We start from the raw sequence: 57,671 nt of genomic DNA, 5'->3' as shown, positions 1-57,671 counted from the left end.
GCCTGCTCGTGTCTCATAGCTTTCTTGCAGCGTCGCCTGACAGCACCGCTTCCAACCTCCGGCACAGGTTGTAACGGTAGTTCTTTCGACGAGAACTATCCACTACTGATTCTAGCCAGTAGGTGTTCTAATCGCTGCTAGCATCCGTCAGGTACCCACGACTAAAGTCGTGGGCTTTCCCCAGCGGTGGGCCAACCGCCTCGGCAATTTAATTGACCGTCACCTCCCGCTCTACCGCCACGTTGGCGGGGGAGCGTGGAGCAACCACTCACGTTCATCGGTGCGGTTTTTCGGGCCTCCTGACGGGCGACCCAACCCACGGGGAGTGCGTCTCTCGACGGGACGTGGCCGGTATGTCTTCAAAGAAACGCCGGAGGTAGCGCAACCGCCCGCGGTTCGTTGGCCCCGTGGTACAGGTTTCCACGCTGGGCCTCGGATGTTTCGACGGAGAGGACGCGCCCTCGCCCCACGAAGCGATTTTCACGTCGCTCGCGGTGCGTCCGCGACGTGTGCCTTTGTCGAACGAGGTTCCCGTGGTGCAACATCCCAATCGGCCATTTTGACCGTCAGAACGGTCGATATTAGTGGTTACGGGGGGTTGGCGGACTTCTACCGTTGGTGGCTTATTTGACCATTGGCGGCTTCCTCTACCCCTAAAGGGGTGGGCTTCCGCCTCGAATCTATGTGATGTCTCCTCAGCGTCTGCTTCGCGATCAGCACTCTCATCAAAGACAATGGAGAGGATCAGTACGCTTGATACCGAGCTCATCACCTATCGTTCCCAGAGATCGGCGATTCGCTGCTCGATTTCATCGAGGACGAGCGTCAGGACATCGCGATGGTCGTCCGGCCACGAAGCGTCCTCACCAAGCGTTGGTGCGGATGGCGGTGGATGAAAATGGTCTCGCGTATTGTGTGGAGTCAGATGTCGATCCCAGTGACATTCCCAGGCGCTGTCTGGGTGAACTTCTCGGTAATGAAGTTTGAAGTCGTCGTTCGTATACCAACGAATAGCTAGAGTTGCACTGTCCACCATTGGTGGATAGTACGGTGATGCGAACACGATGTGTAGCTCGAGGTGGCCGCTATCGTCTGTGATAGCAGCGTGCGAGACTTGGTTTGTGGCGGTGAGCCGTGTTTGTAGAAACTCGAGGATCGGTCGGTCGATGGGTGCGGGACTGCCTCCATCACCAGTTAGTGGGACCATCGCTATCCAGAAGCGGAGTTATGATCAGGAGTGTTAGCACGTTGCTGGCGCGCTCGCTCACAGCGTTCCCGCTCTTGGCGAGCCGTCGACCAGTCTGTGAGGTCACTGTAGATCTCGTCAATCGACCAATCGACGTTCGCTTCCGCAATAGCGAGCGCGTTCACGTCCGCTGGCGTTGCAGCATCATACGTATCTTCATAGCGTGTGATTTCCTCTGTTAGAGCGCGTACCCGTTGCTGGAGCTCTTCACGGGAGTGGTTTGCGGCAAGTTGGTTGATACGCCGCCATTCGAAATATGCGTCATTGCGTTCGTAGGTGGCCGGGTGGCCGTTGTGCCGTGTGATGATGCCGAGGTTTGCAAACCAGCTGAGATATTTCCGAGCAGTCTTTGGATCACAATCAGCGTGATCTGCGATAACAGTCGCTGTTGCAGGCTCGCGTGTCTGCAGGACAACACCGTAGATGCGTTGTTCGACATCATCGGCATCGAACGCATCGTCGAAGGCTGGTGGTCCGTCGTTGGACTCTGACCCCGCCATAGAGGCTATTCCAGCTCGGCGAATATAATTCTTGTCGCCAGGAAATAGTTCCTCTTCAGCGGATATCTGCCGCTACCACGGTTGATCGTTTGATCCAGTTACACAATTTCGGTCATCCTTCGTTGAGATCACCTGTTATTCCACAGTGGGTACTATCTTCCATTTCACAAGTGACACGGTGGTGAGTACTAGGCAGAATCAGCGATTCGATGATGGTCGATACACACATCAGTGTCATCGCCAGCTGCTCGGTAACCAATCGCCAAAGAGTACTAGTCTGTCACCGAAATGAGAAAAAGAGCGCGGATTTGATGTCACTCGCGACGGGGGGTGATTCGGGATAGTAAACGAGAGTTTCAGCGATAAACAGGTATTCGAAGGTATAGTGACGTTCGACGGGAGATATCATTCTTGTTATATCATTCCGCGCCTCAAGGCGCGGGCCTCCTGAACCGCACACGTGGCGGTTCCCGTCAATTCGGATGGGTGGGAATCTACGGTTTGTGACCGACGGCACTGGCGTTGCCCCGACGCCGATACTCGTCCCCCGTGTGGGGCTTCGAGGTATCTTGTTTTGTGTCGGTCGGCGCGGTCGGCTCACGTGTTTGATCTCGGCTTGTGCCGTGGCAAACACCGAGTCGACTGCCAGGGTTCCGCACACAGTCTCCCTTTCGCTACGTTTGACTGTAACCCTTCCGACACGGGGGACGTGAGACGATGACGGCGATTCAGCCACGCCGTAAACGGCGTGGTGTTCTCGCCTGCAATCTCTATCAGTCGAGGATTCAGTCACCCATGAAGCAGAACCACATTCAACATTGGAATCTTTTTGTAGGCGTCTAACGAAGCAGCTCGGATATAAATAGAGCGGCTACTTCCATATAATGTTTAAGTAGTTAGAGCAAGCAATGCTTTGGTATGGGAAGGAACTCGAATACCGACTCCAAAGATGGGATGCGGATTTTCCTCGATATCCCGTCTCAGAACACGGATCTCTTTAGGAGCCAAGCGGTCCACGATCTCCTCTCATTTTTATCCCGGTATCACACTGACGAGTTCTCAATTACGGAATTGACTGACGCCGTTGACTACTCGCAACCAACTGTCTCAAAAGCCATCGACGTTTTGACGGCAAATGACCTCATCGTCGACCGACGCGAAGGACCGACTCGAATCGTCCATATCAATCGTGAGCGGCTATCTCACCCGGCCGATCCATATCTTCAAATTCCGCAAGCAGAGTTCCAAGGTCCGGTCCGAACTGCTGTCGACAACCTACGCGACCGCCTCAACAACGTCCTTGGAGTCGTACTGTACGGCAGTGTCGCCCGCGGGGAGGCAGACCGGCGAAGCGACATCGACCTTTGGGTGCTCGTCGAAGAAGATCGGATGGCGAATCAACGAGCAGCAAACCGTGTTCGCCAAGACCTCGAAGACCAAGAGTTCGATACCGGCCGATACGAATACGAGATCGACGTCGAAGCCCTTCCCGCCGTCCCAAATTATATCGAGAAACTCCGAGAACTTCTCAGTGACGGCCTCGTCGTCTACGAGACGGAGAAATTCGATACCGTTCAGAACATGATTTTCCACGGTGATCTCGATGAGTGAGAAATCTGACCCGAATAATCTCACCAACGCGCTTGCGGCAGCCATCGACGCGTTCAACGAGGAAGGATATGGTATCCCCACATATGAAGCAGCGATTGATCCCGATACCGATTGGAAGACACAACTCACGAAAGCCTGCCGTCTCCTGGCCGCTGTCGACCAGATCGATGGACAGGGGTACTACACGGCCACTATCGAGTTGTGCTTCGGTGCGACCGAACGCTCTATCGAAGCATACGTCTTAGCCGAAGGTGGCGACGAGCCGGACGACTTCCACGACCATACATATTGCTACGACCGTGCAACCGACCTTGGTCTCCTCTCACGCTCGACAACGGACGATCTCCGGCAGTTGTACGACACCAACAGGACAGACAGTTACTATGGTGGGCGACGACCCACAGAACAACAGGCGGACACCATGCGACGGCTCTCACGAAGCACCCACGAGTACGTCACCAACCAGATTCGTGGAGGTAGCGTGTGCGTCTGTAGTAGCCAGTAAGTGCTTGACCACCCAGGAGCGACATCTAGTGAGATAGCCGATGTCGTTGCACGCAACTAGAGTACCACCAGCAAGCGCTCGAATTCACTTCACGACTGAGGCTCGTGACTCGGCATCCACGACTGATGGATGACGGCGGCGTCAAATTTCTCTATGACGCCCAATCGCTCGCAGAAACTGCAGCGTGGTTGGACCGCGAACTGACCGAATTGACCGACGCTGTCCCGACTCAACTTTCAGATGAGTATGTCGAGGGGCAGTATACAACAGACGCTGACTTCGAACATACCGACTTCTATCGGGTGTCTCCAATCTATGAAGAAATTCGAAAACGAACGGAAAACCAAGAAACCAAAGTTAGATCAGGAGGTATGTTATTGCTTGGGTTCGGATTTTCCCTGCAAATGGTCGGAACTGCATTGTAAAATCGCACCGTAAAATACGCAGTATTTCCCCTCACAGCATCGTCATCTAATTAAAGCCGTGGAACTCGCGATGGGCAGTTAGGAATATCGAATGGGGGTAGTAAACTTCACTATCAGGCAGTTTCAGTATCTCTCCTCCGAACTCCGCAAACTCCTCATATCCATTCTGACTCGGACGGTCCCGGGCGAGGATATCATACTCGCCGCTGATGGCCAGCTAACCGTTGTCGAAGGCCCAATGATGAAGACGACCAATGCAAGGCCCTTCCGTGGGTCGTCACTTCCGAACTCGCTTTTCGGGTAGATATGTGCCGCCTCAACCTCCGGTGTCCCAGCGGGAGTCTCGCGTTGTGAACCGCATATGGCGTAGGTGTTGTCATACTGCTTGCGGACCTCGGAGCGGAACACCAAGGAGCGTGCTTTCTGCTCCACTTCAGTGTACTCGTCTTCGTCCTCGGTGAGTTTTGGTTCGTGGGCGAACGACCGCACTCTGACCGCTCCTGTTCCGATAGTGACCTCTGGCGATCGCTCGGATCGTGAAGGACGAAGTCGGCTTCGGTCTCCGTTACTCGGTTAAATATCCCAACTTTCCAGTTCTCAGTTCGGATAGTCCGATAAGTTCGCACTGCTCTACCAGTTCCAGCAACCCCTGGCAGGACGAACGTGGAGCGACCTGCGAATTCGGTTCTGCGGACCGATCAGCCCTCCCACGCCTCGAACTCGTCGTAGATCCCCTTCGAGAGATAGCGCTCGCTAGAATCAGGAAACACGGTGACAACGTTGTCGTGGGGGACGTCGAGATCGCCGTCGGCGATTCGCCGAGCAACCGAGAGTGCTCCGAGGCTCGACGCTCCGGAGCTGGTACCCACCAGCTTGGACTCTTCGTGGGCGAGGCGAGCGATCTCTTCGTGTACCTCGCGGTCGCCGACACGAACGACTTCGTCGACGAGATCAGCGTCGAACAGTGCTCGGGTGCTCGGATCTTTCGTCCCGATACCCTCGACTTTGTACTCGCCTGAATCGACCTCTCGTCCCTGGGTCTGGGCATACAAGGACCCCTCCGGCTCGACCGCGCCGATAAACACGTCCGGCTCGCGCTCGCGAACGTATTGAGCCATCCCGGTCAACGTTCCAGCGGTCCCACACCCCGTGACGATCGCACCGATCTCGCCGTCGAGCGCCTCCCATATTTCCGGACCCGTCGTTCGGTAATGCGCTTCGACGTTCAGCGGATTCTCGAACTGCTGGGGAATGACGGCATCGTCACGGTCGGCAGCGATATCATGGGCTCGGTCGATAGCGCCACTCATCCCCTCGTCCGTAGGCGTGTTTACGAGAGTTGCTCCAAGCGCGTCCATCAGGGTCTGTTTTTCGGCGCTGAACCGTTCCGGAACCACACAGACCGCCTCGAGTTCGAGTTCTCCGGCGGCCATAGCGATAGCGATGCCTGTGTTTCCGGCAGTCGGCTCGATAACTGTCCCACCAGGCTCTACGTCGCCTCGCTCCAGCATCCCCTCGAGCATCGCCTTGCCGATGCGATCTTTCACACTCGCACCGGGATTGAAGGACTCGTGCTTTGCGTACACCGGCACCTCCGGGGGCGCAGCGTGTACTTCGACGAGTGGGGTCTCTCCGACGGCCTCCAAGACGGATGTAAGGGGTTCGCTATGCGTCGTCATACCTTCGACTGTCCGCCAAGGGAGGTTAGATGTTCTGATTACTCGCACCCTCTCGTGGAAACCGACGCCGTTGAGGAGCGAGCCGGGAAGCGATAGCCGTCGTTCTTGTACGCGCACCCATAGTGGGTGGCGACTTTCCGATAATCCAGCCGCGCGATCATCGCATCGTTCTCTTCCGCGATCTTCTGCCCGGCTTCCAGCACGTCGAGATACTTTGCCTCGACCTGCTGGGACTCGGCGCGCTGCTCGCGGACGTTCACTAGCTCCGTGTTCTGTTCGGATCGTTCGACTGGCTGGAAGCATTGGCAGCCTGCAAGACATAGAATTCGTCTGCTTGTCTCAGCCACATCTCACCGCAATCTCTTTGACTGCTGTTCCTGCCGCCGATCATGGCCGTCGAGGGTACTATCATCCTATCTACCACCCTTCAGTGTCCTGCGCAAAAGTCGAAACGGGACTGGCTACCCCATTGAGGGGCGCACAGCCATCTTACTATATCTCGTGGTTTCTTTTGTCTTAATCACCTATATTGGGCAGGAACATGAGGTCGTCACCGTTATCCTCAGACGTCCCAGTCTCGGGATTTGCCTTCGTTTCGAGAACACGCCCATCAGGGTACATGTCCACGCGATCTTTCGTGACGAGTATCGGTCCACCGTACTTGTCGCTGATGATCTCAATTTCTTCACTTAGATCGGTGACTTCGTCCCGGCTGACATGTGAGAGGACAAGCATCCCTGCGTTAGCTTCCTGGGCGTTGGTCCCTACTTCGCTTGGAGTTGAGTGAAGCACTTGCTTCGGGTTAGAGCCACTTGTCTCGCGCTTAGGTTCGAGCAAGCGGTTCTGAACCATCACGTTGGTTCCCTCCGCCAGTTTCGGGACATTCCCAAGCTTCGAACTATAGTCCCCTGTGAACGTAAACGAAGTACCGTTGTAGGACACGCGATAGGCGAGTGACGGCATCTTGCCGTGCTTTGTCGGAGCTGCCTTGATCGTGAGATCATTATTATCATATACTGTCCGAACCTTCCCCGGTGAATCGACCGGTGCCGGGATATCGTGTGCATTAAGTCTCACGTCCGTCCCGAGATACTCCTTGACGAACTCACGAATGTAGCTGTACGCCCCCTTTTTTCCGTCGAACATTTTGGAGACCCACTCACTCGTGCTCGGGCGAATCCCAGCACCAGTCGGCCCGAAGATTTCCCACGGACGACTGTCTCGGTCTTGTTGATAGGTCGCTTTGAGAATCGCCGGGAACTCGGCTGAGTGATCGACATGTAAGTGGGTGAATAATACCATGTCGAGCTTCGCGATGTCGATCTCAGCCTCGCTGATGGCCGATGCGGTCCCGCCGCCAGCGTCGACGAGTATCTTCGGTTCACCATCGATATGAACGATATAGCCGACCGACGACCGTCCGTTCTTAAACGCCGATGCACCCGAACCGAGGGTGGTTACGTACACGTTCGCATCTGCTGGGCAAGAACTGGCGGATGATTGATTGGTGAGCGATAGAGAGTCTTGATTAGCAGACCCAAGACCACTTGCTCCAGCGGCCGTTAATCCGGTCACTCCTGTGGCTTTTAAGAATGTCCGTCGTTCTGTTTTTCCGAAAGTAGTCTCATCTTCTGACATTGCAGACCACCATTTAGATGCCTTCTTTTTATAATTTTAGGCCACTAATTAGTATTTCTCGAAGAACAAAAAGTATATGGGTCTATTTGATATATATTTTCATAGAGTTCTCATTTATATACTATCGAAATTCTCTGCATTGTCAAAAACACAAAATCTCTATGTTGCATTTTGCCATCTGTGGGCCATCTGCGTACCATACTTCTGTATTATTGTCACTTAAACCATAAAAACTGAATTGAGCGCCAGAACGACCAACAGCGTCGTCTTCAACCGCGGGATTGTGACCGACAAGCCAGACAAGAGGAACTCATCATCGGAAGTGACCTTAACTGGACAATCGTCTGTCCCGGCAGTATCACGGACGACCCCAAACCGGAGAGTACGAACGCAACATCGACATCAACGCCACCGCTGGTCTAATTTCACGCACTGATGTCGCTGACTTCCCCCCCCCCGGTCATTCAGACGGACTCCTATCTTCAGGACATGCAAATTGCAACGACAGACCGGAGTACTGGTGTCACTTTCCTCTGGAAGCAAGCGACCGCCGTCGCTCAACATCGCTGAGGTGGTAGTATACGGTACCGCTCGACGACGTGACTGGCGACCTGATGGCGTGCACCTGCCCCCATCACGTCCATCGCAACGCTCACTGCAAGCACATGGCCGCCGTCGAAGACGCGATCGCCGACGGCTCACTCGACGCCGTCCCCACTGACGACGACGCGAGTGACGAGACTGATGACGGGCCGCGTATCACTGGCCCACACATCGGTCAGGACAAGTACGGCAACGTCGATCACCGCTACTGGCGCTGTGAGCACTGCGGGACTGAGACCACGGACAAACGCGCGCTCGACGCCTGCTGTTAATTCCTTCTCTCCCTGTTTTATGCCTCGTCAACAGACGCTTCCCGAAGTCGCCGAACAGTGCACGCTCACCGACAGCATCGACGAGACGACCGACAACTGCGACGCCGCCGATAGCGTGCCAACGACGCAAGCAGCTCTACTCGATTTTACAGGTTTGCAAGGTGAATGTCACGAGGTTTAACTCTAAGCGATTCACTCGTCAGATCTTTTCTTGGTACTCTCGGATGATTCTGAGGTAGTCTCTGTCTCCGGCGCGTCCGTAGTCGACATTTCGGATGATTCCGTATCTTCGGACGAAGAACTAGGATCAGAATCAGGGATAGGATCACCAGCAGTTGCAGCCGATGTCAATTGCTGGCCATGGATGAGTTCTGGAAGAACAATTCGCGTGCTATGGATGAGCAATACCAGCAAAAGGGGCCCGAAAAATAGGCCGTACCAGCCGAAGAGGAGCGGTCCAATAATATATGCGAATAAGACTAACCCAACATGAAGATTGCGTCCAGAAATATATGGCCGTAATAACAATTCAGTCATACCGTCTACAATGGCGGCCGCAGTTAGCACGAAAATGATCGGAAACCAAATTTGCTGAGGGTTTGTAGTGAGTGCACGACCACCAAGATAGAGTCCGACTGGGACATAAATGAGTTTCATACCGACGATAGGGATTAAGCTTGCGAGGCCCGTTAATAAACCAAGAAGGACAGCCGCCGGAATCGCCACTTCAGTCGGTGCAATGCTATTAAGTATCGTGTATGTGACTGCGGAGACAATTGCAACGACGAATGCGTTCAGGATATTTCCGAAATAAATCGTCTCGAGGTCCGTATCTACTTCGTCTAAAAACGCGTATGTCGCGGTATCAGGGCCACTTATTCGAGATGTAAACCAGGTCGCAAGCTTCTGGTCATCACGGAGGAGATAGAAGGCAATTATCAATGCGATAAATACATGGAGAAGTCCAGTGAGTACTGCTCCTAGATACCCCCCAGCCGAGACAAGAGTATCACTTACGGTATTCGGATCCAGAATCTGTGTAAATCGCTGGGGGTTCGATAAGAACCGCTGGAAACTCGTTTGAATATTTTGTGAGCCAGAAATCTGCTCAAGATACGGCCCGAATAGGGATTGATACTGGTCAAGATTCGGACCAAGAAACGCGTCTAATTGTTGAATACTCACCAACACCGTGTAGGCGATCAGCAAGAGTCCTGGGAATGAAATCGCGCTCAGTGCAACGGCTGCAGCAAGACTCCGTTGATGGATATGGCGGCTCAATTGATGATAGATAGGACGGGTTGCATAATAAATGAATAATCCAAGAACGAAGGTCCCAATATATGAATAGAGAACAAATGCAAAAAGAACGAGGAACACACCAAAGATTAGCCACCAAGCGATTCGTTCACGATTGTGAGTAAGACTTGAGCTCATGTAGTATAGGGCAACAACATTCAGCCCAATAATCTTCCGACTCATCTAGTACGAACGGCACTCAAAACCAAGGCAGAATTCCGAAGACTACAGTTGTAGTTGTATAATAATTGCTTTCTCTTTTCCAGAGAGAAGTACTATTTGCTGAGAAACAGGTTATGCAGCGGGTTTCTAGTGCAGTGTACCATTATCATCACCGACAACTACTGCTGTACCGAGGAAGAAACGCTCGGTCGCGTCATGAACCACACGAATGTGAGTGTTGTCATGGTAACTGCCATGATGAGAGCATTGCGCCACCCGCTGAGTAGCATTGCTGCAAGCCAAATCACGACGAATGCGCCGGTTCAAAGTGCTTGTCGCGGATCTCGTCTTGCCACTCCCCAGTAGATAGCCATAATCAGCGTGAGAAATCCAGCAATCCCAAATCCAGCGTTAATGACTGCCGGCGTCACTATACCCTTTCATCAAACCATAATTATATATATATATATATATATTTTATACTTCTCCCACGCTTTCAGTAATTCTCACTCAAGTTAGTTAATTGTCGGAAGAGTCAAAATGGTCACGGATGTCGCTGTGTCAATACAAACACTAGTAGCGCCATCAGCAGGGTCCCAAGTAATGTTTCAACGCTTGCAACTACGCGTGCCCACGATCCAATTGGCTGGATATCGCCATACCCGAGCGACGAGAACGTCACGACACTAAAATAGAGGCTTTTGAATACCGCCTGTACCAAGTATGGAACCGGCGCAGCCTCAGGATCTTCAATCTGATATGTAATTGTCCGCTCTCCGGCAATTTCACGGATGCCGCCCGTAACAGGATAGATCAATGCACAAATCCCAATAAGCACGAAGGAAGTCCCCAGAACACGCCATGGGCTCGTTCCATACCGCATAACTACTCGTGACGACTCGAGATAGAGCGCTCGAAGATACTCGCTGTTAAACCAGGCCATACGACGCCGAAGATCCATCTCCTTCAAATAGTAGCTCCGAACTCGCCTTGGCATTGCATTTGACCTGAAAAGCCGCTGTAACTCACGATACACCCACGTGGCGGCCGTAAAACTTGCTTGCACTGCGTCAGACGTCTCCCCCTTACGGATATCTCGCTCATAGGAAGCAATCGTATCAAATTGGGTTTCTGCATCGACGCGACCATCAGTGATATCCATCCGATAGAGCTTTGCATCCCGGAAGGAAGCACCACGAAGATCTGCAACCGTGAACGAAGCATCATGGAGGTTCGCCCCCTCGAACGAAGCACCCTTCGCGTTGAGATCTCGAAACACCGCTTGCCGGAGATCAACCCCGCTGAGATCGGCGTGATTAAGTGTCGCATTGGTAAAATCCGCCCCAATCAGGACGCAGTCGGCGAGCCACCCCACGCCGGAGAAGGGTGCTTGGTCTAACTGCGCACCGTCAAGACGTTCTCCTGCCGTAGGACGATGGCGCTCGTACTCGTCTCGCCCCACTGATCGCTCTGTATGCCAGACGCATCGGTCGTCATCTTCTCGCACAGACCGCCAGCAGCAAACTGGCCCGATATCCGAGACTCCCTCAACGTCATGTACATACCCACACCGATTAGTCCCCATACTGGGGACTCAACCTAATAGTCTGTACCGTTGTTGGTGAGTACGAGATAGGCTACCTTGGTCTCCCCCTAAATCAAAGATGATCTATAATTTAATCTATCTAGACGGATCCTCGTTTCCATCGAACACTTCCCGAGTTCCCTGTCGATTCGACGACTAGGAGATTTCTGAACGGCCCCAGCGACAGGCTGGCGTCACCGAATACGACCCAGACGCCGAAGTGGTGGCTGGTCTGCACCAGCTGCGGCGACCGGCTTGGTCGGTATCGTCGCTCGAAGACGGTCCGCAACCCTAAGGACTACCATTGAGGTGACGGACGCCGACCATCGGTTTGAAGGGCACGGACTGGAACTTCTATCCTTCGTCAAGAAGTGGAATGAAGCGCGAGATTGTGAACGTATGGCGCTCTCAACGGGTCTCCAACGGACGGACGCACACCGATTTTACGAGGAGAAAACAGGGGCAGAACGGGCGAGTTATGTGTACAAACCCCCCTTCGAGTAACCACTCTGATGGCTTCTGCAGTAACACCGAAGTCGTGTGCTTCGTGACTGCTTTGCGCTATCTATTCACCACTACCCTTGAAACACACCATTCCATAAGTATTTCATCAGGTATATTTATAAATAAACCATGCTATATCATGTCTATTCTAAATCCCCGCTAACACAAAATATATTATGGAATGTCGTAATTCTGAGACATGGAACGACCTACCCGACGACGGTTTCTTCAGGCAGCGAGCATGGTGACTGGTGGCTTACTGCTAAGTAGTGGCGCTTCCAGCGCCGCCTCATGCGAATCAGACGGCCTGTTTGCACCGGAGGACGCATGGCCGGCACCACAGGGAACCGCCGGAAGAACACGAGCAACAAAGGCACAGGGACCTAATGGTCCCTATCTGGTAACTCAATGGACGCAAGGAGTCAGGGAGGCTGGGAGCCCTACCGTTGCACATGGAGTCGTTTATTCTGCTGATGTAGCCTCTATAGAGTTTAGTCAGGGACGGATAGCCGCGTACGACGAAGCAAGTGGTGAAGTCCTCTGGAGACGAAGGCAAGCAACTACTGAATCAGGGGAAAGTGTTCCAATAGGTGCTCCTGGGGCACAGCCAGTTGTATCCGACGAATCAGTATACTTCGTAGGTAAAGGAGAAGTAGAAAATAATAGCAAGACACACACAGGACTTGCTGGAATTTATTCTCTGAATGCCGCCTCGGGCAAAATCCAATGGCGCCGGTCGGACCTCTCCTTAACAACCACTGTCGAAGTGACAGACGGGCGTGTATATTTCGAACGTGGGGCCCTTGATGCGGCTACTGGTGAGACGATTTGGGAGGTCGATGAGTCGGGGGAGCTGCTGGGTGTCGCCGGAAACGTAGCGTATCTCAGTTATTGGGATCGGTCCGTGGAGAGGGAATCTATTGCTGCTCGTGATATCACGACAGGAAAAGAGCAATGGAGAGTAGAGCGCGCCGATCGAGTTGTAGGCACTGCAGCAACCAGTGATACGCTCTATGTGACGAGCAAAACATCCATTGAGAATCCGTCCTACGCAGTGTATGCGCTTTCGGGAACGGATGGGAGCGTCAAATGGCGTTCGTCTGCTCCCATACGTGGGACAGCACCAACGACAACGTACACTGTTGGCAGTATCTCGGAGAACACGATTACCGTCGACAGAGCCCCTACTATTAGTGTTCCAGCTGTCGATGAATCTCGAGTATACGCTCTTACTCGTTCCTATGCAGAAAGCTGGTTCCCGGGACCGGTTATGAGTCAAAGCGACTACTATGACTCCGAGAGTACCCTGTACGCCTTTGACCGTTCTACTGGCGAAGAAGTCTGGCGTTATGAAACTCCTATCCAAGCCGAGGCAGCACCGACCGTTGCCGATGACACAGTGTATTTCGTCGGTAACTACAAGCAAACTGACGCTATATATGCGCTAGATGCCGAAACAGGCGAAAAATGTTGGCTGTCTGCTATTCCTAACCACGGATGGATGAACTCCTCCCCGGCTGTTGTTAATAATAGCATTTTTACATCTGCTGTAGACCCAATGGTCGGCGGGAAAATCTCTAAATTCGAATCTACGGAGTGCGGTGAATCAGTTCCTGACAAAGGAACTAGAACAGTGAGAAACGATTCAGACAGCGTCGCAAACCAGACTTCTTTAGATGCTTCCCCAACCTCACAGTCGGCGTCTTCTTCCTCTATTAAGGATACTAAACATCTGAGGTCAAGAGAAAGCGGAACGCCAAATGCCGTATTGTCACCGAGTGCGCCAGATAAGTCGTTCTCGTCCACACAAAAGTACGACTGGCGGTCACCACTTACGCTCATTGGCAGTCTCGGTCTAAGCGCAGGTGCTTATCTCATCAATCGTTCACCGTTGAAAGGAGACGACTAACAATAACGACGGCGTACTCACATCAGCACTATTGACAGCTCAAAACGACGTGAGGGCCCGCATCGTTTTCCGGACCCGCGTCTCACAGCACTACTGTCACAGACAGTCGACCACCGTTGTACTGTTCTCGTTGTCGTCCCGACAGAACGATTACCCGCGATTGTAGTACCACTCGTCACCGACTGACGGCCGAATCGCAAGACGTAGTGGGGATAGTATTCGACCAATCATCCCTGTCCTGCGGCAACGCAGTACTACTCACCGACCGAGGTTGACCACAATCCCTTGACTACACGTGTCGTGACGCTTCGACCGCCGCGCTCGCACCACGTCGGCGTGATTGTTTCCGATGCACGGCTAGTTTATTCGACTCAGTTGGCGATCGCTAGCGCTGTCTCGGCGTGCTGCTTGGCGTAATCGATGTGAAAGAGAGTGTTGTCGCTACGGACGGGATAGGCGTCCACCGCCGCTGACCGACCTAGCGTAGTTCGTCTCTGTTACGGGGGCGTGATGGGCTTCGATACGACTCCGATGGTGGCTTCCGACGGTGCTCTCGTCCTGGTCAGAGACGCGCTCGGCAGGCAGCAGCAACTGTTGGCATGCGTCGTTTACCTCGTCTGCTACGTCAAGATCGAGTGGTTACAACTCCGGGGCATCAAGATCGAGCGCCACCCGACGCACAGTCACAGCATCTTTCAGGCGACCACCAAGATCGCAGAGTGGACTGGAGACGGCGTACCGATTCACTGCGGACTTCGGTTCGTTCTCGCCGCGTTCGTCGCCGAGGTCGTTCGTCACCTCTTTCTCCTCGTCATCACTTTCGTCGGCCGTGTCGTCATCGGTCCGCAACTTCCCGTCGGATCCGAACGTGGCCTGTTGTGGGTCGTTCATACGAATCTCTCGTGGTTAACGAGTGAAATAGGTAGGTAAATCGAGCGTCGACGAAGGCGCAACTATTACCGACGCCAGGTTTCCTCGAACATCGTGTCACCGTCGAGCGTGACCGTCGTCTCTATCTGACAGAGATCGTGTGAGATGTAGTTGCTGGCGTCGATTTCGAATTCGCCGAAGTCGGTGGTGAGTGCGAGCGACATCTCATTCTGGGCGGCCGCGGTCGACGGGTTGTCCGCTGTGACGGCGGCCTCGAACGTCGCCTGCCGCGAGAGCTGTCCGTGGGGGAGGTCGACCTCCAGTGAGTGACTCTTGGTGATTTGAACCTGATCGGAGACCTGCTCACGACTGGTAGTCCACGAGGACTCACCGCTCGCGCGCCTGGCGCTCGTCGGCACCCTTTCGTCGGGTGGGGCTACGTCGACCGGGTCGTCGAAGTCGACCCGGCCCATCCGGCGACCTGGGAATTTCACGGTTGCTGGGTCGTCGGGTGCGGAGCGGATTACGAACGAACCCTGTCTTGAAGTCGGGAGTGAGACGGGGAAGAAAGACGAACCGACGGCGACGCGAATCGAGTGCCCTTCCTCGAAGACGTGCGACTTCGGGTTGAGTGGGACGGTCACGTCGTACTCGGCACCGGGTTCCATCTCGTCCGGGTCGTCGAGTCCGTTCCGGTACTTGCCACGCACAGCTCCGTGGGAGACGAGCGTGCCGCGACCGTCGGGAGAGACGTCGACGAGTCGAACGACCACGGTCGGATCGGAGACACTAGCCGCGAGTCGGAGCGTTACCTTGCCCGTGCCGGTGAGTTCGATCGGGTCGTCGAGAGGGTCCGTTTCGAAAGTCAGCGACCGAGCGTCGTCGTCGTTTGTTGCAGGCGGGTCGAACGACACTCCGTAGGGGTCGATAGAGGACGGTCCGACCGTCGGATCGAACGTGTACTCGGTGTCGACTTCGCCGGTCTCGTACTCATCCGGCGAGGCGAGTCCCGTCGGCGTGAGCGCCAACGTCACGGCGTCGTCGGACGCGTCGTGGGCTACCGCGCTCTCGGTCGGGAGTCCGTCCTCGGTCGCCGTGGGCCAGGTTTCGCGTCCGCGCCACTGGCCAACCGAGGAGCCGCCGCCGTCGAGTTCCGTCCAGTAGGTGATGGTCGGTTCTTCCGTGACGCCATTCTCCTCGTCACGGAGAAAGCGGTCGAACCACCGGAGTGCCTGCTGGCGGAAGGCGATTGCACTTTCACGCCCTCGGTGGGGCATCTGGTGTCGCCAGGGACCGAGTAGAATTCTTTTCGGTGCATCTATAGCTGAAAAGTACTCTAGCGTGTCTCGCGTGTAGGGGTCGCGCCAGCCACCGACTGCGAGTGTCGGAGTCTCGATGTTCTCGATGGGGATATTTTTGTCCGTCCAGTACGACTCGTGGGGCTCGTTATCCAGAAATTGGAACAACCACGGGGTCCGGTCGCGCGAGCGTTCCAGCCGGCTCTGCCAGCGGTCGACCCACGCTCCATCGGGATCCCGAACGCTCGCAGGTTTGGCCTCGAGGGCTTGCATCAGTGTCAGCCAGTCCATACCGATAGTAAGGAACTCGAACAGGCCGCCGTACGAGTAGGCATTCCGCCGTCCTTGATACGGGGTATGGATAGGGACAATAGCGTCGAGTGCATCTGGTTGCTGGCCAGCGGCGTCCAGTGCCGTGATACCGCCGTAGGACTTGCCGAAAAGGCCGACCCGGCCGGTAGTCCATGGCTGCTCGGCAAGCCACTCGACGATGGCGGCCGGTTCGGTCCCTTCGCGGCGAGTGAACGGTTCGTCAATGAATCCGCTCGAACTACCGGTACCGAGCATGTCGGCGACGACGACCTCGTACCCGTGCTTGGCGAAGTAGCGGCAGATCGGATCGTAGGCACCGTAGGTGATGAGGTCATCCTGATGGTATGGGACATACATCAGGAGGGCTGGTGAAGCCCCGTCGCTGTCGGCCGGTTCGTACCGGGTCGCCGCGACGGTTTCGGACTGTACAGGAATCTCAACTGTCGTGTGGCGTCGAATATCGCCGAGATGGTCGTTGGAAGTCATTGTGAAGGGTGCGGACTAATTCGGGTGCAATGCTCGTTCGAGAAGGAAGAGGGTGTCAGTTTTGTGATACCCAGACGTTTTCGAACAGCATGTAGGCGGTTGGGTAGACGTCGAAGTTGTTGACGCGGGAGCGGAACGCGTGGCTGACGTTGTTCCAGACGAGGAAGGGCTTGGGCATGTCGTCGGTGATGAGCTTCTGAGCAGTCGCGTAGTGTTCCTTTCGTTTTTTCCGGTCTCGAGTCTTCCGGGCCTTCTCCATGGCCTTGTCTGCCTTCTCGTTAGAGTAGTAGGTGTAGTTGAACGGCTGTTCGCTGTGGAAGGTCGCGTAGGTGAAATCGTCTGCTGAGAATCCCCAGGTGTAGTTCTCTATCATCGAGTGCCACGACTTCGGCGGGACAGACTTGTCGTCCCAGCCACCGACGAGAGGTTGCCAGGTAGTGCCCTTTGAGGCGGGCTTGATCGACATGTCGATTCCGATCTTCTTGTAGTTCTGCTGGAGGATCTTGGCGACGTCGATGAACTTCGGCTGGTTCGTCGGTTCGCAAGTGAACGAGAACGACGATTCCCCAGCCTCTTTCAGCAGTTGCTTGGCTTTCTTCGTATCGTTCTCGTACGTGACTGCGGCGTCCTTGTCGTAGGCCCAGTGCCACGGCGGAAGGGGACTGTGGGCGATCGCCGCGTAGCCGCGGAACTTCGTCTCGACGATGGCTTTCCGGTTCGCGGCATGCATGAGTGCTTTTCGAACCTTCGTCTTGGTGAACGGCTCGTAGTTACGCCGATTCACCCACTGACTCATCTTCGCAGAGCTGGGTTTCGAGACGACGTGAGTCTTCTCGCGGTTTTTGAGGTCCTTGATGGATGTCGCCGCGGCAGACTCGTCGATGTCGATCTGTCCCGATTTCAGTGAGGAGGTCCGTGTCGTGCTCTCCGGCGAGATCTGGAAGACGAGCTTGTCGAGGTATGGAAGCTGGCCGCCCTCTCCTTCTTTGAAGTAGTTCGGGTTTTTCTCGAGCACGTACTTTGACCCGGCGGTCGACTTATCGGCCTGGTATATGAACGGTCCGGTGGACCAAATGCCGGTCTTCGGCGTTCCGAAGTCTTTCCCATGTTCTTCGACGGCTTCCATGGGGACGATATTGAACCAGCCAAACGCTGACATCTTCGCCTGCTTGATGAGGAACGGGGCGAACGGTTCGGTCAGATTGAACGTGACTTCGTACTTGCCGGTCTTCTGGACCGTCTCTTTTGGCGTAACGTTTTCGCCGGTGAGAGTTCCCTTGTAGGTGCTCAGACCGTACGCGCCGTAGTCCGGGTCGAGTATGTTTCGCCAGTTTTCGACGACGTCGTCGGCAGTTAACTCGCGTTCGTACGGTGGGTGGAATTTGACGCCTTTCCGGAGCTTAAAGGTGTACTGTTTTCCATCGTTCGACACTGTCGGCATCTCGCGTGCCAGGTCCGGTTTGACTTCTCCCTTCGGGGTGGCCTTCACGAGCGCGTTCCCGATGTTCTCGGCGATGGTCGTCCCGGTCGTGCCGGGAATTTTGTGGGGATGGAGCGTGTCGTAGTCGGACTGCATCGCGACGGTGAGAGTGCCGCCGGGCTGTATTTCGCCCGTGCTCTCAGTCTGCGTGTTCGCGGCCGTTTTTGGACCGTCGCCGTTACCGTCTCCGTTGCCTTGCGAACCGCTGTTACTGCTTGCACAACCGGCCAGCATCGACCCTGCGCCGATGGTCGTCGTTGCGCCGGCCATCTTGAGGAAGCCGCGGCGACCGCGGTCGTCCTCCGTGATATTTGGTACCATACATATCGTGGCTAGGCCTACAACTATTTAATTGTTTATAAAATACGCTTAATATTAATTCTGAATAATTATGTTTACTGTATATGGTGCTAGGGATTCATTTCGACCTTCCTCGCGGCGTCGACATACAGCGTCTCGTCGGCTTCGCCCGTCACCGGACCGTCGAACAAGATGTGCTCGACGGACCGAGGAACCGCGCTCTCCGGTTCGACCGTTCCGAGTGTCGCGTAGTACGCTTGGAGGTCGGGGAGCGCGCCGACCGGCCCTTCGAGTTCGAGCTGCGCCCGGAGATTCGAGTCCAGCCGACCGACCATGACACATTCGAGGTGGTCCGACCAGTCGTCCCACTCGACGGAACCGACCTCTCCGCGACCGACGCGGATGCGAAGCGACGACTCGTCGGGAACGCTCCCGCGTGCCCGAACGTAGGCAGACATCGCGAGCGTTCCCGCCCGATACGCGTCAGTTGAGGCGTCGGTGACGACGGTTTCGACCATTTCCAGTGCCCACGAGTCGCGCTTGACATACGCCGCCTCGTCAACGTAGTCGAGTGCCCGGTCGTCGTCCCCAGCCCAGTGACTCGCCCAAGCCGCAAGCACCCGAGTAGCGAGGCGCTCGTCGACCGCCTCGCTCGCGTCGACCGCGCGCTCGAATGCCTCAACGGCGTCATTGTATGCCTTGTTCTCGACGTAGTGCGCACCGTCCAACACTTCCGCGCGAACCGCCGACGATAGCGTGAGACGTTCGAGCGGTTCCGACGTCCGCTCGTGCACGAAGTTGTAGAGCGCCACCTCGCGCACCGACAGCGACGCACCCGTCTCGTGAACGACACGCAGTCGCACGTCCTCCGCTGCAAGTTCAGACAGCACTGCGTCGACCCCCTGCTGGAGCGTCCGATGTGTCTCGTCGCCGACCGAGCCGTCCGGTCCTGCGACCTCCAGTTCGTGCAGCGCGGTGACGAAATTTCCGCGTTCGGACTTGGCAGTGCCGCGGTCGAAAGCCGCCTCCAGTCGATGCAGCGACTCCTCCGTCTCGACGACGTCGTCGGTGTTATGGACGACGTCCCGCAGGCCGTTCAGTACGAGCGAGCGCGCCATGTCGGAGGGCTCCCCAGTCACTGCTGGACCTCCAGGTTCGACGCCCGCACGTGTTCGTGCCCGTCATCGCGGTGCAGGTGACAGGCGGCGAACTGCTCGTCGCCGACGTCTGACCGCTTCGGAGTCTCACGCTCGCAGACGGACGAGAACTGCTCATCGAAGAATGCGACAGCCTCGTTACGTCCCCCTGCAAGCAGGCGTTCGAGCCCGTCGTAGACGGTCGAACGGTGAGCGTCGGGCAGTTCAACAGTCGACGCTCCCGCGGCGTCTCGTTCCCTGACGTGCTCTTCGTAAATAGCATCAAGGACGGCCGCATCGGAGACGCCCTCGTCGCCTTCGTCGGTCAGCTTCTCTCGCATCGCCTCCGGGGAAATCTCCTCGTTCGCGACGCGGTGTTTGAGCTGGATTACACGTCGCCAGGCATCCTGGCTTCCTGTCCAGTCATCCGGGGGAATGACCTTTGGACAGCGCGGATGGAACCGACAGCCAGACGGCGGATCGATCGGCGTCGGAACATCCCCTTCCAGTCTGACGCGCTCGCGGTCGACCGTCGGGTCCGGAGTGGGGATGCTGGAGAGAAGAACTTCTGTGTAGGGGTGTTGCGGATTCTCGTACAGTTCGTTCGTTGGCCCCTCCTCGACGATTTTACCCAGGTACATCACCGCAACGCGGTCGCATATCTGCCGGACGACGCTCAAGTCGTGCGAGATGAACAGCATCGTAAGGTCCATCTCGCGCTGCAACTCGCGGAGGAGATTGAGAATCTGGGCTTGCACGCTTACGTCCAGCGCGGACACCGGCTCGTCCGCGACGATGACCGACGGTTCGACCGAGAGCGCCCGGGCGATGGCGACTCGCTGTCGCTGCCCGCCGCTGAACTCGTGTGGATGACGGGTTACGTGTTCTGCGCCGAGCCCGACGCGTTCGAGGAGTTCGCGCGCCCGCTTCTCGCGTTCCGCGTCGGTGTCGCAGACGTCATGGACCCGCATCGGCTCAACGAGCGTCTCCTCGACAGTGTAACGCGGGTTCAGCGACGAGAAGGGGTCCTGGAATATCATCTGGGCCTCGCTGCGGAGTGACTTCAGTTCGCTCGTCGATAGCGCGGTTACCTCCTCGTCCGCTAGATACACTGACCCGTCAGTCGGTTCGAGAAGTCGGAGTAACGCCCGGGCGAGTGTGCTCTTGCCGCATCCGGACTCGCCGACCAACCCGACGGTCTCGCCCTGCGAGACGGTCAGGTCCACGCCGTCGATCGCCCGAACCTGCTTCACCTCGCGATGTGGGAGGAGGCGGTTCAATAGCGTGTCATTCTCCGTAAAATACTTCTCGAGTCCGTCGAGTTCGAGGGCTGGGCTGTCGTCGCGGCCGTCCGTATCGCTAGGTGAGATGTCACTGCTCATTGTGGGTCCTCGTAGAGACAAGCACTGTAGTGATCCGATGCGACTTCCCGCAGTCGCGGGTCCTCTTCTCGACACGCCTCGGTAGCGTGCGGACACCGGGGAGCGAAATTACAGCCGTCCGGCGTGTCCGCCAGGTCAGGGACCTGACCGTCGATAGGGGTAAGATTCGGATCAGTCACTGTGGGGTCGGGTACACAGCTGATGAGTCCCTTCGTGTAGGGATGGCGTGGGTCGAGGAACACGTCCTCGATGTCGCCGTACTCGACAATTCGTCCCGCATACATCACCGCGACGCGGTCACAGACCTCCGCGACCACGCCCAGGTCGTGCGTGATGAGCAACACGGCCATGCCCAGCTCTTCGTTCAAGTCTTGGATGAGATCCAGTATCTGGGCCTCAATGGTGACGTCAAGCGCCGTCGTCGGCTCGTCGGCAATGAGCAGGTCCGGCTCATTCGCCAGTGCCATCGAGATCATGGCACGCTGTTTCATTCCGCCAGAGAACTGGTGCGGGTAGTCGTCGACACGGTCTTCGGGGCTCGGAATACCGACCTCATGCATGAGGTCGACCGCCCGTTCCCGAGAGGTTTCCTCGCTGACTCCCTGGTGGACACGGAGAGGTTCGCCGACCTGCCAGCCGACGTCGAACACCGGGTTCAGTGCCGACCCCGGCTCCTGGAATATCATTCCCATCTCGCTCCCTCGCAGGTTCCGAAGCTCCTCGTCGGACATCGCCAATAGGTCCTCGCCTTTGAACCGGACGCTCCCCTCGTGGATTTCCCCGGGCGATTCGACGAGACTCATCAGCGATAGGCTTGTGACGCTCTTGCCACAGCCGGACTCGCCGACCAGGCCGACGATTTCGCCTTCCTGAATTTCGAGTGAGACACCGTCGACTGCCTGCACTGTCTCTTCCGACGTGTCGAACCGGAGATGTAGGTCGTCGACCGCGAGTAGCGGGTCGTCGCCCCGTCGGACGAGTTCCCACTCGGACACCGACTCCGGCTCGGTCTTGGTGCGGTCAGCGGCTTGGTCTGAGTGCTGGACGTGTTCATTCATGTGCTATCGTTCTCCGTGACCGAGCGAGGGTCGAACTCGTCGCGCAGCCCGTCACCGAGCAGGTTGAACGCGAGCACCGTTATCATGATAGCCAGGCCGGGGAACACCGATATCCACCAGGCGTCGGGCAGATAGCTGCGGCCCGCAGAGATCATGCGTCCCCAGGTCGGCGTCGGCGGTTGAACGCCAAGTCCGAGGAAGGACAGCGATGCCTCGATAATAATAGCTGTCGCGACGTGGTAGGTCGCCTGGACCAGCACCGGCGTGAAGGCATTCGGAAGGATGTGCTTGCCGAGGATCGAGGGATGGCCAAGGCCGGTGTTTTTCGCCGCCTCGACGTACTCCTCTTCTTTGACCTTGAGCACCTGTCCGCGGATGACGCGAGCGTACTGGGGCGTATAGACGATGCCGATGACGAGTATCACGTTTCGTAGGCTCGCCCCGAGCGTCCCGACCAGTGCGAGGCCAAGCACCAGGGCGGGCACGGAGATGACGACGTCCATCGCTCGCATGATACTCTCGTCGAGCCAGGACCGGTCAGTGTACCCCGCGAGGCTCCCTAACGGGACGCCAATCGAGATGGCCATTCCGACGGAGACGATGCCGACCAGGAGCGACGCGCGGGCCCCAAAGAGGAGCCGTGAGAATATATCGCGGCCGGTTAGATCCGTGCCGAGTGGATGTTCCGCACTCGGTCCGGCCAGTGACGCATCGTAGTCTTGCTCGGCTGGCCCGTACGGAGCGACGACGGGCGCGATAACGGCGAGGACGACGAGGGCAACGATGGCCCACAGCGACGCACGGGCGGTCAGGTCCAGTCGTCCATAAAGGTCTCTTGTCCATGCGGTGCGGTCGTAGAGGTCGTCGAGCGTCGAAGTTCCAGTTTCAGTTGACATTTTCGAACTCACTCATTCATATTTGATTCGGGGGTCAAGATACGCGTATAGCAGGTCGACGAACAGATTTGCGAGCACGAACACCATCGCGATGGCGAGGATGATTCCCTGTATCAGCGGCAGGTCCCGAGCCAGGACAGCGTTGTAGAGCAGTCGGCCGATACCTGGCCACTTGAATATCTGTTCGACGACGATGGAGCCGTTGAACAGGAATCCGATCTGTAAACCCAGAACGGTTACAACTGGGATGAGCGCGTTCCGGAAGGTGTGAACGAGGACGACGCTGCTCTCTTTGACGCCCTTTGAACGGGCCGTCTGCACGTAATCTTCGTTTAACACCTCGACCATCGCTGACCGGGTCATCCGTGCGGTCAACGCGGCGTACCCCACCCCGAGTGTGATTCCCGGAGCGAGGATAGTGCGCGCCCACTGAAGCGGATTCTCGGTCGGCGCGGCGTAGCCGCTAATGGGAATCAGCGGTGCCCCGAACCAGCTCTTCCAGAACAGGACGAACACCATGATGATCATGATGCCGAGCCAGAACGGTGGGATGCTGATACCGAGGAACGCGACGACGCGGCTGGTGTGGTCGATCCACGTGTCCTTGTACACTGCACTGATCACGCCGGCCGGGACGGCGATCAAGATAGCGACGAGTAGGGAGACGAGCGCGAGTTGAATTGTCGGCCATATCCGTGAGAGAATGAGACTGGTCACCTGGCTCTGGAGGGCGTACGACCGGCCGAGATCGCCCACGACTGCGTGTTTGAGCCATTTGAAGTACTGGACGTAAAGCGGTTTGCCGAGTCCAAGACGTTGTCTGAGCCGTTCGACGTTTGCAGGCGTTCGTTGTTGTGGTGGCAAGATCGTCGTAACGGGACTTCCAGGGGAGAGCTTGATGAGCAGGAAGACCCCGATAGACACCCCCAGTAAAACTGGAATGGCCAGCAATAGCCGTTTTACAGCATAGTCACTGAATCCCATGGAATTGCGTATCACAGACAGGGCAGTAAAGTGTGTTTATCATATTCACTGGATAAATAGGAGTAATTTATGCTTAGGGGCTATCTACCCTCAATTTTAGCGATGCAGAATTGTGGTTCAGGAAGAAAACATCAGCTAACTAAATCAACTTCGATAGATTTGGCAGTCCGGTGCACCATACCCGGTAATTCATCGTAGAATACTTCGTCCGTGAACCGATTGATGGGCCCCGCAACGCTCACCGCAGCGAAGGTATCCGCCTCTATCTCGATCGGTGCCCCAACCGCCCTGACACCGGGCGTATTCTCCTCATCGTTAAGTGAGTACCCCCGCTCACGAATCGTCGAAAGATCAGCTTTCAATTCGGATTCCTCGGTGATTGTACTCGATGTCTTGCGGGGCAGTCCGTGGGTTGCTATGATCTCTTCGACGCGCTCTTCGGGAAGATTTGCGAGCAGTGCTTTGCCCGACGAAGTGCTGTGGAGGTACTCACGCTCTCTGACGTGTGCGAAGTTCTGAAGCCCTCCTGCCCCGGTCCTGCTGTAGGCATAGATGCCCATGCCGTTCTCCTCAAGGACGAGATTCACCGTCTGCCCCGTCTCCTCAACGAGCGATTCGATTTCCCGCTTCCCGACGTTCACCAGGTCATGGCGGTTTTTCGCGAAATCACCGATGTGAATGAACCGATCTGCGAGATGGTACTCAGACCCCTTCGTGACAACGTACTCGTTCGCCTGAAGCGTCGCGAGATAGTTGTGTACCGTACTTGGAGGAATGTCTACTCGGTCCGCCACGTCAGAAACACCCCCTCCGTTTAGATCCTTGAGTGCTTCTATAATGTCGAGGGCCCGGGTGACTGATTTGACGTGGTTCGCAGAGTCATCGGTCATCGCAACTCTAAATGCTGAAATCATAGACTTATACTTTTGCCATACAGAAAGCAAATTCAGTATTGTAAAATAACCATTCACCCCTCAGAATCGATGTTTATACCTGGGTATGAACCACCTAGGGGGTTAAGTGGTCCGAGAGACTCTCGATCAACCACTTGCCACTAATATCTGTTATATAAAATTATATAAATATCCTATTATAAGTATATGTATGTGTGAATACACTGTAACTTATATCATCGGAGGATTCTGAAGGGGTTGGATGCCTTGTGGAGTGACGTGAACTCACGATACTTGATGAGTAGTCGGATGTCGTACTTGCGGGCGATCCGCCGAAGTTTCTGATCGTCATATCCCTTGTCATCGATCAGTACTGTAATGGCCCCAGCGTTACATGTCACCACCTGTGGTGCGATTTGGGTATTGTGCTTCTGCGTTGTCGTCACGTGAATATCGAGTACCGCGTTGGTTTCTGTATTGACTAATAGCGTCGTCTTTAGATGCTGTATCGTGGGATTCGTTCGCTTCGTGTAGTGGGCTGAGGCGTGGGCCCGCTCAAACCCGGACGTATCGATATCGGCCACTCTGTTCAGCAGCAAATCTGTGAGGGAGACGTTCAACAGGACACGCCAAACAGCCATCTCCAGGCGGTCGAACGCCTTACAGAGTGTCGAGGGTGGGGGAATCAAGTCAAGATATAGGGCGTCACGGACACGGGCCATCTCGGTAAGTTCGTCAGCGAGGTCACGATACGTGCTCGTTTTCTTGATTTGCAGGCAAAGCAGGACGACGTGTTGCCGGAGCGGGATGCGCTTCCGCGAATAGCGAGTCGAGAACCGTGACACAGCGCGGCGAGCCAGCACGACAGCACGTTCGACGAACTGGAGAAGGCGCGACTTCGGGAGGTCATCCATCATGACGGAGGTTACTCATCATCGTGTTTCTCAGCAAGGGTTTCCAACAAAGCCGAAATTCCCAATATAGACATAGGCTCGCAGGTGGCCGCGTTCAGTCTTCCCGATCGTGGGATAGGTCGCAACCGTGACGACCTGCTTCCGGAATTGAGATTTGGTAGAGTGGAGTGCTCACTTGGGGGTTGTTTTGAGCCATTGGCGGCCCTGCTGCGAGGACGTCACGACTCTGTTCCTTTTTGGCGCGCTAGTCGGTGAGCGATTGACGTTCGAGGCCGTTACAATGGCTGTTGCCTATTACGCTTTCAACCCTGACCACAAGGACTGAACGACGAATTCCGATGCTGGACACATCCTCTGCAGCAGTCAACGCAATTTCATCCAGTCGAGAAACTGCTGCGAAAAGGAATATGGAAACGTCTGCGAATCACTGTCAATTGTACGGAGACTACCGCCGTGACGATAACAGACCACGCTTGCAGGCGACGTACAGACTCGTCTCGTTAACCAACGAAAGACCGACGAGTACGACGTTGATATCGGGAGAGCCAACGGCGGGGAGAGTCACATGCTGAACACTGACGTCGGCGACGACGGGTGCTCGGTAATCCCTACAAGACGAGTGATAGATACTCGCGAGAGGAAGCAGTCGAGAAGTACCGAGAGGCGTTTCACGACAGGCTCAACGACGATGAATTCCAAGACGCTGTCGAAGAGCTCCGTGGCAAGACGCTCGCCTGTTGGTATACCCCGAAGGCGTGCCACCGGGACGTCATTCTTGAATACCTCCGAAGTTAGCATAGTATACTAACCTACGTGCTCGTCCAAGAGCGACCGAACTGCGAGAACACGCCGTTTCGACTATAATCTCGCGAGCGGCGTCGCGGGCGTCCACGGCGTCGATCGCGTCGGCGACGTTGGCCCAGTACGGTGTTTAGTTCGCGTCCCTGCTCGTCGTCTTGCTCTGGCGACGGCGGTCTCGGAGACGCTTCCGTTCCTGCTCGCGTTCTCGCTCTGCCTCGCACTCGTCGCCTACCCAGGCCCGGAGCGCTGCCCTCCCATTGTCGCGGTGGTCTGCGTAGTTCGGCTAGAGCGCTTTTGCTCAGCTTTGTCGCTGTCTCGTGAACCTGTTGCGAAGAGTTGGTTACAACGCTGTAATAACGGGGGTCGACGCCGTCGACCCCCTTCTCTTTCGCAGAAATGACGCAGAAAAGGACGCACCCCACAGTAGTCGTACGAACGGTACCACCGTGGGTTACCGGGAATGCGGTGTGGATCTCGTGCGGTGGTGTCGCCGCAGACGGGGGTTCGGGAACCCCCGTGATTACAATATTGTAACGCTGCCTGTCGTGGTTAGTTTCCTCCCGTGTTGGCGTTGTGTGCTCGCATCCAGCCGGCGAGATCGGGGTCAGCGAACGAGATCTCGATATGCCGACCGCCGACACCCATCGCGTCGTCTGCCGACAATGTCCGACTCTCCTTGTAGGTCACGCCGGGGACTCGGTCGGCCATCTCCTCCATCACGCGATAGCCGTCGTTCTTGTACGCACACCCGTAGTGGGTGGCGACCGTCCGATAGTCCAGCCGCGCGATCATCGCGTTGTTCTCTTCCGCGATCTTCTGCCCGGCCTCCAGCACGTCGAGATACTTCTCCTCGACGTGCTGGGATTCAGCGCGCTGCTCGCGGAAGTTCACCAGTTCCGTGTTCTGTTCGGAGCGCTCGACCGTATCGACGAGTTGGCGGCCTGCGTTCGCTGCTTCGGCCACGAGACTCGGCGACTCATAATCGACCCCTTCGGTGCTATCGTAATCTCGAACGAGGTTGATCATCCGTACAGACGCCCGCACGCGAGCGTTCCGCTGGATTAATGACTCTGATTTTGTGTAAATATCCACGCTTATTAGAAATGTAAGTTAATATGAGGTTTCTGTGACAAAACATATGTACGTAGAGCCTGTGTCTATGCATAGCTATAGAAATACTACATTGGTTATGCGACACCTTTAGTTCAAGAAACCCGCCTCAACAGATGGAACAGAAGGTACGGGTGACCGGTGATATTTTTGAATGTGAAAAATGCGGCACCACCTTTATTTCGAAACCATCTGATTGTTCAAAGTGCGATCAGAGCGAGTTCCGAAATCTCGGCAGTTGTTAATCCTGTCTCCTTATCGTTCGTTTTCTACTGATACAGTTTCTAACGCGTCGATCCGTGTGGGCATGCAATCGCGGCAGAATCACAGCTAATCGAACTCGGCGAACTCTCATCCCAGCGCCCCGACGAGTAGATCACGGAGTTGCTGGCCGATAGTGTCGATAACTGAGATTGACGATGATGGTTCCTCTGACGCCTTAGTAACTCGCCAATGGCGAGCAGAGGCGACGACTTATTCTCTTCTTCTTTCCTATCCTTATGTCGATAGGCATTCTAAAAATAGCTATGTCGTCCTCGAGCACACCCTTTTGAACTGACAGCTGCAACGAGTCTCAACTCCTTCGTCGGCGACTGTCTCGACCATATCTCTGAACATTATCCCGTCATGAGACGTTAGCTGGGCGTGATGCCAAACATTGATAGCTCAAGTAATCCGGGTATACGAGTAGGGACGAACCAGTGAAGCCATGAACCTGAGCATCGATCATGTCACTGTTGCTAGCCGTGATCTTGCATCATTGAGCGCGGCATACAACCAGGCCGGGCTTTCGCCAGAATACGGCGGCACGCACTCGAATGGCGTGACCCATATGGCCGTCGTCGGATTCGGAGATGGCAGCTATATCGAACTCATTTCGAAGGCAGACACAGAGCAAGAGTCGCCATGGTGGCATTCGCCAATCCAGGAAAATGGCGGCCCCTGCGCATGGGCGGTCGGTGTCGACGATATCGCTGCCGGAACGGCTCGTCTCCGCGACCGCGGTATCAGCGTTGATGGGCCGCACAGCTACCACCGCACACCCGAGGAAGGGGCACGTATCGAGTGGGAACTCACCTTCCTCGGCGACGGTGATCCAGGCACGATGCTTCCGTTTCTCATCGAGGACACAACACCGCGGACACGGCGTATTTCACCCACCGACGATATGGCTACTACTTCGATTACAGGAATCGAAACCGTTGTCTTGGCTGTCCCCAACCGAACAACAGCAGTCGAACGATTCAAGACCGCATTTGAGCTCTCAACCCCAGCGAAGCGCTTTGATTCTACCCGCGAAGCCAAGATTGCCGTCTTTCCGAACGCGCCCGTCATTCTGGCAGAACCAGCCTCGGACGGGTGGCTTACCGAGCGACTGAACGCGTTTGGACCAATTCCAATCGCCTATCTCCTCGGAAAAGAACCCACAGCAGCGACACCCTTCGACGTAGAACACACGGAAGAGTTCGCTGACCGAACTGTCAGCTGGATTGGGCCAACGACACCGCTCGACCGTCCCTATCTCGGCATTGTCGAGACCGATGATCAGTCGTCCAGCTAAAGGGACTGTCTTGTCCCGACCTCGTGTTCGGTCGCGGTCTCATAGAGATGTGAGGCCGCGGCGACGTCGAAGACGGCGCTGCCGACGCTGTCAACTACGAGGATATCATCCTCGGATTCCCGTCCTGCTTGGTCATCGAAGAGCGCAGCCATCGGGATAAGGTCGGTTTCAGCGAGGTCAGTCGCAGCAAGGTCGCCGGTGTCAATGACTTCCTCAGGTACGTCTGCGAACACATTCGTAGCTCGGTCGAAGACACCGGCTTCGAGCTCCTGCATGTCGGATGCGTAAGCGCCTACACCGATGACGAGTGTGCCGGGCTGGATGGCGTCTACAGAGAAGACGGGGGTGGTGCTAGTTGTTGCTGTGACGACGACGTTTGCGTTACGAACGGCGGCATCGGCTGTGTCGGCAGCCGTTGCAGGAATACCGCGGTCTTGCAGGTCGCTGACGCAGTCGTGTTTCGATTCACTCGGCGAATACACGGTGACGGAGTCAAGGTTGGTAAGCGTCGCTATGGCACGGGTCTGCCAGCGGGCCTGTGCACCAGCACCGATGACAGCGAGATTGACAGGAGAGTTCGCGAGTTCGCGTGCCGCGAGGCCCCCGATGCAGCCGGTTCGTCCGTTCGTGATGCGTGTAGCGTCCATGAAGGAGACGGGTTCACCTGTCTGTGCGTCGGCAAGCACGAGTTGCGCGTGTAGTGTCGGCAAGCCACGGTCGGAATTGTCTTCATGGAGACTGACTAATTTGGTCGCGAAATAGTCCGTGCCATGGATATAGGCCGGCATGACGAGACCAGTGCCGAGCGGCTGGGAGGACTCAAGACCCGTTCCAATATCGTAGTGAGGCCGCTCGGGCCGCTCTACTTCACCGGCCGCTTGTTTGCGTAACGCGGTTTCGATGACGTCGGGGAGTATTTGCAGGTCAGTGAGCGCGCCGATTTCTTCGTCGGACAAAATTAGAACCATGTCGACTGCGATGTGACGAGCTCTCTTAGAGTTTCCTTCGATTGGGCGCAGTAACAGTAGACTTATATTGGCTGTTGTGAACGGCTAGCATATTATGGATGCAGTCGTCATTGGGGGCGGCATTGTCGGGCTATCAGCAGCATACTATTTAGGCGAAGCAGGCGCGAACGTTACGCTCTATGAGAAGAACTCGCTCGGAACTGGCAGTACATCCCGGGCAGCAGGTGGTATCCGGTCACAGTTTTCGACGGAAGTGAACGTCAAACTCTCGATGGCGAGCCGAGAGGTTTGGGAACGGTTCGAGGACTCCTTCGGCGTTGACCTCGCGTACCGAAAACCAGGCTATCTCTTTCTCGCACAGACGGCGGAGATGGCCGATCAATTCCAGCAGAACGTGCAGATGCAGAACGAACTCGGCGTCGATACTGAGCTTTTGACGCCGGAACAGGCAAGCGAGCAGTGTCCGGGCTTGCTAACGGATCAGTTCACTGCTGCGACGTACAATTCGACAGACGGGTTTGCCGACCCAAATCTCGCTGTCCAGGGGTACGCCAGTGCCGCCCGGGAGACCGGCGTTGATATTCAGACGAACACGGCTGTCACTGACGTACTCACTAATGGAAATACCGTTATTGGGGTTGAAACTGCTGACGGTGTCTTATCTGCGGATTTTGTGGTGAATACAGCTGGTGCGTGGGCGGCACGGATTGGCGAGATGGCGAGTGTGGAGCTTCCGATTCGGCCGCGCCGTCGACAGATTGCGGTTGTGGAGCCGAGCAAGCCGGTTGCTGAGGATGTGCCGTTGACAATCAATCTAGAGACGGGGTCGTATTTCCGTCCGGAGCGAGATGGTGCGGCGCTGGTCGGTGGGTATTTCGATGCTGAGGATCCCGATGCGGACGCGGACACCTATTCTGAGTCGATGGATATGGCGTGGGCTGCGACGGCCGTCGAGCACGCTGCAGAGTATACAACGTACTTTGGTCCTAATTCTCGTATTCGGCGCGGCTGGGCCGGACTCTATGCGGTGACGCCCGATCATCATCCAATTATTGAGGAGACGGTGCCAGGTTTCATCACTGCGGCTGGGTTCTCTGGCCATGGGTTCCAGCATGCGCCTGCTACTGGCCAAATCGTTCGGGACCTCTGCTTGAGTGATAGTTCGACGCTTGTTGACGTCACTCCGCTTTCCGGTCGCCGGTTCGGTGACAATGATGGGGGCCGTGTCGAACAAAATGTCGCATAGTAAAAACTATAGAATATATATCAGTTATTGCTTTCTTAAATTGTTATGATTACACCAAGCAAGCCAATAAGGAGTCTCTATTCGAAACCGACGGAAGTATTATAACAGACCATTTCATTATTCGAGGTATGGTTTCACATGACAGTGATCGGAATAGCCGGCGACGTTTTTTGAAGGCAACTGGTGTGGGGGCGATCGCTGCGAGTGCAGGTTGTGTTGGGCTAAGCGGAAATAGCGGAAACCAGGGGAAACCGATCGTCTTCGGGCAGCCAGCCGCACAGACCGGTAAGTGGGACTTCCTCCAGCCGGGTATCACGCAAGCGACGAACATGGCGGTAAAAGAGATTAACAAAGCAGGTGGTCCTCTCGATCGTGAGTTGAAAATCGTGCGTCGCGACACCTCGGTCAACCCCCAGCAAGCACGCACCGTCGTCCAACAGCTTATCGAAAACGACAACGCCATCGCCATCAACGGGCTCTTCTCCAGCGAAATCGCCCCTCTTTTTGAATTCCTGAAAGGACTGGAAACACCGATCAACACGCCGTGGCCAGGGACGAATTTCCTCGACACCAAAGGCGGCGACAAAATGACGCCGAAGAAACTCAGCGACGACGGCTGGGTTTGGCGGACAACGATTTCCGACACTGTCCAGACTGCTGGTGGTGCACGGCATGCCCTTGACAAGGGCATTAAGCGAGTCGGTGTTATCCATGGCAATACGGCTGGCGCACGGACCTGGGCTGAGGGATTCATGAACCACTTCAAGGACGGCGGTGGGTCCGTCGCCAAAACCGTTGAGGTCCAGGAAGGCAAGTCGAGCTATCAAGCTGGCCTCTCCCGTCTATTCGACGCTGATTTCAAAGCGTTCGTCGTAAGCATGGGGCTTGAAGACGCGACGACACTCTTCCGGGACTGGGAGTCAGGCGGCTACGGCCGCCAGCCAATCCTCTCAGACGTGCTTGCGGATCCGAAACTGGCCAAGACAATCGGGAGTAAATTCGATGGCGCGTGGAGCGCAACACCAGTGGGACAAGGCCCCTATTTCCAGGGCTTCAAGTCGAAGTTCAACAATGCTGGCAACGCCGAAATGAATGCGTGGGTGCCCTGTGCTTATGATTCCGTGGTATCGACAGCGCTTGCTATTGAGCGCGCAGGTGAAGCGTCACCGAAGGCGATTGAGAAGAATCTCGGTCCCGTCACCCGAAAAAATGGGAAGACAGTTAGCACGTTCGCCGACGGGCAGAAAGCGCTCAAAAACGGCGAAATAACATTCCAGGGTGCTGCCACGCGGTGTAACTTCACGCAGTACGGCAATGTCTTCGGCTCGGTTGGGATTATGACTGCACAAGCAGATTCATTCAAACAGACTGACGTTATCAAGGCGAAAACGCTTCGAAAATTCGTTGACCAAGACGAATACTGACTGTCTCCAGATTTCCCTACACACATCAATTATGGGTCTGCTCCAAAACGCCATATTCGGGCTCGTTATAGGGTCGTACATCGCTATCGCCGCAGTCGGATTCACGCTCATTTACGGCATCATTGGCATGATAAACTTCGCCTATGGAGAGTACATCACCACCGGGGCGTTCGCCGGCTTTCTCGCAGCAGACGCCTTCGCACTCCCGCTCCCACTCGCAATCATCGCCGCGCTCATCGTTACAGCTATTTTCAGTTTGATCCTCGCTCGCCTGTTCTTCACACCGCTCAAAAACGCAGGCGCAGTCCCACTTTTACTCACATCCATCGGACTGGGGCTGTTCCTGCGAAACGGCTATCGAATCACCGCCGGCCAATCAGCACGCTATATCGCCGCCTCCCCGACAACATTCCGATTCAAACTCCCCGACCTAGCGGTCGGCTCAACGGCGCTTCTCGGCGACTTCTTCATCACAACACAGCAACTCATCGTCATCGGCATCGCAATCGCCGTATTCATCGCAATCCATCTCTTGCTTACCCGAACCACTGCCGGAATCGCGATGCGAGCGCTCGCAGACAACGAAAACCTCGCACGCGTCCGCGGCATTGACACTCGCCGCATTCGCGATAGCGTCTGGCTCCTTGCCGGCGCACTTGCAGGCATCACCGGTGTCCTACTCGCCGTCCAGACGAACGCGAGCGCCGGCATCGGATTCAGCCAAATCCTCCCAATTATCGCCGCCGCAATCCTTGGCGGCGCTGGAAGCGCCTATGGCGCCATCGCCGGCGCGTACATCATCGGACTCGTCATGTCACTGTCGATCGCGCTCCTCCCAGCAAACGTCACCGAACTCGGGACGACGATGGCGTTTCTAGTGCTCATCGGCGTCCTCCTTGTTCGGCCACGTGGCATCGCCGGCCGGGAGGTGCGGAAAGCATGAGCGTCACGGACACAGTCACCAACCGCGGTTCACTCCTACTTGCCGCTCTCACAGCCGTAATCGCGGCCTTGTTCCTGTGGACGCCAGTTAACGCACAGGTGCCAGGTGCTGCCCTGGCGTACCTCGAAGTCACGATTCTACTACTGCTCTACATCCTACTCGTCCTTGGACTCAATCTCCAGTTCGGCTTTACTGGCCTCATCAACTTCGGGCATGTCGCCTTCTTCGCCGTCGGCGCATACACCGTCGCGATGCTTACAGCAGTGAACCCATATGCTGGGACCGGACTTGGACTGCCGTGGCCGGTCGGCCTGCTTGCCGGTGTGATTACCGCTAGCGTGCTCGGAATCATCATCGGCATGTCGACTCTTCGACTGCGAGACGACTTTCTCGCAATTGCAACCCTTGCTGCGGCCGAAATCATTCACTCACTCTTTGTCGCCTTCAGAGGCCTCTTCGGCGCTCACGTCGGCATTCTCGGCATCCCTCAGCCGCTGAAAGAAGCAACATCGTCCAGCGATACAGAAGTGCTTGCGGCACTGTTCGTGTTTGCCACCATCGCCCTTCTCACATACGCTGGTATCAACCGTCTTACCAACGCACCGTATGGGCGCGTCCTCCGCGCAATCCGAGCGGACGAGCTGGTAACGCGAGCGCTCGGTAAACCCGCAGTCACCTACAAGATGCAATCGTTCGTCTACGGGGCTGCGCTCGCCGGCTTCGCTGGCGGTCTCTACGCACTCTACAACGGCGCTGTCTCGCCAGGCTTTTTCACACTCAATGTCACGGTCATCATCTGGATCGGGATGCTGCTCGGTGGTCCGGGCAACAACCGTGCAGTCATCGCAGGATTGGCAATCATCGTCGGTCTCCGCTTCCTTACCCGATTCGTCCAGGGACCGATACCAGTGTCGTCTGCTGACTTTGCTTCCCTTCGACTGATGGTAGTCGGCTTGGTTCTCGTCGGTATCATCCGGTATAAACCGGAAGGTATCTGGGGTAATGCCGAAGAATTAGGGGTGAATCGATGACGCTCCTCGCAACCGATAATCTTCAAAAAGAGTTCGGTGGCGTGCGAGCGCTCGACGGTGTCTCACTCGATATCGATCAGGGCGAACTCGTCGGCATCATCGGCCCGAACGGTGCCGGAAAGACAACACTGTTCAACTGTGTGAGCGGCGTCGAAGAGCCAACCGCTGGCACGGTGCACCTCAACGGTGACAACATCACGAACAAGTCGACGGACACAATCGCACAAAAGGGATTGGTGCGGACGTTCCAGCTAACTCGCGAGCTACAGACGATGACGGTGCGCGAAAACGTGATGCTGGCTGCCCCTGATCAGCCCGGTGAACACACGATTCCTGCACTCCTTCACAACGAGGAGATGCAAAGCCGTGAACGAGAGGTGCGCCAGCAAGCAGACGAACTCATCAACCAGTTCGAGCTTGACCATCTCGCAACTGAGTACAGTGGTAATCTTTCCGGCGGGCAGCGGAAGCTGTTAGAGCTGGCGCGAGCGTTGATGCTTGACCCAGCTATCCTCATGCTCGACGAGCCGTTCGCCGGCGTCAATCCAACGCTGACACGGAAGCTCACCAATCACATTAAATCACTGAACGAAAACGGACAAACAGTGATCGTTATCGAGCATGAACTCGAGACGCTTACTGAACTCGTTGATCGGCTGATTGTGCTTCAGCAGGGCAAGTTACTGGTTGAAGGCGACCCGGATGAGGTCGTTGAAGATGAACGCGTTATTGAAGCGTATCTTGGAGGAGATATCGAATGAGCCTGCTCGAAATTCAGGATCTCGACGCTGGTTACGGCGACCTTGAGATTCTCTCCAATATCGATTTACACGTTGACGACGGCGAGTACGTCACTATCGTCGGTCCGAACGGCGCTGGAAAGTCGACAGTGATGAAGACGATTGTCGGGCTCGCAACGTACATGGACGGCACCATTACGTATAAAGAGAAAGATATCGCTGAGTTAGAGCCAGAAGACATCATCTACGAAGGGCTTGGATATGTTCCCCAGTCCGAGAACGTCTTCCCGACGCTGACCGTCGAGGAAAACCTCCGCCTCGCAGTCTATATTCTCGATGAATTCCCTGAAGAGCGAAAACAAGAGGTGTATGATCGGTTTCCGGTGCTTGCCAATCGAAAACAACAGAAGGCAGGCGATCTCTCTGGAGGCCAACAGCAGATGCTTGCAATGGGATGCTCATTGATGCTTGACCCGGATATCCTCTTGCTCGACGAACCATCAGCCGGTCTTGCGCCTGACCTCGTCGATGATATGTTTGATCGTATCGACGCTATCAACGATGCAGGCACGACGGTTCTGATGGTTGAGCAAAATGCGAAGGAAGCACTTCGGCGCTGTGACCGCGGGTATGTTCTCGCGAATGGGAAAAATCGATACGAGGATGATGGAGACGCCCTGTTACAGGACCAGGAGGTCCGACAGCAGTTCCTCGGGGGATAAACTATCTCCCGGTCCAGTCTCCGTACTCCCCTTTGAGTGAAGCCGTTCGTTGCGGACGGCGTAGCGTCTGCAGTTCGCGAAGCTCAGTCGCTGGGCACCCCAAACATATTTGATATTGGTTTTCCATTTTTGTTTGTATGCAAGTCCTTGTCACGGGAGCGAACGGGACAGTCGGGAACGCGATTCTCGACCAACTCGGCGATCGAGACGAATACGAGTTCACCTGCCTCGATGTCGAGGACCATCCCGACCGGGAAACAGTTATCGCAGATATCACGGACCCCGACGACCTTCGCGGCCATTTCGAAGGCCATGATGCAGTTATCCATCTGGCCGCTATTGTTGACCTGAATGGGTCCTGGGAGGAGATTCTCGAGAATAACATCATCGGGACGTACAATGTCCTTCAGGCGGCCGCTGACGCAGAAGTCGAGAAGTTCATCTTTGCGTCGTCGATTCACACCGTCGGAATGTATGAGGTCGAACTCAGTCCCGATATCTATGATTCCACTTCTATCCTTTCGGTCACTCGCGACGATCCGGTGCGGCCGGATTCGTTCTATGGGCTCTCGAAAGTGTTCGGCGAGGCAGCCGGCCGACTATTCGTTGAGAGTCAGGCGAATCCGCTTGGAGAACGACATCCGACGTACGTGACGAACACGCGTGACTATCCGACGAGTTTCTACTCCGTTCGCATCAAGACAGTTCTTGGCAGCGAATACGACCATCCGTATGGGCTTGCTGAGATGGGCGTCGACGAAGGGTGGTGGGAGCGAGACAGTGAGGACTACGAGTATATGGCTGACCGACTGAAATGTACGTGGCTCTCTCATCGAGATCTCGGCCAACTGATCGACCAGTGTCTCCAAAACAAGACGATTGAGTTTGATATCTTCTGGGGGGTTAGCGACAATGATGGAACGTGGGTTGATCTCTCACATACGCAGGAAGTGCTCGGTTACAATCCACAGGATAACGGTGGAGAGTGGTCTGGGCCACCTGAGTGAAACCCCCGCTGAATTTATGTAGTTGGTACGGGAGAAAGTAGTATGGTAGACACTGGCGAACTCGAGATATTCCGGCATTCGCTCAAGAGTATTGTCGAAGAGATGGGGGTGACACTCCAGCGGACGGCATATTCAACAAATATCAAGATTCGACGCGACCACACGTGTGCACTATTTGATAAAGAGCTTAGGCATATTGCCCAGCACGATATCGCTCCTCAACATATCGGGTCGCTTGTCTCCGTCGTCCCCCGAAATATCCCTGATTGGGAGGACGACCTCTCACCGGGCGACGGCATTCTCATCAACGACCCATACAGAGGCGCCGTCCATCTCCCCGACGTCATGCTGATCTCGCCACTCTTCCACAACGACGAGATTATCGGCTACGCCGCAAACTCCGCTCACCACGTCGATATCGGTGGCGGAACACCAGGCGGCATCCCCAACGATAGTACTGAACTCTACGCAGAAGGCATGATCATCCCAGGAATCCATGCCGTAGAGAACTGGGAATACAACGAAAACGTCCTTTCACTCATTCTTCGGAACGTCCGCTCGCCAAAGATGCGGCGCGGCGACTATCAGGCCCAACTGGGCGCGAACCGAATCGGCGAGAAACGATTCATCGACCTGCACGAGACACACAGTAGTTCGCAGATAGACTCGTATCTGGATGAACTCCTTGACTACACGGAACGACGAGTACGTGCAGCAATCGAAGAACTCCCGGACGGCTCTTATTCTGCCACAGACGAGATGGACGGCGACGGTATTACCGACGAAACCGTCGACCTCGTGCTCACCCTGACGGTCGATGGCGATGAAATGACGATCGACTTCACTGGCACCGCTGACGAGAATGAGGGGCCGCTGAACTGCACCCCCGCCATGGCGTTCGCCGGAACCATGGCTGTCATCATGGCATTCATCGGCGAAGATCTGCCGAAAAATGACGGCTTCTACCGTCCGCTCGACATCATCACGCCCGAAGGCTCGATGGTGAATCCGTCATTCAATCGTCCTGTTGCTGGCGGCTGGGAGATTCCAATGCGTGCTGGCGATCTCGTAACTAAAGCGCTTGCAGACGCGGTCCCGGATGAGACAATCGCCGCAACCAAAGGCATCGTCTGTAACGTCGCGTACGGCGGCCACGACCCGCGAGACGACGACGATTACGTGTATTATGAAACCGTCGCTGGAGGCTACGGCGGTCGCGCAGAGAAAGATGGCATGGATGCAGTGCAGACACATTTCCAGAATACGGCCAATAGCCCCATTGAGGAGTTAGAGGCGGAACTCCCGGTGTACGTCCGCCGATACGAACTCATTCAGGACTCCGAGGGCGCCGGTCGCCAGCGTGGTGGCCTTGGCGTTCGACGCGACTTAGAGTTCTACGATCACGAAGCATCCTTTTCACTGCTCACAGACCGTACGCGCTCGCAACCATGGGGTGTTTTTGGCGGGCATGCCGCCCGGAGCGCGAACTTTTATCGGAACCCCGAAACAGACGATGAAGAAGAACTCGCATCGAAATCGACGACAAAACTCGACTCGAATGACGTCGTGAGTGTCCAGACACCCGGCGGTGGCGGATATGGTGATCCAATAGAACGAGATCTTGACGACGTAGTCGCCGACGTCCGCGACGAGAAGGTGTCGAAACGGAAAGCGTACGACGACTATGGCGTCGTAATTGATGATGGACTCGACGAGGAACAGACCGCTGCACGCAGACAGGAGCTTCGTGAGACGGCCGCCACCGAGGATGGTGATGGAGCATGACTGTGCGCATCGGCGTTGACACAGGCGGCACGTTCACTGACGTCGTTCTCTATGACGCAGACAGCAATGACGTCTACACCACGAAGACGCCCTCGACATCGCCAAACTTCGATGAAGGTGTGCTTGCTGGCATCGACAAAATCCTGACCGAGACGGGAATCGAGACCGAGCGTGTGTCGTTCCTCAGTCATGGCACGACAGTCGGTACGAATGCCGTCCTCGAAAACGAAATTCCGGAGCTTGGCCTTATTACAAACGATGGTCTTCGAGACGTGCTCGAGATCGGGGATCAGACACGCCCCGAGCTCTATAACTTGCAGGCTGACAAACCGCCGGAGCTCGTTCCTCGTCGGTATCGCATCGGCGTTCCGGGTCGTCTTGACGCGGATGGCGACATTGTCGATGCACTTGACGAGGAAGCAGTTCACGACGCCGTCCAGCAATTCGCAGCGGCAGACGTCGATTCGATCGTGGTCTCGATGCTGTTTTCCTATCTCAATGATGCGCACGAACAACGCGTCGGCAAGATTATCGAAGCGGAGACAGAGCTTGACTACACGCTGTCGTCTGCTGTCTACCCTGAAACCCGGGAATACGACCGCACCGTCACGACGGTGCTCAACGAAGCCGTGAAGATGACCATTCAGGATTATCTGGGCCGCCTTGATGCCGGTATCACGGACAGGAATATCGATGTGCCGTTGAACGTAATGCACTCCGGCGGCGGGATTTTCGGCACCGAGCAAGCAACCGACTTCGCCCTTCGAACGGTTCTCTCAGGTCCCGCTGCGGGCGCAGTAGCCTGTCGCGATGTAAGTCGAGAGGAAGACATAACGAATGCAATCGGGCTTGACATGGGCGGCACGAGCGCGGACGTGAGCATTGTCGAGGAGCGAGACCTTGTTCGCTCGACCGAAGGCGAAATTAACGACCTCCCGATCAATACACCACTTGTCGACATTAACACAGTCGGTGCCGGCGGTGGCAGCATCGCATGGATCGACGCCGGCGGTGGGCTTCGTGTCGGACCAAAGTCTGCTGGTGCGGACCCTGGCCCGATCTGTTATGGGCGTGGCGGGACCGACCCGACTGTAACAGACGCTAATCTGGTGCTCGGGCGTATCGATCCTGCTGTCTTCCTTGACGGCGACGTCCAATCGGCTATCGACCGCGCTCGGAGCGTGTTCACAGACACGATCGCGGAGCCGCTCGGTCTCGCCCCTGAAGAAGCAGCAATGAAGGTTATTCAGGTTGCAAACGCGAAGATGGCGCGCGAAATTCGCCGCGTTACTGTGGAGCGTGGCCGCGACCCAAGCGAATTTTCGCTTGTTGCATTCGGTGGTGCTGGCCCCCTGCAGGCAGCGAACGTGGCTCAGAATATGGATATGGATTCGCTGTTGATCCCGCGGAGTCCCGGCGTGTTCTCGGCACGTGGCCTCCTCCGGGCAGACATCCGCATGGATGAATCTCGAGCATACACTGGCACTGAACTTGATGCCGAGCAGGTCCGTATCGAGTTCGAACACCTCGATTCCACTCTTCGTGAACGATTCGAAAATCAGGCGCTCAGTGAAGACGATATCAGTATCCATCACCAGCTTGACCTCAGATATGCGGGGCAGGCGTACGAACTGACGGTCTCTATGCCGAATGAGACGTACTCTGTCGAGAATTTCGAACAGAGTATCGAGCAGTTCCACGAGCAGCACCGACAGCTGTACGGTTACGCGATGACGGATGAGCCGGTCGAGTTGGTCACGCTTCGTGCCGCCGGCACCGTTGAAACACCGCCGTTGCAGGACGAAATCGCGACGACAGATGGGGAGCAGGTAAAACGATATCGCGACATCTACTTTGCTGACCAGGGGTTTGTCGAAACGCCAATCCTTGACCGAGAGGCGCTTTCCGTCAACGAGCGTGTCGAAGGCCCAGCGATTCTTGAAGAATCCGGCTGTACAAGCCTGCTCCCCCCGGCGACGACAGCAACTGTTTCCCGACGTGGCAACCTCCGTGTCGATCTCTAGAACGGCGGGAATCCAGGCCGGGAAACATCTGGATTAGTATGCGCGTCAAGAACTAAGGGCGTGTCGGGACGCTCACTACGGAATTCATCCAGAACCGCAAGATCGTCGGTTGATTTGATTGTAGCACTACGAGCACCGAGACCACGCGCAATTTCTTTGAAATCCGCGCTTTCGTAGTCCGCGGCCGTCGTCCGGTCAAACTCCAACTGCTGGCGATGACGGATGATGCCGTAGCTCTCATCGTTCAAAATCACGAAGATAATAGGGAGACCAAGTCGCACCGCTGTTTCGACGTCTTGGACAACCTGCATGAAAGCGCCATCACCAGTATAACAGACAACGTCCCGGTCGCGGTCCGCATATTGGGCGCCGAGCGCGGCCGGAACTGCGTACCCCATCGTCCCGAAGTTCCCGTTGACGAGCATCTGCCCGCCAGCATCGAGTTCATGGAAGACCGCCGGAAAGCCCGTATTGTTCCCTGAATCAACAGCAACAACAGCATCATCCGCAGTCCGATCCGAGACTGCGAGGGTGAGCGACCGTGGATCAACATAGGGACCATCAGACGCTTCCTCAAAGGGAATGATGTGGCCTTCGGATTCAATCGTTGCTGCTACTTCTGTAGCTCTCTCGGAGTTCTCTGAGACATAGTCCGTCAGTGCCGTGACCGTTGCTCGAGCGTCACCAAGGATACCGACCGTGGGGTCGTGATACCGACCGAGCGCGTCGGCCGACACGTCGATTTGGAGTATTTCGGCGTCCGCATAGAGTTCACCATACCGAGTTGACTTCCCCGAAAGTTGCGCCCCGACGGTAAGCACAACGTCTGCATCCCAGAGCAGTGCGTCATTCGCAGGTGTCATGAACGTCCCTGCGATGCCGGAATGGAGTGAATGGTCGTGTGAGAACAGCCCCTTTGCAAAGTATGTCGTTGCGATTGGGGCGCCGAGTCGTTCAGCAAGAGTCGATATTGCGTCACCAGCGTTCGACGCCTGCGCTCCACCGCCAGCGAGAATGACGGGATTGTCTGCCGTTTCCAGCACGCCAGCGGCTGCCTGTACCTGTTCGGGGTCCGGCTGTATTCGCTGAGTCGCCGTAGGCCGTGGCGTATATTCGATGTTTGGAGCGGGTGCTTCCTGGATATCTCCGGGGAGTTCAACGATTACGGGGCCGCGTTCGCTCCGTGCTTTAGCGAATGCCCGCCGTATCGTTTCAGGGATCGTCTCGGACGTCTCGATGCGTGTCTGATAGGCCGATATCGGGCGTGTGAACGATTGATGGTCGAGATATTGGAGTGATGTCTCACGACCGGCGAAGCCAGTATCTCCAACGATGATGACGAGTGGGATGCTATCTCGGTCGGCGGCCGCAATACCGGTTGCCCCATTTGTTACGCCGGGACCATGGGTGAGTGTGCAGACGCCCACCTGGCCTGTTGTGCGAGCATAGCCATCCGCCATTGTCACTGCGACCTGTTCGTGGCGGGCGTACCTGAACGAGACTTTGTGGTCGTTTGTCGAATCAATGAAGTGGGCGTTTCCTTCTCCAATCAGGCCGAACAGTGTTGAGACGCCTTCTGCTGCCAGTGCATCAAGTATGTACGTACTTCCGGTCGTTTCTGACATTGTGGTGTTGGACCGGCCCGGTACTCCGGACACTCGCCCATACTAAGCAACCCGACAGTAGGAGCACCCATAAGCATTATTCTCCCGGTGATGTGAGCCAGCGCTTCCAAGCAGTACCTTGAGATGAGCCACCCGAACATTGAAGAGGTAATTTCGAGAACTGTACACACCTATGCGAGAGAGCACCACGAATAACGATACCAGGGGACATTTTATCGGCGGGAGGGAGGTATCTGGAACGGAGTCTATCGCCGTTGTGAATCCTGCAACGGGAAACGAATTCGGGGCTATTCCAGACGGTGATAGCGACGATGTTGATGCAGCTATCGAACGTGCACGAGCCAGGTTCGCTGACTGGAATGATATTGCACCGGCTGAACGCGGCCGGATACTAACACGGATCGCCGAGACACTGCGAGAGAACGCGGACTCTATTGCCGCGCTGCTCGTCCGTGAGAATGGAAAATCACGATCCAATGCTGCTACTGAGGTCGAAATCGGCGCCCGATATTTCGAGTACTATGCTGGAATTGCGGACAAGATTCACGGCGACAGTATTCCACTCACAAACCACTACGTCGACTATACACTCCGCGAGCCACTCGGTGTCACGGCACATATCGTCCCGTGGAATTTCCCCGTGATGTTACTTGGCCGGACAGTCGCTCCTGCACTCGCTGCTGGCAATGCGACCATCGTAAAACCAGCCGAACAAACGCCGCTGACGGCGATCGAGATAGCGCAACTCGCAGACGATGCCGGTCTGCCAGATGGTGTTCTCAATGTCGTACAGGGATATGGCCCAGACGTCGGTGCTCCGCTCGCCGGTCATCCCGATATCGACGGGGTCGCATTCACAGGGTCTGTCCCGACTGGTCGCGACGTCGCAACGCGCGCCGTGGAGAATTTCAACCCAGTCCATATCGAAGCCGGTGGAAAGAATCCACACGTCGTCTTCCCGGACGCTGACCTCGATAACGCCATTGAACACACTCTTACCTCCATCTTTACGTTTAACGCCGGGCAAGTCTGTTCGGCTGGTGACCGCCTCATCCTTCACGACGATATCCATGATGAATTCCTTGACCGGCTTATCGACCGAGTGAGAGAACTCACTGTTGGGCCAGGTGAAGACAATCCGGATGTGAGTCCGATTGTCTCAGAGACACAGTTTGATCACGTTATCGGTTATATCGATGTTGGACGCGAAGAAATCGGCGAGCCTGTCATTGGGGGTGATGCGCTCGATAGAGACGGCTATTACATCGAGCCGACGATTTTTGATGGCGTTACGCGGGACATGCGCATTGCCCAAGAGGAGATTTTCGGGCCAGTACTTGCCGTGTTGACGTTCACTGACGAGGCCGAAGCAATCAAGCTAGCGAATGATACGGAGTACGGGCTGGTCGCTGGTATTCAGACGACGAATGTGAATCGAGCGCATCGCTTTGCCCGTGACGTCGATGCTGGCCAAATATACGTGAATGAGTGGTTTGCAGGTGGCGTCGAGACGCCGTTCGGTGGCTACGAGATGAGTGGCTTTGGCCGAGAGAAAGGCCTTGAAGCGATTGAAAATTTCACACAGACAAAGAACGTCTGTCTCAACATCGACAATGACCTGGAGTGACGCTATTGCCGAGGCGCTTGCGGATGCCGGCGTAGAGATGATCGCATATCTGCCGGATTCGAAGATGGATGCACTCATCTCAACCGTCGAGGACGACGACCGGTTCGAGACCGTTCTCGTCGCACGAGAAGAACAAGCAGTCGGCGTTCTTGTCGGCGCATGGGTCGGCGGAATGCGCGGAGCACTCCTCTGTCAGTCCAGTGGTCTCGCAAACACGTTCAATGCGCTTGGCTCACTCAGTCTCCCGGCCCGTATTCCGTTCTTGGGCGTGGTGACGCGCCGCGGGAATCTCGGCGAGTTCAACATAGCACAGGTCCCGGCTGGCTACAATATGGACCGGCTGCTTGATGATCTCGGCGTTCGGAACACAGTGGTCACGGACATCGCCGAGCTCCGAGACACCGTCACACTCGCCGGAGAAACTGCGTTCTCTACGCAATCCCCCTACGTCATCTTACTTGAACAGACGATCACCGGCCACAAAGCGGAGGCTACAAAATGACCGACCAGCGAGCGGACCAATACGCATGCACCGAAGCAGTTCTTGACGTCACTCCCGATGCAGCGATTGTCTCAAATCTCGGTGTCGCCTCCTACGTCCTTGCAAGTGTGTCCGACGTAGACCGTGCTCGGAACTTTTACCAGTGGGGCAGCATGGGTGTGACAACGGCCGTTGGTCTCGGACTCGCACTGAGCACTGACGACCCTGTCACCGTCTTGGAAGGCGATGGATCGCTCTTGATGTCACTTGGCGTTCTCTCGACTGTCGCCCGTTACAATCCAAGCAATCTCACTATCGTTCTCTGGGACAATGAAGTATATGAGACAACCGGCGGTCAGCCGACACACGCGTCACATACTGACTTCGCCGGTGTTGCAGAGAACTGTGGACTCACCGCTCGCACCGTCCACTCGACAAACGAGTTTGCGGACGCGTACCGGAACAGTGTCTCCGCCGATGGCGCAACCCTTCTCTCATGTGCTGTCGACCCCGTCAGTCCCGATGCACGCCCGCCATTTGACTATCCAGCCATTGCTCGACGCGTACGAGATGCCCTAACCAATCAGGACACGAATTCCTGACCTTTTCTCTCTCACTCCGCTCTATTTCCATCCCGCTCGCGATCGGCATTCTATTACAGGTCGTCGTTCGTCAACGTCGATCGCTATATCTGTCGAGTGCTGTATCGAGATCGTGTAGAATATGGCCGCCGTGTTGGAGGCCGCGGTCGAGGTAAGCCTGAAGCGCGTCCTGGTAGTTGGGATGCGCGCAATTCTCGATTAAGCTTGCTGCAGTTTCGCGGGGAGCCTTTCCGCGAAGATCAGCAACGCCTTGTTCGGTAATGACGACGTCAATATCGTGTTCCGTATGGTCGACGTGAGGAACCATCGGGACGATACGCGAGATATCCTTGTTCGTCGCAGTCGACGACAGTGCGAGCACGGCAAGTGGCGAGTGACGGTTAAAATCGCCACTCCCACCGACACCATTCATCGCGTGCGTCCCGTTGATATGCGTGGAGTTTACGTGTCCGAAAAGATCTATTTCGAGGGCGCTATTCACGCTAACAACGCCGAACCGATCGATGAGCGTCGAATTATTTGAGAGATCTGCGGGCCGAAGAACGACATTCTGGGCATACTGCTCTACGTGCTCGAACAATCGCTCCTGACCGTCATTGGAGAGAGCAAGGGAGGTTGCACTTGCTGCGTGAAGAGTGCCGTCGTCAAGAAGGTCAAGTAGCCCGTCTTGGAACACTTCACCGAAATAAATGAGGCTGCGGTCGCCGAAATCAGCGTCGCCGAGCGCTCCCATGAGGGCGTTCCCGAGGCTACCAACGCCGAACTGAATCCGGAGCGATTCATTGAATAGCGGCGAGCGTTCCACCTCGTCTTCAAGGAATGACCGAAGATGAGCAGCAATAGCGCGATCGTTGTCGGTGGGATCGCGGAATTCGTAGGACTGATCACGGCGATCTGTCTCAACGACTGCGACTAGTTTCTCCGGGTCGAACTCAATCCGGTTATCCCCAATACGGCCGCCTGGGCTTGTAAGCGGGATTGGATCTCGATCTGGCGGTCTTCCCGGCCGGTAGATATCATGAAACGCGCGAAGTTCCCGAGGAATTGCCGTGTTCACTTCCACAATGAGTTTCTCGGCGCTTTCGATGAAGGCAGGTGTCTGGCCGATACTCATCGTCGGCACCAGCCAATCGTCACCGACAGTAAGTGCTTCCACGACTGCAATATCACCATCGGCGAGGCCGCCATATTGGACTTCGTCACCGAGAGAACTGATATTCCGGTCATGGAACGCAATGCGGCCATCGTTTACTGCGTTCCGAGCGGGCTGTCGGGCCTGGTAGGGGTATCGTCGGTCAATAGCGCCAGCTTCAACGAGTCTCACGTCAATTTCTTCGCCCACACTCCCACCGCTCACCACCGTCAGTGAGAGGTCGCGTTCTGATTCCGCCAGTGCAATCGGAACGGCTTTTGGATAGCCGACGCTCCCAAATCCGCTTACGAGAAGAGTGGCATTGTCTGCGATTTCGGCTGCTGCCTCGGAAGCCGACTGAACGGGTACATCACTGGCGAGTCGTTGGTTATTCATCGTCATCAGTATTCTCTGGCTGTGTGCCGACACCGTCCGGCCAACCCGGTGGGCGTGCAGCCGTCGGGTCTGCGTGTTCTCGTTTGAGGACCATTGGCGTCCGTTCCAGGGAGAGCACCTTCTCGTCGTTCTGATTGTATGCGCGGAGCTCTGTTGTGACGAGGCCGACGTGGTCGCGACTGTCGGATTCTCGTTTTGAGAGGACTTCAGATTCGGCAAAGAGCGTATCGCCGTGGAAGACTGGAGCGTGGTGTCTGACCGTATCGTATCCGAGATTCGCCGTTGCGTTCATTGAGATATCAATGACGCTCATGCCGACCGCAAGCGCGATCACGAAGGTGCCGTCAACGAGTCGCTCGCCGAACTCGGTCTCCGATGCATAGACTTCGTTGAAATGCATCGGATTAGCGTTCATGGTGAGGTTGGTGAACCACACGTTGTCAGTTTCGGTTACGGTTCGGCCGTACGGGTGTTTGTACACATCGCCAACCTCAAAGTCTTCGTAGTAGCGACCCTGCCAGCCTGCTTTGAGTGTTTGGTCAGTCATTAGTATGAGCGTGGGAGTCCAAGGACGTTCTCACCAATAAAGTTCAGTGCGAGCTGTTGTGTAATTGGTACGAGGCGGGTGAGTCGGGCTTCCCGGAAGTAGCGCTCGACATCGTACTCTCGAGCAATGCCGAATCCGCCATGAGTTTGGACGGCCGCGTCCGCGGCGTTAAAAGCAGCTTTTGCGGCCAGAAACTTCGACATATTTGCGCGGGCGCCGATATCTTTCGTATCTGCGCCGTCTTCTGTAGCGCTGGCTGAATTGTACACCATCTGTTTTGCCGCCTGTACGTGTGCGTGAGCTTCTGCGAGCGGATGCTGAATCGCCTGGTTCGACCCGATTTGGCGGTCGAATACTTCTCGCTCTTTTGCGTACTGTACACCTGCTTCGACCGCTGCTTCGCCGAGGCCGATACATTCGGCGGCGATAACAAGCCGTTCCTCATTGAGGCCGTCGAGCATCTGATAAAACCCGTGGTCGATTTCGCCGATGACGTTCGAGGCAGGGACATGGAGGTCCTGGAAAAATAGTTCGTAGGAGTGCACAAAGTTACTCGCTGTCTTGTCAATTTGCTCGATTTCGAGGCCGCCCTGTTCATAGGCGTCCTCAAGGTCGACGAGAAACATCGTCAGCCCGCGGGTTTTTTTCTCGACGGCTTCTTTTGGCGTGGTTCGGGCCATCAGAACGATGTAGTCGCTTGCGTCGACCCGAGAGATCCAGATTTTCTGGCCGTTAATGATGTATTCGTCGTCCTGTTGGATAGCCCGTGTTTCGATTGAGGTAGAATCTGAGCCTGCATTCGGTTCGGTGAGGCCAAATGCCTGAATCGATGTTTCACCCTGCGCGACTTTCGGTAGCAGCTCGTCTTTCAGCTCGTCACTGCCGTATTTCACAAGCGGCACAGAGTTATAGATAGCGCCGTGAACAGCCTGTGCAGCACTGAACCCGCCTCCTGAGGCAGCAATTTCCTCCATCATCACGATAACTTCCTCGGTGCCCATTCCGGCGCCGTCGTACTCTTCAGGCAGCAGCGCGCCGAACCAACCGTGGTCAGCGAGGTCGTCGACAAACTCACTGGGATACTCACCGTGTTTGTCTTTCTCCCGCCAGTAGGCAGCATCGTAGTCTGTACAGATGTCTCGTATTGAGTCCCGGACCAATTGTTGCTGGTCGGTCAACTGGACCGTGTCCCTATCTACCATGGAATAGTCGCAGGTGGTATGTCGAAGGGCTTAAAATTATGGATAGGGCTTGTTAAGCGGAGAGAGTAGCGGCGAGACTGTCCTGCTCGTCAAGTGCCGTAAATACGTCAGCAAGTCTGTCTGCGTCTTCAGGTGAGACTACTCGACGCGCACACTCATCGAATTTCGCGCGGAGTTCGTCATCAGTAAGCGGATTGGTGTGGGTACCTGGCGGATTCTTCTGTCGACGTTCGTACGCCCCAGTAGCGGTTTCGATGCGGACAATAGCCTCATGGGAGTCATAGTGAAGATTATCGTCCGCTTCGACGTCGACGCGTTCACGAACAGACTGAACGTCTGGATTGTCAACGGCGTCATCAGCAAAGACGCCGAGGCCGACCCGGTCATGGACCGCTGCGCTTGCGACGGTGTATTCCATCGAGAACTTCGCCTCAAGTCCCGTTGTTGGGTTAGTGTGATGGAGTGCATCGAGAGCGCCTTGTGCGGCCGACACAGCGACGCGATCGATTTCTGAAGCGTCAATGTCGTGTTCGTCGATCAGCTGCTGGGTTGCGGCGATACTCGTATGCGTGAAATAACAGCAGGGAAAGTACTTGACATTGATACCCGTTGATTCGAGCGCCCAATCGTCACGACTGAATTCGAACTGATCACGTTCATCTGGGCCGTAGAGATTCCAGAAGCCGCGGTCACCACTTACCGCTGTTGCATCGGCGGTGAATCCGTCCGCGGCGAGGCGCGCGGCAGTGATGCCGGAGCGAGCACAAAGTCCTGCGTGAAGCGGTTTCGTCATCGATCCGAAGTTCCGCTTTAGGCCTGACGGCGTTGAGGCAGCGATGTTGAGTGCCTGTTTGACCTCGTCTCTCGCAAGATTCAGGAGCGAAGCTGCGGCTGCGGCCGCTCCAAATGCACCGAAGGTTGCAGTTGCATGCCAGCCAGCCTCGTAGTGTTCGGGGCTAATCGGCTGGGCGAGTGCGGATTCAACCTCGAACCCAGCGGCATACGCTGTCATGAGCGCCTTCCCGTCTGCTTTCACGTCAGCAGAGAGTGCGAGCAAGGGCGGAATGAGGGTGACGCTTGGATGGCCATCCATCGCCCACGAGAGATCATCGTAGTCTAGTGCGTGCCCTGCAGTCCCCGTTCGAAGCGCTCGCTCTTCGGCTGAGTCGTCGCCTGTAATCCCGAGCAGTGTCATCGGATCTGTCGTCTCAGCGGCGATACCGTTGGTTTCAAAGACTGATTTCCCGGCGTCTTCAACGGCCCCAGCAAGAATGACACCGACGGTATCAAGAAACGCACGCCGAATCGTCTCTCGGACAGACGATGGAAGATCCCCATAGGTGAGCGAAGTAATGAAATCGCTTAGCGTGGTTTCTGGTGATTCCATGTACTAGGGTCAGTGAGGAGACACTGTAAACATTCACCCGTCAGTACGTTGCTGCAACAGGGAGACGTAGACGCTGTTGCTGACTGTCGTCGACAATGGTGGTTCTCAAGGTAGGGAACGATATCATCACTCTCATACAGGACTTCGTCCCACTCATTGTCGACGAGGAGCGGGATCTTGTTTTGGCCGTGCGTTTTTAATTCGTCATAGCGCTGCTGGTTCAGTACTTGTCCATTCGTTAGAGATGTCCTGCTGTTCGCGGATTATGGATAGTGAGGCTCAATCCGTTTTGTGTGCAGAACCGCCGCACAGCTCGACAGTACGGGCATTTTTCGCCCTGATACAGTTCGAGGACGGTGTCATCCTCATCTGCCTAGTCTGGTGCGGGCGTTGTGGTCTGGTGTCCTGCTAGCGGGAGTGCGCTACGAATAGCCGGTCGCCCTTTCGTAGCCGTGGATGCAACGAGTGGGAGACCGCCGATACAGTACAGGTTCGCCGAAAGCAGTGTCTGTGGGTCTCCCAGCAAGCCACTCCCCACGTTCCCCATCAAAGCGATCCACTGGGAGGTTTCCGAGCGGGCCCAGCAACAGGCTGGCGTGACCGAGTACGACCCAGCAAGCGAAACGGGCACAATTAGGCTCATCTGATACGCTACCAATAGGTCGGCTGGCAGCAGTTCAGCAAGACGGTCCGACACGAACTCGTCCACACCTGGCAATACTAGCGGTTTGACGAAGCGGACTACGATGAGACGTTCGCTCACTGGACCAACCGCCTCGACAGTTCCCTGCACTGCGAGCGATTCACCTCGTCCAACTGATGGCTGGTCTGCATGGAGTGTGGCGGTCGGGTCCGCGCCCGCCTCGACCATGTTCACTACTTCATCGAACACGGCGGCGTACAGCTCGAGGCTGAGCGCTGCGGGGAACTGCATGCCTTTCCCGGCCGTGCTGTTGTTACCTCTGCTTACTGGGACACTGCCACTGCCACCGCCAAGAATGCCGATACAGCCGCTACTCGCGGCGGTCGCACCGACGGCACCGACCTGTTTGAGCACGTCCCGGCGCGTCTGTCTGTCCTGCTGGACGTCGGTGTCCTGAGTCATGAGGGTCCTCCTGCGAACGGTGAGAGTGCGTCTTCGACGATGGTGATCACGCCGATCGCAACGCATGTTAGCGATGCGCGTCTGAAACGACTCTGTCGATACAGGGAACTGCCTCCGATAGGTTATCTACACGTCTGTTCCCTACTAGGATAATACCTTTGTATGCGACACGTCTGGAGAGAATTCTTCTAAACCTCTTATCGAAATGAGTCAGGAGAAGCGAGATGGAAAAGAACAATTGACTCATCTCGTCCTGCAACTATCTGGATGAGTGAGCGACGAGATATCTAGTTATTAAAGTACTATATTCACCGGAAGAAATATAATAGAATAGTAACTCGTTCGATCTATGCCAACGTGCCAGAACTGCGATTCATTTGTTACCCAACGCTACGTCCGAGTCTTTTCGCCCAGAGGGATGGAGAACCCACGTGTCTGTCCGGACTGTGACGATAAAGTGCGAGACGGCGCAGATATCAGGCAATCTCGTGCGTGATACAGCGTCGTATCTGGGCAAAGAGTAGTTACTAAACCTCTCTCGAACAGTACGGACAAACATGCTACGGCTCAAATCTGTATAGGACGCCACACCACTCCTGTTTCGGAAAGATACTGAATTCCAAGCGGAGTAGTGTTGTATGCGCCGTGAATGAGATCTGGAAGGATGATGACGATTTGTTAACTGATTCGTGCTGTGGGACACTCTCGTACCCAGTATCTGAGTCCTCAAGCTCACGCTTGAGAGTCTAGATTGCCTTGTCGTCACAATTACCAGCTACGACTGTGGAAACAATCTAGGAAGTACCGTAATCACTGTGGAGAACTCTTCTATGACCCCTTCTGTGCTAGACAAGAGAAGTTTATGTAGATGGTGCGATGACTTTCTGCTCGTTATTCCCGGTAGGCTTCGTGTTCTGGTCCCCACTCGCTTCGCGGCAGTTCCTTCCAGAAGTAGTCTCCGCGGGGCGGAATATCGTCTGCATCGCTTGGGTTAACATCGTAGAGGTCACCAGATCCGATGCCTTCGAGAAGCTCGTTCATGATCGTATTTATGACGGTAACGAGCTTCCCGTTCGAAGCATTGCCGAGGTCGCTCGCTTGGCCACGGAACTCGAAAAGGACGCTTCCACGACCAAGGACACCGTGAGCGTTCCTCGCGATATTAGCAGTCGTCCCACCGGGATAAGTGTCCCAAGTGGTATGGCCAAGGTCCTTGGTTTGTTGATAGGCATACGCGGAGATTTGTCGTGAAAGGTTCACCGCGTCCTCAGGTGCTGCTGAGTTGAGGGGCCACTTAGTCGACGAGTTGATGAGCTCACAGTCGTCATTTCGGAGCGTGAACTGGTGGTGCCAGTCCATAACCATGTCAGCGCCGACCTCGTCAGCTTTGTCGAGCATAGCTTGCGTTTCCGGCGAGGGATTTTCGTCCGGAATCAGGGCAGGATCAATGCCGTCGGCTTCCGCGAGGGTCTCCGGGTCGATACCAAAGTAATGCTGGCGGTTCGGGTCGACTGACCCACACTGGTTCTCTCCAAAATATGGTCCATCATGGCATATATCGTCCGGACGCGCGTTCTCTCGCTGTGGATCCTGGTTCTTGTCGGCAGGGGCCCACCCGTCCGGGTTGTGCCGTGGAATAACGTGAAGCGTTAGTTCGTCGAGTATCTTGTCGACTTTACGACCACCAGTGGCAAACCGCTTGAGGAGCTTCAGGGCGGCCTCTGCGACATGATTTTCGTCACCGTGTTGTTGGGCCGTGTAGAATACGTTCGTGTCGCCGCCATCCATCCGAGCGTAAGGAATCGGACGTCCCTCCCACGTTTCACCGATTGGTTCGTATTCGAGATTGGTGGTGTCGTCGAGCTGTTCGAGAGTTTCGTAGAGTTTCTCGTTGCTCGTGAACGCACTATAGTTGATATTTGCTGTTTCTGGAAGGAACGGACCACCGGGCTTGATGAAATCACCTTTACAGTCGTTTGCACTGACGGTACTGGTCCCGAGCATACCCGCTCCTGCGATGCCACCGAATGCTTTGAGCGTGTCACGTCTCCTCATGATACAAGTAAGTATTCTAACTACAAGGCAATAAAACTTATCTCTAGATATAGTACATCTATATTTCGCCGAGCACTATCACGATACGTGGCGAGACGTACTCCTCAATGAGAAGATAATTCGTGCTGCAGCGGCGCAAGTTGTGGGCCGACACCTGGCGATAGTCATCGCTTCCCGTTTCCTCGACGGCTTGGTCAACCAGTACTGGACGGTACGTTTCGACCATCCAACCAGGAATCATCGTCGCGAAGATCGGCCTGCTGGACGCAGCGATTGCTGGTCCCTCTCCTAGGGATCCACCTAGTTGACTCGGTACGGGTTTTGGTCGTCTTCGTCGCTGTAGTCGGTCTTTATCGTGAGATCGATTTCCGCGCCCATGACATCGCCCGAGAAGCCGCTCTGGTATTCTTTGAGCTCAAGAGCCGTGATATCCCAGCCTTGGTTCTGAATCAACTCGATAAGCTTGTTCTGGTCGTCGACAGTTTGGTCTTTCACGTCGGTCACTCAGCGAGACGATCTCGCTGAAGCAAGTCCAAATACAAGTACAAACCAACGAGTCCCCTCAATTGGCATGCTGGAGCATTCTTGTATGTGTAACATCATATAGTTTGGGGGAGTAGTATAAAAATTAAATCTTATATATATATATATATATATAAGATTTCATATGGGTCTGCCTCAAGCTCGTCGCGACTGGTATTCCACTGGAATGCCATCGACTTCTCGTTAGTATAAAGTACTAACTTTAATCTGGTTTACACCACCGGACAGATGGATTGGGCTCGGTATTTGTGTGACTCCTCCGTCGCTACCTTCATTTGAACTAACTCATCGAATAGCGCCAACCACGAATCAACTCGTATACACGCTCGGTCGCGACAAGCTTGTCGTCTTCTTCCTTGAGATATCCCTCCTCGATTCTTTATCATCTGAACACGTACCCTGCCATGGGGTGTGACACCTTTTACTGACGGTCGTCTTTGCTGTTGTCGGGGGGTCGCGTCGATGTACTACTCTGCTCCACCGATCGTGAGTACAGGTACTGGCGCAGACCGAACCGACTTTTCGACGACGCTTCCGAGGAGGATTCAATCCGTGCTGCGTCTCCCTGTCGTCCCCATCACGATAACGTGGATCTCATTGGCATCGATATAGTCGAGAATTGCATCCACAGATCTCCATGTTCGATATGTTGCACCAGATCGGTGATGCCGTGTGTCTCCGCATCGGTGATGATTTGCTCGCCGTTAGACTCTTCTCAACTTGCGTCGCTCTAAATGCTACTTTTTATTATTTGCTTGCTTACCTCTAGTGATTTCTAGTAATGAGTTTTACCTACTGAGTTATTTCTCTATATCCGACTAGGTACTATTTAGACTGTTACTCTTATATTATTAATTATAACAGTAATTTATTATTACACTGCAAAATCAGGGATAGCAAACGATAAGGTGGTTTAAGAGAAACTAATTATAACCATGATAGACGTTTGTAGGAGTGCTTCGGAGCTAATCTGCCAACAAAATAAAACTGTCTTGAGTGGAGCAACACATCTGCATTTGTAACCAGTAGAATTTCATCCATTATCTTGACACCTTACACATGGCCGAACCAGGACAGTTACTGATTCTCATCATTGCATGTGGGGCTAGCTTCATCATGGCTTGGACCATTGGCGCTGGCTCATCGGGGTCAACACCTTTTGCTCCAGCAGTCGGCGCTCGCGCTATTTCAGTTATGCGAGCTGGATTTATTGTTGGGATTCTCGGCCTTGCTGGGGCTGTGCTCCAAGGTGCAAACGTCGCAGATGCGGTCGGAACCGGCCTCGTTGGGGGCGTCTCACTCACTGCACCAGCAGCAACGCTTCTCTTGTTACTGGCAGCTGGTCTAGTCGTGTTTGGAGTCTTCACTGGCTACCCAATTGCAACGGCATTTACTGTTACCGGGGCAGTGATTGGAGTTGGGCTTGGTCTTGGAGGAACTCCAGTCTGGGCAAAATATATAGAAATAGCAACATTATGGATTCTCATTCCTTTCGTTGGAGGTGGTATCTCTTACATCACAGCAACGGTGCTTCGAAGTGACAACGTCCCAGAGCGCTACAGCATTTCGATTCTTGGTGGAATCGTCGGCCTTGTTCTTGCAAATATTCCGTTTACCCTTCTTGGATCTGCCTCTAGTGGTGCATCAATTGCCACAGCTCTTACAACGAAACTTCCAGTATCTCCACTGATCGGAGAAGTGCTTGTTTCATTTCTGTTTGCAACCCTAGTCGCATTTGTCCTTCTTTGGGATCTCAACTCTGACGTGGAAGCCGCCCAGCGTCACTTTTTACTTGCACTCGGCGGACTCGTTGCGTTTTCGGCAGGCGGGAGCCAAGTTGGGCTCGCTGTTGGACCGCTACTTGCAGCGTTCAATGCCGCCTCACTCTCGGTTGGGATTCCACTCATAGTACTACTTCTGTTCGGCGGTATTGGACTCCTGGCAGGCTCCTGGATGGGTGCCCCGCGAATGATCAAAGCGATTGCACAAGATTATTCCTCGCTCGGTCCACGCCGGTCAATTGCCGCGCTCATTCCATCGTTCACGATTGCTCAAACAGCTGTCTTATTCGGTATTCCAGTGTCTTTTAATGAGATCATCATCAGTGCAGTTGTCGGAAGTGGCTTCTCAGCCGGTGGCGCAGGTCTTAGTACACAGAAAATGCTCTACACCGTACTGGCGTGGATTGGATCACTCGCGCTTGCAATTGGTATTGGGTACGGCGTGATGCAGGCGATTCAAATAATACCGCCTGGTTTTATCTAAACGAAAAAGTATGTGACACTGAAAACCTCGAGGGTCTTTAGCCGATATCCGATGGTGGGAGACTAGGAGTTGTAGCCTGTAGAGGATATTTGCCAGATATATCAGAAAGCACCGATGCCGATTAGTAGATATGGACACTAGTAGACGTGTTATACTGTTGCCTATGATTCAACTAGAAGATACCATGGTTTATATTTATGTCTGATCCTATCTCAGGAAATCTAAGATTCTCAGCTAGTCGCCGTCCCAAATGCATCAACACCAACCCAGCTCACGACACAACCCCCGATAAGAATTGGAATCCAATACACAGCACCGCGGAATATCACAACTGCAGCAAGTGCCGTCTCTAATCCAATTGCAACACCCGGCAAGCTTGCAAGGATCGTTACAAGGACAGTCTCAATACCACCAGTACCACCTGGAAGCGGTGTAATACTAGCGAGGGCACCCATTGGAACAACAAATAGCATCACCGAGAACGGAACCGATGCCCCAATTGCCCAGAACGCTATCCATAGGGCTATCATCTGAAATATCCATCCAAAAGTTGAGGCGGTAAGCGTAAGAGCAATTCCTCGTGGATTAGTCGCTATGCGTTCAATTGCATGAAAGAACCCTTCAATCCTTGAGGTGATACCAGATTCATCTGCTGGTGAGATACCAGGTAACGCTTTCGTAAGCCGGTGGATAAATGGTATAAGCACGGATCCGAGTCTCTGTTCAACAATGTCTCGATTCCGCCATCCGAAGTAAATCAACGCGGGAACTACAACAGCGAGCCCAACTACAAGACCAATCGCAACCCGTAACCGCTGACCGAAGGTAATTTCGGTGGCGAAATATGTCGCTCCGATGAGCGCAAGTGTGATCGACGGTAGGAAATTGATGGTATCAACACTGGCAATCGCCGCGAGGCCACGCTCATACTTCGTCTTGGCAACCTTCGAGATCAGGAGAGCTGCAACAGGTTCTCCGCCTGCCTGTCCGAACGGTGTAATGTTGTTCGAAAACATGGCTCCGTTGAGGACGAGGAATGACCGAATCACCGAGAGGCGCACGCCGAGTACTGCCAAGACCGTCCGAAGCCCAAGCGCCCATGCAACAAGCCAACCAAGTGTGACTGCACCGACAAGGACGACAAGACTAGTATCAGCGTGTGACAATTCTCGGAGGAGATCCTCGATACCCACAAGATATAGAATTCCACAGAGGATAGCGAGGGTACCGAGGAATCCAACAGCGGTGGCTCGTCGCTGGTTCATGGCTCTAGCATGGTCTGCACTCAGCAACTGTATCAATCCACCGGCTTGCTCACGAAGGGCTCTGTTGAATCACTAGACAGCGTCGGGGTGAGTCGCTAGATCAAAGGAGTTGAAGCGGGAGACTGCGAAT

The 57,671-nt window shown here is 55.2% G+C and carries 52 protein-coding genes and 1 pseudogene; 23 read left to right on the top strand and 30 right to left on the bottom strand.

All coding sequences use genetic code 11. The features are described from left to right. Positions 1 to 772: 772 nt before the first annotated feature. Both ACRYA2_RS23660 and ACRYA2_RS23655 read right to left on the bottom strand, forming a co-directional pair. Positions 773 to 1,207 carry a toxin-antitoxin system TumE family protein gene (locus ACRYA2_RS23660; RefSeq protein ID WP_433633704.1) on the bottom strand — a complete coding sequence of 145 codons (435 nt, stop codon included), beginning with the start codon at positions 1,205 to 1,207 and terminating at the stop codon, positions 773 to 775. 2 nt (positions 1,208 to 1,209) lie between these two features. After that, positions 1,210 to 1,746 (bottom strand): DUF7342 family protein, encoded by a 537-nt coding sequence (locus ACRYA2_RS23655; RefSeq protein ID WP_433633702.1) that lies wholly within the window; start codon positions 1,744 to 1,746, stop codon positions 1,210 to 1,212. A 918-nt stretch (positions 1,747 to 2,664) separates the two neighbouring features. Here ACRYA2_RS23655 and ACRYA2_RS23650 point away from each other — a divergent pair. The 3 genes from ACRYA2_RS23650 to ACRYA2_RS23640 all read left to right on the top strand — a co-directional run bounded on the left by ACRYA2_RS23650 (position 2,665) and on the right by ACRYA2_RS23640 (position 4,287). Next, positions 2,665 to 3,357, top strand: coding sequence for a nucleotidyltransferase domain-containing protein (locus ACRYA2_RS23650; protein WP_433633700.1), 693 nt, complete (start codon positions 2,665 to 2,667; stop codon positions 3,355 to 3,357). Beyond that, a complete protein-coding gene (locus ACRYA2_RS23645; protein WP_433633698.1) occupies positions 3,350 to 3,862 on the top strand; it encodes a DUF8154 family protein in 513 nt (170 codons plus the stop codon). Before ACRYA2_RS23650 ends, ACRYA2_RS23645 begins: the two co-directional genes overlap by 8 nt. A gap of 125 nt (positions 3,863 to 3,987) precedes the next feature. After that, the gene (locus tag ACRYA2_RS23640) at positions 3,988 to 4,287 is read left to right on the top strand and encodes a hypothetical protein (protein ID WP_433633696.1); all 300 of its coding nucleotides are present in this window, start codon (positions 3,988 to 3,990) and stop codon (positions 4,285 to 4,287) included. A 123-nt stretch (positions 4,288 to 4,410) separates the two neighbouring features. Here ACRYA2_RS23640 and ACRYA2_RS23635 read toward each other — a convergent pair whose 3' ends face one another. The 4 genes from ACRYA2_RS23635 to ACRYA2_RS23620 form a co-directional block, all read right to left on the bottom strand. Further along, positions 4,411 to 4,776: a hypothetical protein gene (locus tag ACRYA2_RS23635; RefSeq protein WP_433633694.1), complete on the bottom strand. Its 366-nt coding sequence runs from the start codon at positions 4,774 to 4,776 to the stop codon at positions 4,411 to 4,413. 209 nt (positions 4,777 to 4,985) lie between these two features. Further along, complete coding sequence (locus ACRYA2_RS23630) at positions 4,986 to 5,966, bottom strand: PLP-dependent cysteine synthase family protein (protein ID WP_433633692.1); 981 nt, start codon at positions 5,964 to 5,966, stop codon at positions 4,986 to 4,988. 38 nt (positions 5,967 to 6,004) lie between these two features. Beyond that, positions 6,005 to 6,226 (bottom strand): hypothetical protein, encoded by a 222-nt coding sequence (locus ACRYA2_RS23625; protein WP_433633690.1) that lies wholly within the window; start codon positions 6,224 to 6,226, stop codon positions 6,005 to 6,007. 256 nt (positions 6,227 to 6,482) lie between these two features. Next, positions 6,483 to 7,604: an MBL fold metallo-hydrolase gene (locus ACRYA2_RS23620; RefSeq protein WP_433633688.1), complete on the bottom strand. Its 1,122-nt coding sequence runs from the start codon at positions 7,602 to 7,604 to the stop codon at positions 6,483 to 6,485. Between the two features lie 237 nt (positions 7,605 to 7,841). On the opposite strand from ACRYA2_RS23620, the gene ACRYA2_RS23615 reads away from it, so the two are divergent. After that, a complete protein-coding gene (locus ACRYA2_RS23615; RefSeq protein ID WP_433633760.1) occupies positions 7,842 to 8,027 on the top strand; it encodes an NAD(P)H-binding protein in 186 nt (61 codons plus the stop codon). Positions 8,028 to 8,203: 176 nt separating this feature from the next. Beyond that, complete coding sequence (locus ACRYA2_RS23610) at positions 8,204 to 8,479, top strand: DUF8118 domain-containing protein (protein WP_433633686.1); 276 nt, start codon at positions 8,204 to 8,206, stop codon at positions 8,477 to 8,479. A gap of 192 nt (positions 8,480 to 8,671) precedes the next feature. Here the strand turns inward: ACRYA2_RS23610 and ACRYA2_RS23605 are convergent, their stop codons facing one another. Both ACRYA2_RS23605 and ACRYA2_RS23600 read right to left on the bottom strand, forming a co-directional pair. Then, positions 8,672 to 9,916: an AI-2E family transporter gene (locus tag ACRYA2_RS23605; RefSeq protein ID WP_433633684.1), complete on the bottom strand. Its 1,245-nt coding sequence runs from the start codon at positions 9,914 to 9,916 to the stop codon at positions 8,672 to 8,674. Between the two features lie 568 nt (positions 9,917 to 10,484). Continuing rightward, positions 10,485 to 11,402 carry a pentapeptide repeat-containing protein gene (locus ACRYA2_RS23600; RefSeq protein WP_433633682.1) on the bottom strand — a complete coding sequence of 306 codons (918 nt, stop codon included), beginning with the start codon at positions 11,400 to 11,402 and terminating at the stop codon, positions 10,485 to 10,487. A 432-nt stretch (positions 11,403 to 11,834) separates the two neighbouring features. Between ACRYA2_RS23600 and ACRYA2_RS23595 the strand changes: the two genes are divergently transcribed. Next, positions 11,835 to 12,029: a GNAT family N-acetyltransferase gene (locus tag ACRYA2_RS23595; RefSeq protein WP_433633680.1), complete on the top strand. Its 195-nt coding sequence runs from the start codon at positions 11,835 to 11,837 to the stop codon at positions 12,027 to 12,029. Between the two features lie 241 nt (positions 12,030 to 12,270). Beyond that, positions 12,271 to 13,938 (top strand): PQQ-binding-like beta-propeller repeat protein, encoded by a 1,668-nt coding sequence (locus ACRYA2_RS23590; protein WP_433633678.1) that lies wholly within the window; start codon positions 12,271 to 12,273, stop codon positions 13,936 to 13,938. Positions 13,939 to 14,577: 639 nt separating this feature from the next. Here the strand turns inward: ACRYA2_RS23590 and ACRYA2_RS23585 are convergent. The 10 genes and pseudogenes from ACRYA2_RS23585 to ACRYA2_RS23540 all read right to left on the bottom strand — a co-directional run. Continuing rightward, a complete protein-coding gene (locus tag ACRYA2_RS23585; RefSeq protein WP_433633676.1) occupies positions 14,578 to 14,829 on the bottom strand; it encodes a hypothetical protein in 252 nt (83 codons plus the stop codon). A 65-nt stretch (positions 14,830 to 14,894) separates the two neighbouring features. After that, the gene (locus tag ACRYA2_RS23580) at positions 14,895 to 16,904 is read right to left on the bottom strand and encodes a CocE/NonD family hydrolase (RefSeq protein ID WP_433633674.1); all 2,010 of its coding nucleotides are present in this window, start codon (positions 16,902 to 16,904) and stop codon (positions 14,895 to 14,897) included. Between the two features lie 55 nt (positions 16,905 to 16,959). Then, positions 16,960 to 18,705 (bottom strand): ABC transporter substrate-binding protein, encoded by a 1,746-nt coding sequence (locus ACRYA2_RS23575; RefSeq protein WP_433633672.1) that lies wholly within the window; start codon positions 18,703 to 18,705, stop codon positions 16,960 to 16,962. A gap of 89 nt (positions 18,706 to 18,794) precedes the next feature. Beyond that, positions 18,795 to 19,823, bottom strand: a complete 1,029-nt coding sequence (locus tag ACRYA2_RS23570; RefSeq protein ID WP_433633670.1) for a hypothetical protein — start codon at positions 19,821 to 19,823, stop codon at positions 18,795 to 18,797. Then, entirely contained in the window at positions 19,820 to 21,202 is a 1,383-nt protein-coding gene (locus ACRYA2_RS23565) for an ABC transporter ATP-binding protein (RefSeq protein WP_433633668.1), read from the bottom strand. The genes ACRYA2_RS23570 and ACRYA2_RS23565 overlap by 4 nt, the downstream gene beginning before the upstream one ends. Further along, on the bottom strand, positions 21,199 to 22,260 hold the full coding sequence (locus ACRYA2_RS23560; protein WP_113278200.1) for an ABC transporter ATP-binding protein: 1,062 nt from the start codon (positions 22,258 to 22,260) through the stop codon (positions 21,199 to 21,201). The genes ACRYA2_RS23565 and ACRYA2_RS23560 overlap by 4 nt, the downstream gene beginning before the upstream one ends. Continuing rightward, positions 22,257 to 23,156, bottom strand: a complete 900-nt coding sequence (locus ACRYA2_RS23555) for an ABC transporter permease (protein ID WP_113278199.1) — start codon at positions 23,154 to 23,156, stop codon at positions 22,257 to 22,259. Before ACRYA2_RS23555 ends, ACRYA2_RS23560 begins: the two co-directional genes overlap by 4 nt. Positions 23,157 to 23,168: 12 nt before the next feature. Next, positions 23,169 to 24,140, bottom strand: coding sequence for an ABC transporter permease (locus ACRYA2_RS23550; protein ID WP_433633664.1), 972 nt, complete (start codon positions 24,138 to 24,140; stop codon positions 23,169 to 23,171). Between the two features lie 131 nt (positions 24,141 to 24,271). After that, complete coding sequence (locus ACRYA2_RS23545) at positions 24,272 to 25,030, bottom strand: IclR family transcriptional regulator (RefSeq protein WP_433633662.1); 759 nt, start codon at positions 25,028 to 25,030, stop codon at positions 24,272 to 24,274. A gap of 260 nt (positions 25,031 to 25,290) precedes the next feature. Further along, positions 25,291 to 25,947 (bottom strand): annotated as a pseudogene (locus tag ACRYA2_RS23540) (transposase); the annotation flags it as partial. 594 nt (positions 25,948 to 26,541) lie between these two features. Here ACRYA2_RS23540 and ACRYA2_RS23535 point away from each other — a divergent pair. Next, on the top strand, positions 26,542 to 26,742 hold the full coding sequence (locus ACRYA2_RS23535; RefSeq protein WP_433633660.1) for a DUF4326 domain-containing protein: 201 nt from the start codon (positions 26,542 to 26,544) through the stop codon (positions 26,740 to 26,742). Between the two features lie 555 nt (positions 26,743 to 27,297). Here ACRYA2_RS23535 and ACRYA2_RS23530 read toward each other — a convergent pair. After that, positions 27,298 to 27,774: a hypothetical protein gene (locus ACRYA2_RS23530; protein WP_433633658.1), complete on the bottom strand. Its 477-nt coding sequence runs from the start codon at positions 27,772 to 27,774 to the stop codon at positions 27,298 to 27,300. Positions 27,775 to 28,567: 793 nt separating this feature from the next. On the opposite strand from ACRYA2_RS23530, the gene ACRYA2_RS23525 reads away from it, so the two are divergent. Continuing rightward, positions 28,568 to 29,419 carry a VOC family protein gene (locus ACRYA2_RS23525; protein WP_433633656.1) on the top strand — a complete coding sequence of 284 codons (852 nt, stop codon included), beginning with the start codon at positions 28,568 to 28,570 and terminating at the stop codon, positions 29,417 to 29,419. Here the strand turns inward: ACRYA2_RS23525 and ACRYA2_RS23520 are convergent. Then, on the bottom strand, positions 29,416 to 30,387 hold the full coding sequence (locus ACRYA2_RS23520; RefSeq protein WP_433633654.1) for an ornithine cyclodeaminase family protein: 972 nt from the start codon (positions 30,385 to 30,387) through the stop codon (positions 29,416 to 29,418). The genes ACRYA2_RS23525 and ACRYA2_RS23520 overlap by 4 nt on opposite strands. 94 nt (positions 30,388 to 30,481) lie before the next feature. Between ACRYA2_RS23520 and ACRYA2_RS23515 the strand changes: the two genes are divergently transcribed. The 9 genes from ACRYA2_RS23515 to ACRYA2_RS23475 all read left to right on the top strand — a co-directional run bounded on the left by ACRYA2_RS23515 (position 30,482) and on the right by ACRYA2_RS23475 (position 41,309). Next, a complete protein-coding gene (locus ACRYA2_RS23515; RefSeq protein WP_433633652.1) occupies positions 30,482 to 31,633 on the top strand; it encodes an NAD(P)/FAD-dependent oxidoreductase in 1,152 nt (383 codons plus the stop codon). A gap of 128 nt (positions 31,634 to 31,761) precedes the next feature. Then, on the top strand, positions 31,762 to 33,057 hold the full coding sequence (locus tag ACRYA2_RS23510; protein ID WP_433633650.1) for an ABC transporter substrate-binding protein: 1,296 nt from the start codon (positions 31,762 to 31,764) through the stop codon (positions 33,055 to 33,057). Further along, on the top strand, positions 33,038 to 34,000 hold the full coding sequence (locus ACRYA2_RS23505) for a branched-chain amino acid ABC transporter permease (RefSeq protein WP_433633648.1): 963 nt from the start codon (positions 33,038 to 33,040) through the stop codon (positions 33,998 to 34,000). The genes ACRYA2_RS23510 and ACRYA2_RS23505 overlap by 20 nt, the downstream gene beginning before the upstream one ends. After that, entirely contained in the window at positions 33,997 to 35,031 is a 1,035-nt protein-coding gene (locus tag ACRYA2_RS23500) for a branched-chain amino acid ABC transporter permease (protein WP_433633646.1), read from the top strand. The genes ACRYA2_RS23505 and ACRYA2_RS23500 overlap by 4 nt, the downstream gene beginning before the upstream one ends. Then, positions 35,028 to 35,792, top strand: a complete 765-nt coding sequence (locus ACRYA2_RS23495; protein ID WP_433633644.1) for an ABC transporter ATP-binding protein — start codon at positions 35,028 to 35,030, stop codon at positions 35,790 to 35,792. The genes ACRYA2_RS23500 and ACRYA2_RS23495 overlap by 4 nt, the downstream gene beginning before the upstream one ends. Continuing rightward, positions 35,789 to 36,493 (top strand): ABC transporter ATP-binding protein, encoded by a 705-nt coding sequence (locus ACRYA2_RS23490; RefSeq protein WP_433633642.1) that lies wholly within the window; start codon positions 35,789 to 35,791, stop codon positions 36,491 to 36,493. The genes ACRYA2_RS23495 and ACRYA2_RS23490 overlap by 4 nt, the downstream gene beginning before the upstream one ends. A gap of 137 nt (positions 36,494 to 36,630) precedes the next feature. After that, entirely contained in the window at positions 36,631 to 37,500 is an 870-nt protein-coding gene (locus tag ACRYA2_RS23485; RefSeq protein ID WP_433633640.1) for an NAD-dependent epimerase/dehydratase family protein, read from the top strand. A gap of 42 nt (positions 37,501 to 37,542) precedes the next feature. After that, positions 37,543 to 39,285, top strand: coding sequence for a hydantoinase B/oxoprolinase family protein (locus ACRYA2_RS23480; protein ID WP_433633638.1), 1,743 nt, complete (start codon positions 37,543 to 37,545; stop codon positions 39,283 to 39,285). Further along, complete coding sequence (locus tag ACRYA2_RS23475) at positions 39,282 to 41,309, top strand: hydantoinase/oxoprolinase family protein (protein ID WP_433633636.1); 2,028 nt, start codon at positions 39,282 to 39,284, stop codon at positions 41,307 to 41,309. The genes ACRYA2_RS23480 and ACRYA2_RS23475 overlap by 4 nt, the downstream gene beginning before the upstream one ends. Here the strand turns inward: ACRYA2_RS23475 and ACRYA2_RS23470 are convergent. Further along, a complete protein-coding gene (locus ACRYA2_RS23470) occupies positions 41,306 to 42,934 on the bottom strand; it encodes a thiamine pyrophosphate-binding protein (RefSeq protein ID WP_433633634.1) in 1,629 nt (542 codons plus the stop codon). The genes ACRYA2_RS23475 and ACRYA2_RS23470 overlap by 4 nt on opposite strands. 172 nt (positions 42,935 to 43,106) lie before the next feature. Between ACRYA2_RS23470 and ACRYA2_RS23465 the strand changes: the two genes are divergently transcribed. The 3 genes from ACRYA2_RS23465 to ACRYA2_RS23455 are packed head-to-tail and all read left to right on the top strand — an operon-like array spanning position 43,107 to position 45,644. Then, the gene (locus ACRYA2_RS23465) at positions 43,107 to 44,561 is read left to right on the top strand and encodes an aldehyde dehydrogenase family protein (RefSeq protein ID WP_433633632.1); all 1,455 of its coding nucleotides are present in this window, start codon (positions 43,107 to 43,109) and stop codon (positions 44,559 to 44,561) included. After that, complete coding sequence (locus ACRYA2_RS23460) at positions 44,548 to 45,063, top strand: thiamine pyrophosphate-binding protein (protein WP_433633630.1); 516 nt, start codon at positions 44,548 to 44,550, stop codon at positions 45,061 to 45,063. The genes ACRYA2_RS23465 and ACRYA2_RS23460 overlap by 14 nt, the downstream gene beginning before the upstream one ends. Further along, entirely contained in the window at positions 45,060 to 45,644 is a 585-nt protein-coding gene (locus ACRYA2_RS23455; protein ID WP_433633628.1) for a thiamine pyrophosphate-dependent enzyme, read from the top strand. Before ACRYA2_RS23460 ends, ACRYA2_RS23455 begins: the two co-directional genes overlap by 4 nt. A 70-nt stretch (positions 45,645 to 45,714) precedes the next feature. Here the strand turns inward: ACRYA2_RS23455 and ACRYA2_RS23450 are convergent, their stop codons facing one another. The 6 genes from ACRYA2_RS23450 to ACRYA2_RS23425 all read right to left on the bottom strand — a co-directional run bounded on the left by ACRYA2_RS23450 (position 45,715) and on the right by ACRYA2_RS23425 (position 51,413). Beyond that, entirely contained in the window at positions 45,715 to 47,178 is a 1,464-nt protein-coding gene (locus tag ACRYA2_RS23450; protein WP_433633626.1) for an acetyl-CoA hydrolase/transferase C-terminal domain-containing protein, read from the bottom strand. Further along, a complete protein-coding gene (locus ACRYA2_RS23445) occupies positions 47,165 to 47,719 on the bottom strand; it encodes a MaoC family dehydratase (RefSeq protein WP_433633624.1) in 555 nt (184 codons plus the stop codon). The genes ACRYA2_RS23450 and ACRYA2_RS23445 overlap by 14 nt, the downstream gene beginning before the upstream one ends. Continuing rightward, entirely contained in the window at positions 47,719 to 48,921 is a 1,203-nt protein-coding gene (locus tag ACRYA2_RS23440; RefSeq protein ID WP_433633622.1) for an acyl-CoA dehydrogenase family protein, read from the bottom strand. The genes ACRYA2_RS23445 and ACRYA2_RS23440 overlap by 1 nt, the downstream gene beginning before the upstream one ends. Before the next feature lie 52 nt (positions 48,922 to 48,973). Next, positions 48,974 to 50,308 carry an MmgE/PrpD family protein gene (locus tag ACRYA2_RS23435; protein WP_433633620.1) on the bottom strand — a complete coding sequence of 445 codons (1,335 nt, stop codon included), beginning with the start codon at positions 50,306 to 50,308 and terminating at the stop codon, positions 48,974 to 48,976. Then, the gene (locus tag ACRYA2_RS23430; protein ID WP_433633757.1) at positions 50,284 to 50,532 is read right to left on the bottom strand and encodes a glutathione S-transferase N-terminal domain-containing protein; all 249 of its coding nucleotides are present in this window, start codon (positions 50,530 to 50,532) and stop codon (positions 50,284 to 50,286) included. The genes ACRYA2_RS23435 and ACRYA2_RS23430 overlap by 25 nt, the downstream gene beginning before the upstream one ends. Positions 50,533 to 50,681: 149 nt before the next feature. Continuing rightward, complete coding sequence (locus ACRYA2_RS23425; protein WP_433633618.1) at positions 50,682 to 51,413, bottom strand: hypothetical protein; 732 nt, start codon at positions 51,411 to 51,413, stop codon at positions 50,682 to 50,684. A 349-nt stretch (positions 51,414 to 51,762) separates the two neighbouring features. Between ACRYA2_RS23425 and ACRYA2_RS23420 the strand changes: the two genes are divergently transcribed. Beyond that, positions 51,763 to 51,909 (top strand): DUF7563 family protein, encoded by a 147-nt coding sequence (locus ACRYA2_RS23420; RefSeq protein ID WP_433633616.1) that lies wholly within the window; start codon positions 51,763 to 51,765, stop codon positions 51,907 to 51,909. 395 nt (positions 51,910 to 52,304) lie between these two features. Here the strand turns inward: ACRYA2_RS23420 and ACRYA2_RS23415 are convergent, their stop codons facing one another. Both ACRYA2_RS23415 and ACRYA2_RS23410 read right to left on the bottom strand, forming a co-directional pair. Continuing rightward, positions 52,305 to 53,468: a M14 family zinc carboxypeptidase gene (locus ACRYA2_RS23415; protein ID WP_433633614.1), complete on the bottom strand. Its 1,164-nt coding sequence runs from the start codon at positions 53,466 to 53,468 to the stop codon at positions 52,305 to 52,307. A 300-nt stretch (positions 53,469 to 53,768) separates the two neighbouring features. Continuing rightward, positions 53,769 to 53,972: a hypothetical protein gene (locus ACRYA2_RS23410; RefSeq protein WP_433633612.1), complete on the bottom strand. Its 204-nt coding sequence runs from the start codon at positions 53,970 to 53,972 to the stop codon at positions 53,769 to 53,771. Positions 53,973 to 55,070: 1,098 nt separating this feature from the next. Between ACRYA2_RS23410 and ACRYA2_RS23405 the strand changes: the two genes are divergently transcribed. After that, complete coding sequence (locus tag ACRYA2_RS23405) at positions 55,071 to 56,276, top strand: inorganic phosphate transporter (protein WP_433633610.1); 1,206 nt, start codon at positions 55,071 to 55,073, stop codon at positions 56,274 to 56,276. 230 nt (positions 56,277 to 56,506) lie between these two features. Here the strand turns inward: ACRYA2_RS23405 and ACRYA2_RS23400 are convergent, their stop codons facing one another. After that, positions 56,507 to 57,541, bottom strand: coding sequence for a lysylphosphatidylglycerol synthase transmembrane domain-containing protein (locus ACRYA2_RS23400; RefSeq protein ID WP_433633608.1), 1,035 nt, complete (start codon positions 57,539 to 57,541; stop codon positions 56,507 to 56,509). Between the last annotated feature and the right edge of the window lie 130 nt (positions 57,542 to 57,671).

It is taken from the genome of Halomicrococcus pelagicus (genome assembly GCF_050954125.1).
This window is presented reverse-complemented; position numbering and strand designations above follow the sequence as displayed.

Bases quoted from the DNA above. Each gene is read 5' to 3' on its own strand.
- ACRYA2_RS23555 (WP_113278199.1), bottom strand. From the start codon at position 23,156: ATGTCAACTGAAACTGGAACTTCGACGCTCGACGACCTCTACGACCGC.
- ACRYA2_RS23640 (WP_433633696.1), top strand. From the start codon at position 3,988: ATGGATGACGGCGGCGTCAAATTTCTCTATGACGCCCAATCGCTCGCA.
- ACRYA2_RS23515 (WP_433633652.1), top strand. From the start codon at position 30,482: ATGGATGCAGTCGTCATTGGGGGCGGCATTGTCGGGCTATCAGCAGCA.
- ACRYA2_RS23405 (WP_433633610.1), top strand. From the start codon at position 55,071: ATGGCCGAACCAGGACAGTTACTGATTCTCATCATTGCATGTGGGGCT.
- ACRYA2_RS23460 (WP_433633630.1), top strand. From the start codon at position 44,548: ATGACCTGGAGTGACGCTATTGCCGAGGCGCTTGCGGATGCCGGCGTA.
- ACRYA2_RS23530 (WP_433633658.1), bottom strand. From the start codon at position 27,774: ATGATCAACCTCGTTCGAGATTACGATAGCACCGAAGGGGTCGATTAT.
- ACRYA2_RS23560 (WP_113278200.1), bottom strand. From the start codon at position 22,260: ATGAATGAACACGTCCAGCACTCAGACCAAGCCGCTGACCGCACCAAG.
- ACRYA2_RS23620 (WP_433633688.1), bottom strand. From the start codon at position 7,604: ATGTCAGAAGATGAGACTACTTTCGGAAAAACAGAACGACGGACATTC.
- ACRYA2_RS23510 (WP_433633650.1), top strand. From the start codon at position 31,762: ATGGTTTCACATGACAGTGATCGGAATAGCCGGCGACGTTTTTTGAAG.
- ACRYA2_RS23475 (WP_433633636.1), top strand. From the start codon at position 39,282: ATGACTGTGCGCATCGGCGTTGACACAGGCGGCACGTTCACTGACGTC.
- ACRYA2_RS23545 (WP_433633662.1), bottom strand. From the start codon at position 25,030: ATGACCGATGACTCTGCGAACCACGTCAAATCAGTCACCCGGGCCCTC.
- ACRYA2_RS23435 (WP_433633620.1), bottom strand. From the start codon at position 50,308: ATGGAATCACCAGAAACCACGCTAAGCGATTTCATTACTTCGCTCACC.
- ACRYA2_RS23580 (WP_433633674.1), bottom strand. From the start codon at position 16,904: ATGACTTCCAACGACCATCTCGGCGATATTCGACGCCACACGACAGTT.
- ACRYA2_RS23525 (WP_433633656.1), top strand. From the start codon at position 28,568: ATGAACCTGAGCATCGATCATGTCACTGTTGCTAGCCGTGATCTTGCA.
- ACRYA2_RS23585 (WP_433633676.1), bottom strand. From the start codon at position 14,829: ATGAACGACCCACAACAGGCCACGTTCGGATCCGACGGGAAGTTGCGG.
- ACRYA2_RS23550 (WP_433633664.1), bottom strand. From the start codon at position 24,140: ATGGGATTCAGTGACTATGCTGTAAAACGGCTATTGCTGGCCATTCCA.
- ACRYA2_RS23450 (WP_433633626.1), bottom strand. From the start codon at position 47,178: ATGACGATGAATAACCAACGACTCGCCAGTGATGTACCCGTTCAGTCG.
- ACRYA2_RS23575 (WP_433633672.1), bottom strand. From the start codon at position 18,705: ATGGTACCAAATATCACGGAGGACGACCGCGGTCGCCGCGGCTTCCTC.
- ACRYA2_RS23650 (WP_433633700.1), top strand. From the start codon at position 2,665: ATGGGAAGGAACTCGAATACCGACTCCAAAGATGGGATGCGGATTTTC.
- ACRYA2_RS23420 (WP_433633616.1), top strand. From the start codon at position 51,763: ATGCCAACGTGCCAGAACTGCGATTCATTTGTTACCCAACGCTACGTC.
- ACRYA2_RS23605 (WP_433633684.1), bottom strand. From the start codon at position 9,916: ATGAGCTCAAGTCTTACTCACAATCGTGAACGAATCGCTTGGTGGCTA.
- ACRYA2_RS23630 (WP_433633692.1), bottom strand. From the start codon at position 5,966: ATGACGACGCATAGCGAACCCCTTACATCCGTCTTGGAGGCCGTCGGA.
- ACRYA2_RS23465 (WP_433633632.1), top strand. From the start codon at position 43,107: ATGCGAGAGAGCACCACGAATAACGATACCAGGGGACATTTTATCGGC.
- ACRYA2_RS23445 (WP_433633624.1), bottom strand. From the start codon at position 47,719: ATGACTGACCAAACACTCAAAGCAGGCTGGCAGGGTCGCTACTACGAA.
- ACRYA2_RS23655 (WP_433633702.1), bottom strand. From the start codon at position 1,746: ATGGCGGGGTCAGAGTCCAACGACGGACCACCAGCCTTCGACGATGCG.
- ACRYA2_RS23565 (WP_433633668.1), bottom strand. From the start codon at position 21,202: ATGAGCAGTGACATCTCACCTAGCGATACGGACGGCCGCGACGACAGC.
- ACRYA2_RS23485 (WP_433633640.1), top strand. From the start codon at position 36,631: ATGCAAGTCCTTGTCACGGGAGCGAACGGGACAGTCGGGAACGCGATT.
- ACRYA2_RS23415 (WP_433633614.1), bottom strand. From the start codon at position 53,468: ATGAGGAGACGTGACACGCTCAAAGCATTCGGTGGCATCGCAGGAGCG.
- ACRYA2_RS23440 (WP_433633622.1), bottom strand. From the start codon at position 48,921: ATGGTAGATAGGGACACGGTCCAGTTGACCGACCAGCAACAATTGGTC.
- ACRYA2_RS23590 (WP_433633678.1), top strand. From the start codon at position 12,271: ATGGTGACTGGTGGCTTACTGCTAAGTAGTGGCGCTTCCAGCGCCGCC.
- ACRYA2_RS23400 (WP_433633608.1), bottom strand. From the start codon at position 57,541: ATGAACCAGCGACGAGCCACCGCTGTTGGATTCCTCGGTACCCTCGCT.
- ACRYA2_RS23500 (WP_433633646.1), top strand. From the start codon at position 33,997: ATGAGCGTCACGGACACAGTCACCAACCGCGGTTCACTCCTACTTGCC.
- ACRYA2_RS23425 (WP_433633618.1), bottom strand. From the start codon at position 51,413: ATGACTCAGGACACCGACGTCCAGCAGGACAGACAGACGCGCCGGGAC.
- ACRYA2_RS23660 (WP_433633704.1), bottom strand. From the start codon at position 1,207: ATGGTCCCACTAACTGGTGATGGAGGCAGTCCCGCACCCATCGACCGA.
- ACRYA2_RS23480 (WP_433633638.1), top strand. From the start codon at position 37,543: ATGGTAGACACTGGCGAACTCGAGATATTCCGGCATTCGCTCAAGAGT.
- ACRYA2_RS23495 (WP_433633644.1), top strand. From the start codon at position 35,028: ATGACGCTCCTCGCAACCGATAATCTTCAAAAAGAGTTCGGTGGCGTG.
- ACRYA2_RS23455 (WP_433633628.1), top strand. From the start codon at position 45,060: ATGACCGACCAGCGAGCGGACCAATACGCATGCACCGAAGCAGTTCTT.
- ACRYA2_RS23470 (WP_433633634.1), bottom strand. From the start codon at position 42,934: ATGTCAGAAACGACCGGAAGTACGTACATACTTGATGCACTGGCAGCA.
- ACRYA2_RS23490 (WP_433633642.1), top strand. From the start codon at position 35,789: ATGAGCCTGCTCGAAATTCAGGATCTCGACGCTGGTTACGGCGACCTT.
- ACRYA2_RS23645 (WP_433633698.1), top strand. From the start codon at position 3,350: ATGAGTGAGAAATCTGACCCGAATAATCTCACCAACGCGCTTGCGGCA.
- ACRYA2_RS23520 (WP_433633654.1), bottom strand. From the start codon at position 30,387: ATGGTTCTAATTTTGTCCGACGAAGAAATCGGCGCGCTCACTGACCTG.